Source organism: Nonomuraea spiralis (assembly GCF_014648435.1).
GTDB lineage: Bacteria > Actinomycetota > Actinomycetes > Streptosporangiales > Streptosporangiaceae > Nonomuraea > Nonomuraea spiralis.
This window is the reverse complement of record NZ_BMRC01000009.1, coordinates 227,174-281,736: the sequence shown is the minus strand read 5'-3', so window position 1 is coordinate 281,736 and position 54,563 is coordinate 227,174. Positions and strand designations below refer to the sequence as shown.

Annotated in this window: 54 protein-coding genes (2 of these 54 running past the window's edge); 25 read left to right on the top strand and 29 right to left on the bottom strand. The window is 73.0% G+C overall.

Features of this window, described 5'->3' with window-relative positions:
• Nucleotides 1-648 carry the end of an MFS transporter gene (locus IEZ27_RS24120; RefSeq protein ID WP_229824275.1) on the top strand. 702 nt of this gene lie to the left of the window's left edge, so 648 of the gene's 1,350 nt are visible here — the last part of the coding sequence; its start codon lies off the left edge, out of view; the stop codon is at nt 646-648.
• On the opposite strand, the gene IEZ27_RS24115 is transcribed toward IEZ27_RS24120, so the two are convergent.
• Nucleotides 645-1,520: a diacylglycerol/lipid kinase family protein gene (locus IEZ27_RS24115; RefSeq protein ID WP_189649317.1), complete on the bottom strand. Its 876-nt coding sequence runs from the start codon at nt 1,518-1,520 to the stop codon at nt 645-647. The two genes, IEZ27_RS24120 and IEZ27_RS24115, sit on opposite strands and share 4 nt — an antisense overlap.
• A gap of 64 nt (nt 1,521-1,584) precedes the next feature.
• Here IEZ27_RS24115 and IEZ27_RS24110 point away from each other — a divergent pair, with 64 nt between their 5' ends.
• Genes IEZ27_RS24110 through IEZ27_RS24100 form a run of 3 tightly spaced genes read left to right on the top strand, consistent with a single transcriptional unit; the run spans nt 1,585 to nt 4,506 of the window.
• Nucleotides 1,585-3,144, top strand: coding sequence for a phospholipase D family protein (locus IEZ27_RS24110; RefSeq protein WP_189649316.1), 1,560 nt, complete (start codon nt 1,585-1,587; stop codon nt 3,142-3,144).
• The gene (locus IEZ27_RS24105) at nt 3,144-3,869 is read left to right on the top strand and encodes a phosphatase PAP2 family protein (RefSeq protein WP_189649315.1); all 726 of its coding nucleotides are present in this window, start codon (nt 3,144-3,146) and stop codon (nt 3,867-3,869) included. Before IEZ27_RS24110 ends, IEZ27_RS24105 begins: the two co-directional genes overlap by 1 nt.
• On the top strand, nt 3,856-4,506 hold the full coding sequence (locus tag IEZ27_RS24100; RefSeq protein ID WP_189649314.1) for a phosphatase PAP2 family protein: 651 nt from the start codon (nt 3,856-3,858) through the stop codon (nt 4,504-4,506). The genes IEZ27_RS24105 and IEZ27_RS24100 overlap by 14 nt, the downstream gene beginning before the upstream one ends.
• Here IEZ27_RS24100 and IEZ27_RS24095 read toward each other — a convergent pair.
• The 3 genes from IEZ27_RS24095 to IEZ27_RS24085 all read right to left on the bottom strand — a co-directional run bounded on the left by IEZ27_RS24095 (nt 4,497) and on the right by IEZ27_RS24085 (nt 6,724).
• Nucleotides 4,497-5,222, bottom strand: coding sequence for a YqjF family protein (locus IEZ27_RS24095; RefSeq protein WP_189649313.1), 726 nt, complete (start codon nt 5,220-5,222; stop codon nt 4,497-4,499). The two genes, IEZ27_RS24100 and IEZ27_RS24095, sit on opposite strands and share 10 nt — an antisense overlap.
• Nucleotides 5,223-5,257: 35 nt before the next feature.
• A complete protein-coding gene (locus IEZ27_RS24090) occupies nt 5,258-6,433 on the bottom strand; it encodes an acyl-CoA dehydrogenase family protein (protein WP_189649312.1) in 1,176 nt (391 codons plus the stop codon).
• 66 nt (nt 6,434-6,499) lie between these two features.
• Nucleotides 6,500-6,724: an antitoxin gene (locus tag IEZ27_RS24085; RefSeq protein WP_189649311.1), complete on the bottom strand. Its 225-nt coding sequence runs from the start codon at nt 6,722-6,724 to the stop codon at nt 6,500-6,502.
• A gap of 108 nt (nt 6,725-6,832) precedes the next feature.
• Between IEZ27_RS24085 and IEZ27_RS24080 the strand changes: the two genes are divergently transcribed.
• Together IEZ27_RS24080 and IEZ27_RS24075 are read left to right on the top strand one after the other, a co-directional pair.
• The gene (locus IEZ27_RS24080; RefSeq protein ID WP_189649310.1) at nt 6,833-7,726 is read left to right on the top strand and encodes a DNA-3-methyladenine glycosylase family protein; all 894 of its coding nucleotides are present in this window, start codon (nt 6,833-6,835) and stop codon (nt 7,724-7,726) included.
• Nucleotides 7,727-7,776: 50 nt separating this feature from the next.
• Nucleotides 7,777-8,349 (top strand): DUF1707 SHOCT-like domain-containing protein, encoded by a 573-nt coding sequence (locus IEZ27_RS24075; RefSeq protein WP_189649309.1) that lies wholly within the window; start codon nt 7,777-7,779, stop codon nt 8,347-8,349.
• On the opposite strand, the gene IEZ27_RS24070 is transcribed toward IEZ27_RS24075, so the two are convergent.
• Nucleotides 8,346-9,266, bottom strand: coding sequence for a TIGR03620 family F420-dependent LLM class oxidoreductase (locus IEZ27_RS24070; RefSeq protein ID WP_189649308.1), 921 nt, complete (start codon nt 9,264-9,266; stop codon nt 8,346-8,348). The genes IEZ27_RS24075 and IEZ27_RS24070 overlap by 4 nt on opposite strands.
• Nucleotides 9,267-9,359: 93 nt before the next feature.
• Between IEZ27_RS24070 and IEZ27_RS24065 the strand changes: the two genes are divergently transcribed.
• Nucleotides 9,360-9,908 (top strand): TetR/AcrR family transcriptional regulator, encoded by a 549-nt coding sequence (locus IEZ27_RS24065; RefSeq protein WP_229824274.1) that lies wholly within the window; start codon nt 9,360-9,362, stop codon nt 9,906-9,908.
• Nucleotides 9,909-9,965: 57 nt separating this feature from the next.
• Here IEZ27_RS24065 and IEZ27_RS24060 read toward each other — a convergent pair whose 3' ends face one another.
• Together IEZ27_RS24060 and IEZ27_RS24055 are read right to left on the bottom strand one after the other, a co-directional pair.
• Nucleotides 9,966-10,601 carry a TetR/AcrR family transcriptional regulator gene (locus IEZ27_RS24060; protein WP_229824273.1) on the bottom strand — a complete coding sequence of 212 codons (636 nt, stop codon included), beginning with the start codon at nt 10,599-10,601 and terminating at the stop codon, nt 9,966-9,968.
• Nucleotides 10,594-10,932 (bottom strand): hypothetical protein, encoded by a 339-nt coding sequence (locus IEZ27_RS24055; protein WP_229824272.1) that lies wholly within the window; start codon nt 10,930-10,932, stop codon nt 10,594-10,596. Before IEZ27_RS24055 ends, IEZ27_RS24060 begins: the two co-directional genes overlap by 8 nt.
• A gap of 97 nt (nt 10,933-11,029) precedes the next feature.
• Between IEZ27_RS24055 and IEZ27_RS24050 the strand changes: the two genes are divergently transcribed.
• Nucleotides 11,030-11,494 (top strand): ATP-binding protein, encoded by a 465-nt coding sequence (locus IEZ27_RS24050; protein WP_125636308.1) that lies wholly within the window; start codon nt 11,030-11,032, stop codon nt 11,492-11,494.
• A 65-nt stretch (nt 11,495-11,559) separates the two neighbouring features.
• Here IEZ27_RS24050 and IEZ27_RS24045 read toward each other — a convergent pair whose 3' ends face one another.
• Nucleotides 11,560-12,318, bottom strand: coding sequence for an SDR family NAD(P)-dependent oxidoreductase (locus IEZ27_RS24045; protein WP_189649305.1), 759 nt, complete (start codon nt 12,316-12,318; stop codon nt 11,560-11,562).
• Entirely contained in the window at nt 12,315-12,767 is a 453-nt protein-coding gene (locus tag IEZ27_RS24040) for a MarR family winged helix-turn-helix transcriptional regulator (RefSeq protein WP_189649304.1), read from the bottom strand. Before IEZ27_RS24040 ends, IEZ27_RS24045 begins: the two co-directional genes overlap by 4 nt.
• 75 nt (nt 12,768-12,842) lie before the next feature.
• On the opposite strand from IEZ27_RS24040, the gene IEZ27_RS24035 reads away from it, so the two are divergent.
• Nucleotides 12,843-13,832 (top strand): hypothetical protein, encoded by a 990-nt coding sequence (locus tag IEZ27_RS24035; RefSeq protein ID WP_229824271.1) that lies wholly within the window; start codon nt 12,843-12,845, stop codon nt 13,830-13,832.
• Here IEZ27_RS24035 and IEZ27_RS24030 read toward each other — a convergent pair.
• The 5 genes from IEZ27_RS24030 to IEZ27_RS24010 all read right to left on the bottom strand — a co-directional run bounded on the left by IEZ27_RS24030 (nt 13,789) and on the right by IEZ27_RS24010 (nt 21,361).
• The gene (locus IEZ27_RS24030) at nt 13,789-14,913 is read right to left on the bottom strand and encodes a HupE/UreJ family protein (RefSeq protein WP_189649303.1); all 1,125 of its coding nucleotides are present in this window, start codon (nt 14,911-14,913) and stop codon (nt 13,789-13,791) included. The two genes, IEZ27_RS24035 and IEZ27_RS24030, sit on opposite strands and share 44 nt — an antisense overlap.
• Before the next feature lie 71 nt (nt 14,914-14,984).
• On the bottom strand, nt 14,985-18,941 hold the full coding sequence (locus IEZ27_RS24025) for a metallophosphoesterase (protein ID WP_189649302.1): 3,957 nt from the start codon (nt 18,939-18,941) through the stop codon (nt 14,985-14,987).
• Between the two features lie 233 nt (nt 18,942-19,174).
• Nucleotides 19,175-19,327: a hypothetical protein gene (locus IEZ27_RS24020; RefSeq protein WP_189649301.1), complete on the bottom strand. Its 153-nt coding sequence runs from the start codon at nt 19,325-19,327 to the stop codon at nt 19,175-19,177.
• Between the two features lie 139 nt (nt 19,328-19,466).
• Nucleotides 19,467-20,372, bottom strand: coding sequence for an NADP-dependent oxidoreductase (locus tag IEZ27_RS24015; RefSeq protein WP_189649300.1), 906 nt, complete (start codon nt 20,370-20,372; stop codon nt 19,467-19,469).
• Nucleotides 20,373-20,452: 80 nt separating this feature from the next.
• Nucleotides 20,453-21,361 (bottom strand): hypothetical protein, encoded by a 909-nt coding sequence (locus tag IEZ27_RS24010; RefSeq protein WP_229824270.1) that lies wholly within the window; start codon nt 21,359-21,361, stop codon nt 20,453-20,455.
• 161 nt (nt 21,362-21,522) lie between these two features.
• Here IEZ27_RS24010 and IEZ27_RS24005 point away from each other — a divergent pair, with 161 nt between their 5' ends.
• The 4 genes from IEZ27_RS24005 to IEZ27_RS23990 all read left to right on the top strand — a co-directional run bounded on the left by IEZ27_RS24005 (nt 21,523) and on the right by IEZ27_RS23990 (nt 26,496).
• Nucleotides 21,523-22,077, top strand: a complete 555-nt coding sequence (locus IEZ27_RS24005; RefSeq protein WP_125636301.1) for a papain-like cysteine protease family protein — start codon at nt 21,523-21,525, stop codon at nt 22,075-22,077.
• Nucleotides 22,078-22,091: 14 nt separating this feature from the next.
• Nucleotides 22,092-22,808 (top strand): hypothetical protein, encoded by a 717-nt coding sequence (locus IEZ27_RS24000; RefSeq protein WP_189649298.1) that lies wholly within the window; start codon nt 22,092-22,094, stop codon nt 22,806-22,808.
• A gap of 147 nt (nt 22,809-22,955) precedes the next feature.
• Complete coding sequence (locus tag IEZ27_RS23995) at nt 22,956-25,607, top strand: hypothetical protein (protein WP_189649297.1); 2,652 nt, start codon at nt 22,956-22,958, stop codon at nt 25,605-25,607.
• 13 nt (nt 25,608-25,620) lie between these two features.
• Entirely contained in the window at nt 25,621-26,496 is an 876-nt protein-coding gene (locus tag IEZ27_RS23990; protein ID WP_189649296.1) for a hypothetical protein, read from the top strand.
• 34 nt (nt 26,497-26,530) lie between these two features.
• Here IEZ27_RS23990 and IEZ27_RS23985 read toward each other — a convergent pair whose 3' ends face one another.
• The 3 genes from IEZ27_RS23985 to IEZ27_RS23975 form a co-directional block, all read right to left on the bottom strand.
• Nucleotides 26,531-28,207, bottom strand: coding sequence for a serine/threonine-protein kinase (locus IEZ27_RS23985; RefSeq protein WP_189649295.1), 1,677 nt, complete (start codon nt 28,205-28,207; stop codon nt 26,531-26,533).
• Nucleotides 28,208-28,273: 66 nt separating this feature from the next.
• Nucleotides 28,274-28,765: a carboxymuconolactone decarboxylase family protein gene (locus tag IEZ27_RS23980; RefSeq protein ID WP_189649294.1), complete on the bottom strand. Its 492-nt coding sequence runs from the start codon at nt 28,763-28,765 to the stop codon at nt 28,274-28,276.
• 206 nt (nt 28,766-28,971) lie between these two features.
• Nucleotides 28,972-29,502, bottom strand: coding sequence for a GNAT family N-acetyltransferase (locus IEZ27_RS23975; protein ID WP_189649293.1), 531 nt, complete (start codon nt 29,500-29,502; stop codon nt 28,972-28,974).
• A 359-nt stretch (nt 29,503-29,861) separates the two neighbouring features.
• Here IEZ27_RS23975 and IEZ27_RS23970 point away from each other — a divergent pair, with 359 nt between their 5' ends.
• From IEZ27_RS23970 to IEZ27_RS23940, 7 genes are all read left to right on the top strand, one after another.
• Nucleotides 29,862-30,305, top strand: a complete 444-nt coding sequence (locus IEZ27_RS23970) for a hypothetical protein (RefSeq protein ID WP_189649292.1) — start codon at nt 29,862-29,864, stop codon at nt 30,303-30,305.
• 354 nt (nt 30,306-30,659) lie between these two features.
• A complete protein-coding gene (locus IEZ27_RS23965) occupies nt 30,660-31,028 on the top strand; it encodes a hypothetical protein (protein WP_189649291.1) in 369 nt (122 codons plus the stop codon).
• 240 nt (nt 31,029-31,268) lie between these two features.
• On the top strand, nt 31,269-32,075 hold the full coding sequence (locus tag IEZ27_RS23960) for a rod shape-determining protein (RefSeq protein ID WP_189649290.1): 807 nt from the start codon (nt 31,269-31,271) through the stop codon (nt 32,073-32,075).
• 32 nt (nt 32,076-32,107) lie between these two features.
• Nucleotides 32,108-32,434: a TraR/DksA family transcriptional regulator gene (locus IEZ27_RS23955; protein WP_125636292.1), complete on the top strand. Its 327-nt coding sequence runs from the start codon at nt 32,108-32,110 to the stop codon at nt 32,432-32,434.
• 93 nt (nt 32,435-32,527) lie between these two features.
• The gene (locus tag IEZ27_RS23950) at nt 32,528-33,091 is read left to right on the top strand and encodes a TetR/AcrR family transcriptional regulator (RefSeq protein ID WP_189649289.1); all 564 of its coding nucleotides are present in this window, start codon (nt 32,528-32,530) and stop codon (nt 33,089-33,091) included.
• Nucleotides 33,092-33,146: 55 nt separating this feature from the next.
• On the top strand, nt 33,147-35,084 hold the full coding sequence (locus tag IEZ27_RS23945) for an alpha/beta fold hydrolase (RefSeq protein WP_229824269.1): 1,938 nt from the start codon (nt 33,147-33,149) through the stop codon (nt 35,082-35,084).
• Between the two features lie 5 nt (nt 35,085-35,089).
• Nucleotides 35,090-35,929 (top strand): phosphotransferase, encoded by an 840-nt coding sequence (locus tag IEZ27_RS23940; protein WP_229824268.1) that lies wholly within the window; start codon nt 35,090-35,092, stop codon nt 35,927-35,929.
• Nucleotides 35,930-35,939: 10 nt separating this feature from the next.
• Here the strand turns inward: IEZ27_RS23940 and IEZ27_RS23935 are convergent, their stop codons facing one another.
• The 4 genes from IEZ27_RS23935 to IEZ27_RS23920 form a co-directional block, all read right to left on the bottom strand.
• On the bottom strand, nt 35,940-37,682 hold the full coding sequence (locus IEZ27_RS23935; RefSeq protein ID WP_189649287.1) for a SpoIIE family protein phosphatase: 1,743 nt from the start codon (nt 37,680-37,682) through the stop codon (nt 35,940-35,942).
• Between the two features lie 61 nt (nt 37,683-37,743).
• On the bottom strand, nt 37,744-38,196 hold the full coding sequence (locus IEZ27_RS23930; RefSeq protein WP_189649286.1) for an ATP-binding protein: 453 nt from the start codon (nt 38,194-38,196) through the stop codon (nt 37,744-37,746).
• An 86-nt stretch (nt 38,197-38,282) separates the two neighbouring features.
• A complete protein-coding gene (gene crcB, locus IEZ27_RS23925) occupies nt 38,283-38,648 on the bottom strand; it encodes a fluoride efflux transporter CrcB (RefSeq protein ID WP_189649285.1) in 366 nt (121 codons plus the stop codon).
• Nucleotides 38,645-39,220: a fluoride efflux transporter FluC gene (locus IEZ27_RS23920; RefSeq protein WP_189649284.1), complete on the bottom strand. Its 576-nt coding sequence runs from the start codon at nt 39,218-39,220 to the stop codon at nt 38,645-38,647. Before IEZ27_RS23920 ends, crcB begins: the two co-directional genes overlap by 4 nt.
• Nucleotides 39,221-39,446: 226 nt before the next feature.
• Between IEZ27_RS23920 and IEZ27_RS23915 the strand changes: the two genes are divergently transcribed.
• Both IEZ27_RS23915 and IEZ27_RS23910 read left to right on the top strand, forming a co-directional pair.
• Complete coding sequence (locus IEZ27_RS23915; protein WP_189649283.1) at nt 39,447-39,770, top strand: hypothetical protein; 324 nt, start codon at nt 39,447-39,449, stop codon at nt 39,768-39,770.
• Nucleotides 39,771-39,773: 3 nt separating this feature from the next.
• Nucleotides 39,774-40,616: a hypothetical protein gene (locus IEZ27_RS23910; protein WP_189649282.1), complete on the top strand. Its 843-nt coding sequence runs from the start codon at nt 39,774-39,776 to the stop codon at nt 40,614-40,616.
• A gap of 5 nt (nt 40,617-40,621) precedes the next feature.
• Here the strand turns inward: IEZ27_RS23910 and IEZ27_RS23905 are convergent, their stop codons facing one another.
• The 5 genes from IEZ27_RS23905 to IEZ27_RS23885 form a co-directional block, all read right to left on the bottom strand.
• The gene (locus IEZ27_RS23905) at nt 40,622-44,080 is read right to left on the bottom strand and encodes a protein kinase domain-containing protein (RefSeq protein WP_189649281.1); all 3,459 of its coding nucleotides are present in this window, start codon (nt 44,078-44,080) and stop codon (nt 40,622-40,624) included.
• The gene (locus tag IEZ27_RS23900; protein WP_189649280.1) at nt 44,070-44,900 is read right to left on the bottom strand and encodes a serine/threonine-protein kinase; all 831 of its coding nucleotides are present in this window, start codon (nt 44,898-44,900) and stop codon (nt 44,070-44,072) included. Before IEZ27_RS23900 ends, IEZ27_RS23905 begins: the two co-directional genes overlap by 11 nt.
• Before the next feature lie 77 nt (nt 44,901-44,977).
• Nucleotides 44,978-47,671, bottom strand: coding sequence for a hypothetical protein (locus IEZ27_RS23895; RefSeq protein WP_189649279.1), 2,694 nt, complete (start codon nt 47,669-47,671; stop codon nt 44,978-44,980).
• Between the two features lie 60 nt (nt 47,672-47,731).
• A complete protein-coding gene (locus tag IEZ27_RS23890) occupies nt 47,732-48,280 on the bottom strand; it encodes a TetR/AcrR family transcriptional regulator (RefSeq protein WP_229824267.1) in 549 nt (182 codons plus the stop codon).
• Nucleotides 48,281-48,306: 26 nt separating this feature from the next.
• A complete protein-coding gene (locus tag IEZ27_RS23885) occupies nt 48,307-49,095 on the bottom strand; it encodes an SDR family NAD(P)-dependent oxidoreductase (protein WP_189649277.1) in 789 nt (262 codons plus the stop codon).
• A 130-nt stretch (nt 49,096-49,225) separates the two neighbouring features.
• Between IEZ27_RS23885 and IEZ27_RS23880 the strand changes: the two genes are divergently transcribed.
• From IEZ27_RS23880 to IEZ27_RS23870, 3 genes are all read left to right on the top strand, one after another.
• Entirely contained in the window at nt 49,226-50,212 is a 987-nt protein-coding gene (locus tag IEZ27_RS23880; protein WP_189649276.1) for an aldo/keto reductase, read from the top strand.
• Between the two features lie 65 nt (nt 50,213-50,277).
• Entirely contained in the window at nt 50,278-51,015 is a 738-nt protein-coding gene (locus tag IEZ27_RS23875) for a 3-keto-5-aminohexanoate cleavage protein (RefSeq protein WP_189649275.1), read from the top strand.
• A gap of 131 nt (nt 51,016-51,146) precedes the next feature.
• Nucleotides 51,147-52,241 (top strand): serine hydrolase domain-containing protein, encoded by a 1,095-nt coding sequence (locus IEZ27_RS23870; protein ID WP_189649274.1) that lies wholly within the window; start codon nt 51,147-51,149, stop codon nt 52,239-52,241.
• A gap of 27 nt (nt 52,242-52,268) precedes the next feature.
• Here IEZ27_RS23870 and IEZ27_RS23865 read toward each other — a convergent pair whose 3' ends face one another.
• The 3 genes from IEZ27_RS23865 to IEZ27_RS23855 form a co-directional block, all read right to left on the bottom strand.
• Nucleotides 52,269-52,931 (bottom strand): transglutaminase-like domain-containing protein, encoded by a 663-nt coding sequence (locus IEZ27_RS23865; protein ID WP_189649273.1) that lies wholly within the window; start codon nt 52,929-52,931, stop codon nt 52,269-52,271.
• A 72-nt stretch (nt 52,932-53,003) separates the two neighbouring features.
• Nucleotides 53,004-54,242, bottom strand: a complete 1,239-nt coding sequence (locus tag IEZ27_RS23860; protein WP_189649272.1) for a CU044_5270 family protein — start codon at nt 54,240-54,242, stop codon at nt 53,004-53,006.
• Nucleotides 54,235-54,563 carry the 3' portion of an RNA polymerase sigma factor gene (locus tag IEZ27_RS23855; protein ID WP_229824266.1) on the bottom strand. 268 nt of this gene lie beyond the right edge of the window, so 329 of the gene's 597 nt are visible here — the last part of the coding sequence; its start codon lies off the right edge, out of view; the stop codon is at nt 54,235-54,237. Before IEZ27_RS23855 ends, IEZ27_RS23860 begins: the two co-directional genes overlap by 8 nt.

Sequence of the window (54,563 nt, the reverse complement as noted above, 5' to 3'; positions counted from 1 at the left end):
GCGCCCTTCTGGCAGCAGTTCGGGCAGGTCGTCCGCATCCCGACGCTGTTGTTCGTCTGCGTCGGGCTGGGCCTGCTGACCCTCGGGCTGGCCGGGATCTTCTACTGGCTGCCGACCCTCATGGTCCGCGGCTACGGCGTCGGCGTCGGCGCCGCCGGCTCACTGAGCGGCCTGGTCACCATCGCCGGCACGCTGGCCGGCACCCTCGCCGGCTCCTGGCTGGGCCGCAAGTGGCACGGCACCCGCAAGGGCGGCAGGCTGCTGGCCGGCGGCGGCGGCATCACGGCGGGCGCGGCGGTGCTGGCCGGCGCGCTCGCCATGGACTCGATCGGCGCCATGACCGCGCTGGTCCTGCTGGCCTGCTCGCTGATGTCGATCGCGATCCCGAACATGACGGCCTGCCTGGCCGACGTCGTCCCGGCCGCCGCCCGCGGGCTCGGCTTCGCCGTCCTGCAACTGCTCATCACGGCGGCCGGCGCGTTCGGCTCGCTCGTCGTCGGCATCGCCTCCGACCAGTTCGGCTCGCTGATCGGCGGCATGTACCTGCTGGTCGTACCCATGATCGTGGGCGGCCTTCTGACGCTCGGGGCCCGCGCCTCCTTCGAGCGCGACGCCAAGCGGGTGATGGACGCCGCCCGCGCCGCCTAGGGCAGGCAGACGGTCAGCGCGCCCGGGGCCACCTCGGCTTTGATCCTGGTGGTGGCCTCGCGGTCACCCCCGTCCAGCTCGTACGTCAACGGTGACCCGAACCGGGCCGACACCTTGCGGGCCCGGGTGATGCGGACGAACGGCGAGTCCTCCGACCGTCCGGCGGCCATCTTGCCCATCACCCTGGCCCACTGGACCGGCCCCTTGGCCGTGGACAGGCCCACCTCCAGCCAGCCGTCGTCCGGCCGCGCGTCGTCGAACGCCTCGATCCCGCCGGCGATCGTGCCCACGTTGCCGAGCAGCAGGCAGCTCGCCTCCCCCTCGAACCAGGTGGCGCCGTCCACCTTCACCGTCATCGGCACCAACGGCCCGCCGACGTGCCGGACGGCGGCCTTGACGTAGCTGAGCTTGCCGAGCTTCCGTTTGGCCTTGCCGTCGGCCTCGGCGATCATCTCGGCCTCGAACCCGGCGCCGGCCATGACCGCGAAGTGCTCGCCGTTGAGCAGGCCGAGATCCAGCTCGGCCCGCCGGCCCCGGAAGCCGATCCGTACGGACTCCTCCAGGTCGATGGGGATGCCCAGGTTCGTGGCGAACAGGTTGGCGGTCCCGGCGGGCAGGATCGCCATCGGGACGCCGGACCCGGCCATGGCGTCGGCGCACCGTTGCACCATGCCGTCGCCGCCCCAGACGAACACCAGCTCCGCGCCCGCGTCGAGGGCCTTGCGCACCTTCTTGGGCGCCTTCCTGCTCTTGGGCACCTCGTGCCAGACCAGCTCGCCGACGTCCTGCTCGCTGAGCAGCACGCGCAGCCGGTCGAGGCCCGCGCCGAGGATCTTCTTACGATGAGCGACAACCGCGATGGTGGGGGACACGCCTCCCGCACTACCCGAGGATTGCGGGGTTATGAGTAGGTTTCGAGCGGGTAGCGGTGGCCGAATGCGTATCCAGGACTGGTTCCTCACCGAGGAGGAACGCGACAACCGGGCCACCGAGCTCGACGCCTGGTCCAGCGGCAACGACGTACGCCCGCTCGTCCACGGCTCCACGTACTTCGCCGAGCTGAGCACCCGCCTGGAGGCGTTGCGCGAGGACGACCTGCTGCTGTTCGCCGACTGGCGGGGCGACCCCGACGAACGCCTGACCGACGACGGCCCCACGGTCGGCGCGGCACTCGGCGCCGCCGCGAAGCGCGGCGTCGTGGTCAGGGGCCTCATCTGGCGCTCGCACCTGGACCGGCTGCGTTTCAGCTCGGCCGAGAACCGGCACCTGGGCGAGGAGATCGAGGACGCGCACGGGCAGGCGATGCTCGACACGCGGACCAAGCCGGGCGGCTCGCACCACCAGAAGTTCGTCATCATACGCCATGACCGCGACCCCTCGGCGGACGTCGCCTTCGTCGGCGGCATCGACCTGTGCCACAGCCGCCGCGACGACGCCCGCCACCTGGGCGACCCGCAGCCCTGCCCGATGCCCGGCGTGTACGGCCCCCGCCCGCCCTGGCACGACCTCCAGCTCGCCATCCGCGGACCGGCGGTCGCCGAGGTGGAGAAGACCTTCTGCGAGCGCTGGGAGGACCCGGCCCCCGAGACCAGGGACCCGCTGCGCCGCCTGCGCGACCACGTCAGCAAGCTGGACGACGCTCCCCCGCTGCCCGAGCCCGGCCCGCCGCCCCCGCGCGCGGGCACCCACCACGTGCAGATCCTGCGCACCTACCCCGCCCGGCGCAGCGCCTACCCGTTCGCGCCCGACGGCGAGCGCAGCATCGCGCACGCCTACCACAAGGTGCTCGGCCGGGCCCGGTCGCTGGTGTACCTGGAGGACCAGTACCTGTGGTCCACGGACGTGATCGAGCCGTTCGCGCGGGCGCTGGAGCGCGAGCCGGGGCTGCGGATGATCATCGTGGTGCCGCGCCACCCCGACCAGGACGGCTGGCTGGCCGGCCCCGCGAGCCTGATCGGCCGGGTCGAGGCGCTGAACCTCCTGACGCGGGCCGGCGGCGACCGGGTGGCGGTCTACGACCTGGAGAACCACCAGGGCACGCCCGTCTACGTGCACGCCAAGGTGTGCGTGGTGGACGACGTGTGGGCCTCGGTCGGGTCGGACAACGTCAACCTGCGCTCGTGGACGTACGACTCCGAGCTGAGCTGCGCGGTCCTGGACGAACGGGAGGACCCGCGCCTGCCGTACGGCGCCCTGAAGTTCGCCCGCGACCTGCGGCTGACGCTCATGTCCGAGCACCTGGACGAGGAGTCGCAGGCGGGCCTGGACGAGCTGTGCGACCCGGTCGCGGCGTTCGACGCGTTCGCGGAGTCGGCGGACCGGCTGGAGGCGTGGCACTCGGCCGGCCGCCGGGGCCCGCGCCCGCCCGGCCGGTTACGTCCGCACCCCGCGCCCGGTCTGTCCCGGGTCCGCAGGGCCATGGCCATGCCGCTCTACCGGTTCGCCGTCGACCCCGACGGCCGGCCGCCGCGGCTCCGGAGATCGCGGAGGTTCTGATGACCACGTTCCCGTTCCGCAGGCTGGGACCGAGGTTGACGGTCGCGGCGTTCGCCGCCGCGCTCATCATGATCCCGTTCTCCCTGCTGCTCGTCATCGCCAAGATGCCGCTCAACCGGCTGGACTCCGGGGTGGCCCGCGAGCTGCACGCGTACGCGCTGGCCCATCCGGGCGTGACCAGGGTGCTCATCGTCTGGACCGATCTGTTCGGCCCGTGGCCGTGGCGGATCGCGGTCGGCGCGTTCACCGTGTGGCTGCTGGTGCGGGGCAGGCGCCGGCTGGCCCTGTGGGCGATCACGACCGTGACCGCGGGCGGTCTGATCGGGCTCGGCCTGAAGATCCTCGTCGCGCGGGTGCGTCCGCACCTGCCCGATCCCGTCGCGCTGGCCCCCGGCGACTCCTTCCCCTCCGGCCACGCGGTCAACGTGACCCTCGGCGCGGGGGTGGTCACCCTGCTCCTGCTGCCGCAGCTGCCCCGGCGGGGACGGCGGCTCGCCTGGGCGCTGGCCTGGTTCGTGGTGGTGTCGGTGGGCTTCACCAGGATCGCCCTCGGCGTGCACTGGGTGAGCGACGTCGTGGCGGGGATCGTGCTGGGCGTGGCGGTGATCGCCGCGACGTCGGCGGCGTTCGAGACGTGGCGCCGCGACACGGGCCGCAGGCCCACCGCGCCGCTGTCCGAAGGTTTGGAACCCGAGCCGCTGAAGGTGCCCGATGAGCAGAGCTGAGCAGGTCCGGTACTACGCGCTGTCGCTGGTGTTACCCCTGGTGCTGATGGGCGCCGTCACGTACGGCATGGGGCTGCTCGTCGTCGGCGTGCCCCAGCCCGGCGACGTGGCCCTGAGCAAGGGCCTGGCCTCGATCCGCACGCCGCCGTGGAACACGCTCACCGACTACGGCACCAGCCTGTCGGACACGCCGTACGTCGTGGTGTTCACGGCGGTGGCGGCGATCGTCTTCCGGCTGGTCCTCAAACGCTGGCTGGAGTCGGTGTTCCTGATCGCGGCGGTGTGGGGCCAGTCGCTGGTCTTCCTGGCCACCACCGAGCCCGTCGGCCGGAGCCGGCCGCCGGTGCCCCACCTCGACCCCGCGCCGCCCACCTCCAGCTTCCCCTCCGGGCACGTCAGCGCCGCCGTCGCGTTCTACTGCGGGATGGCCCTCGTACTGAGCACGCACGTACGCGGCCGGGCGCCGCGGGTGGCGATCTGGGCGGTCGGGGTCGCGGCCCCGCTGATCGTGGCCTTCTCCCGGCTCTACCGCGGCATGCACTTCTTCACGGACGTGACGTGGGGGCTGCTGCTCGGGGTGTTCTGCGTGGTGGTGGCCGCCCGCTCGATCCTGCGCCGCTCCCCGGATCACCCCTGACGGCCCGCGCCGCGGGGCCCCCGCCGCCACATGCCGACGCGCACCGGAACGCCGGGAGAGCCGTACAGGAGGGGCGGCCCGTCCGGCGCGGGCAGCCCGGCGGCGTCGGTCAGGTCCTGCTCCAGCGCGTCCAGCCGGGCGTGGTGCAGCGGCCACGGTGGATGCTCGACCTCGGCGTCGGCCAGGCGCCCGGCGACGACGCTGAACAGGCGGAACCTGGCGGTGAGGAAATGGGCCGGCTCGTCGCGCGCGGCGGCGGTCAACGGCGGGCCCGCGGTCACGTCGGCGTCGCAGCGGGCCCCGCCGAAGCGGCGGCGGCTCCGGTAACGCAGGAGGGGGCCTTCGGACCGTACGGACATGCGCGCCCAGTGGTACGGCAGCCAGAACCCGGCACGGCCCCCGAGCACGGCGGGCAGCGTCCCGGCGTCCAGGGACAGGAACCAGATGCCGCTGCGGCCCCGTTCGTCGCGGACGTAGGTCCGCAGGTTCGTCTCGGGAAAGGCGGGCATCCGCGGCAGCCCCGGGACCCCGACGTCCTCCATGACGAACGGCACCAGCCCGACCCAGGCCGTCGAGTCGAACGTCTCGGCCGTGAGCCCGTCGGGCAGCAACCGCTGGACGGTTCCGGGCGGATAGCGCCAGTGCATGAAGGTCATCCGCGACCAGCGCTGGTACATCACCGGCCGGGCGACGCGCGGGGACACCGGGGCTCTCATGCCGCGGCGTCTACCCGCCACGGCCGCCGATCATGTCAGACGAAGGCCCCCAACCCGGTCACGGCCCGGCCGACGATCAGGGTGTTGATCTCCCTGGTGCCCTCGTAGGAGTAGATCGCCTCGGCGTCGGCGACGAACCTGGCGATGTCGTAGTCCAGCAGGATGCCGTTGCCCGCCAGCAGCTCCCGGGCCCAGCCCACGACCTGGCGCATCTGCGTCGTGCAGTACGCCTTGGCCAGGGCGGAGTTCTCGTCCCGGTAGACGCCGGCGTCCTGGAGCTGGGCCAGCCGGACGACCATGCCGCAGCAGGCGGTGGCGTTGCCCAGCATCCTGACCAGCAGATCCTGCACGAGCTGGAACGAGCCGATCGGCCGGCCGAACTGCTCGCGTTCCTTCGCGTAGTCCAGGGCGATCTCGTAGGCGGCGATCATGATGCCCACCGCCTGCCAGGCGACCCCGCTGCGGGTACGGCGCAGGATCCGCGCGGTGTCGCGGAAGGAGCCGGCCTTCTGCAGCCGGTCGGCCTCCGGGACCCGGCAGCCGGTCAGCGTGATGTCGGCGTTCTGGACGGTACGCAGCGCCATCTTGTTCTCGATCTTCGTGGCGGTGCAGCCGGGGGTGCCCTTCTCCACCACGAAGCCCTTGACCTGCCCGTCGGCGGCGTCCCGCGCCCAGACGACGATGAGGTCGGCGAACGTGCCGTTGCCGATCCAGCGCTTGGCGCCGTCGAGCACCCAGATGTCGCCCTCGCGCCTGGCCGTGGTGCGCAGGCCGGCGGCCACGTCGGAGCCGCCGGTCGGCTCGGTCAGCGCGAACGCGCCGATCTTCTCCATCCTGCTCATCGCGGGCAGCCAGCGCCGCCGCTGCTCGGCCGAGCCGCACTCGGCGATGCTGCCCATGGCCAGCCCGGTGTGCACGCCGAAGAAGGTGGCCATCGAGGCGTCGGCGTGCGCCATCTCCAGGGCGAGGAAGCCGCTGAGCAGGCCGCTCGGCCTCGGCCCCGGGCACTCGGGGTGCGCCAGGCCCGCGATGCCCAGGTCGGCGTAGCCCTTCACCAGCTCCAGGGGGAACTCCGCCCGCACCCAGCAGTCGTTGGCGACCGGCACGACCTTCTCCCGCAGGAACGTGCGCACCCGCAGCAGGATCTCCCGCTCGTCGGCGGAGAGCAGGTGCTCGAACTCGTAGAAGTCCCCGGTCAGCAGCTCGGACATGGTGTCGCCTCCCTCCCCGGCGCGGCGGGCGCCCGTCCCCTGTGGCGGGGACGGGCGCCCGGGGGTTCACTTCTGCTGGTCGCCCTTCGGCCGGGCCTGCTTGCGCTCCCGCCCGTCGCTGCCGCCGTAGCTGCGCCGCACCGCGTCCGTGCCCTGCTCGACCTGCTCGTCGAACTTGTGGCCGGTACGCTCCTCGATCTCGTCCTCGACCCGGTCGAGCAACTGGTCGGCCTGCTGCGGGTGCTGTTTCGCCAGCTCTTCGGCCTTCTTGACCCAGTCCTGTGCACTCATGCCTGTCTCCCCCGTACGTGTGCGATTGGCCAGCGCTAGCCCTACCCTTCGCGGTCCGGACCACACGGAGCGTCCCGGCCGCCACGGGGGCCGCCTACCATACGGCCCATGACCACGCCCACCACCACACACGGATTCAGGCTCGACGCGGAGGGCCCGTACGACTTCGGCGCGACGCTGCGTTTCGTCGAGGACTGGCCGGCCACCAGCGCGCTGCCCTCCGACGGGCGGACGCTGCGCTTCGCCTACTGCGCCGAGTCCGACTGGCTGCCGATCGGGGTGAGCGTGACCGCCGCTCCCGGCGGGGTCGCGGTCACCACCACCCGCGCCACCGGTCCGGCGATCCGCGGCGAGGTGGCCCGCATCCTCTCCCTCGACGTGGACGCCGGCGGCTTCGCCGAGCTCGGCGCGGCCGACCCGGTGCTGGGCGACGTGCAGCGGCTCAGCCCGGGGCTGCGTCCGGTGTGCTTCTGGAGCCCGTGGGAGGCGGCCTGCTGGGCGGTGATCGTGCAACGCTCGTCGATGCTCGTCGCCTCGCGGATCAAGCAGCGCATCGCCGACCGGTACGGCGCGGCCGTCACCGTGGACGGGCAGGCGTACCAGGCGTTCCCGCCGCCCATGAGCCTGGTGGAGGCGGGCGGGCTCGGGCTGCCCGCGCAGAAGGAGGAGTGGTTGCGCGGGCTGGCCAGGGCGGCGCTCGACGGCGTGCTCACCACTGAGCACCTGCGTGCGCTCGCCCCCGAGGAGGCCCTGGCCGAGCTGCGCGCGCTGCCCGGCGTCGGGCCGTTCTCGGCCGGTCTGATCCTGATCCGCGGCGCGGGCGCGCCCGACGCGTTCCCCGGCGACGAGCCGCGGCTGTTCGCGATCCTGCGCGAGGCGTACGGGCTGCCCGAGGACGCGCCGGCGGGCGCCTACCGCAGGATCGCCGAGTCGTGGCGGCCCTACCGGTCGTGGGCCTCGTTCCTGTTCCGCGCCGCCGGCTACCGGGCCGCCGGCGACTGAGCGCCGCGCGCGCGTGGCCCGGCCGCCCGATGATCCTTAGAGTGGTCGCCATGACGGACGACGCCGGCATCCGGGCCGGCGACCACGATCGCGACCAGGTGGCCGCCAGGCTGCGGCAGGCGGTCGCCGAAGGACGCATCAGCCTCGAAGAGCTGCACGACCGCATCGACCGCACGTACGCGGCCAGGACGGTCGGTGAGCTCGGCGCGCTGGTCGCCGACCTGCCGCCCGTCTCCTCCGGGCTCGTCCCGGTCTCCGACGTGCTGACGATGCACACCGAGCACTGGCGGGTCCGCCGGGACGGGCGGTGGGTGGTGCCGCCGCGCATCGACGTCAGGCTCGGCGTCTGGGGCACCGCGAAGCTGGACTTCCGCGCCGCGGAGTGCCTCCACCGGGAGGTGCTGGTGCACGTCCGGATCACCTCGTGGTTCGGCGACCTGCATCTGAAGGTGCCGCACGGGTGGCACGTACGGGCCGACGAACTGGTCTCCCCGGGGCTCGGCCAGCTGCACGACAAGCCGGTCGAGCCGCCGTCCGACGACGGCGTCGTGCTGCGGCTGACCGGTCACAGCCGCGGCGACATCTGGGTCCGCTACCGCCACCCGCTCCCGTCTGACCTCTAGAGAGATGTCAGGGCGGCCAGCTCGCGCCATTCGGTGAGGGGGAGCTCGCCGGGACGGTCGGTGAGCACCTGGAGGCAGACGTGGTCCGCGCCCGCGTCGAAGTGGGCCCGGACCCGCCGCTCGATCGCCTCGACCCCGCCGTGGGCGACGATCGCGTCCACCAGCCTGTCGCTGCCGTGCTCGATCTCGTCCTCGTCGAAGCCGAGGCGGCGCAGGCTGGCGATCTGGTGGGCGGCGCCGGTGCGGTAGAAGGAGACGTGCTCACCGGCCAGCTCGCGGGCCCTGGCGGCGTCGGGGTGCAGCACGACGGCCTGCTCCACGGCCAGCAGCGCACCGGGGCCCATGGCCTTCCTGGCCCGCGCGGTGTGCTCGACGGTCACGAAGTACGTGTGCGCGCCGAGCGTGCGCCCGGCCGCCAGGTCGAGCATCTTGGGGCCGAGCGCGGCCAGCATGCGGCGCGGCGGACGTTCCGGGGCCGGCGAGGCCAGCGGCACGGCGTCCATGGCGTCGAGGTAGGCGCCCATCGTGGTCACCGCGCGGCCCCGGCTGGGGATCGCGTAGCCGTCCATCTGGATCGGCTGGTCGCTGACGCGGTGGCCGCCGAGGCCCAGTACGTACCGGCCGGGGTGGGCCTCGTTGAGCGCACGTTCGGCGGCGGCCATGGTGATCGGGTCGCGCAGGGCGATGTTGGCGATGCCGGCCGCGACCGTGATCCGCCTGGTCGCCGAGAGCAGCAGCCACGACTGGCTCACCGAGTCGCGGCCGAACCCCTCCCCGAACCACAACGCGCCGTAACCCAGCTCCTCGATCTCGGCCGCGGCGTCGCGCGCCTCACCCGCCGGACGGGCGTCGAAGGCGAACGTCCACACGCCCACCCTGCCCAGATCAGGCCTGTCGTCGTGAGGGTTGTCGGTCATGAGGTCACCGTCCCGTCTATACGGAGAACTTCTCCGGTTACGTCGGGGACTATAATCGGAGAAGTTCTCCGATTCAACCCGCGGGAGTGTCCAGTGCCGGCACGGGCGATGCGCGCCGACGCGCGCCGCAACTACGAGCAACTGGTGGCGGCGGCCATGGCCGTGGTCGCCGAGGAGGGGCCCGACGCCTCGCTCAACGAGGTCGCCAAACGGGCCGGCGTCGGGGCGGGCACGCTCTACCGGCACTTCCCCACCCGCGAGTCACTGCTCGCGGCCGTGTACGAGGGTCGGCTGGCCCGGCTGTGCGCGCGGGCGGAGGAGGCGGGCGGGGCGCTGCCGCCCGCCGAGGCGCTGGTGGACTGGCTGCGGGCGCTGGTCACACACGCCATGACCGACCGGGGGCTCGGCGCGCGGATGATGCTCTCGCCGGAGGCGGCCGGGGTGGACTGCTGGGCGACCCTGCACGCCGCCGCCGAGCGACTGCTGCGGCCGGCCCAGGAGGCGGGGGCCGTACGGGCGGACGTGGAGGCGGCCGACCTCATCGCACTGGCCGGCGGCATAGCCCAGGCCACCCCCGACCCGGCCCACGCCACCCACCTCCTCACCCTCACCCTCAACGGCCTCCTGACCCCCACCCCCTGACCTCAACACCCCAGGCCGGACCACGACAGGCGGGGCCCTCGACCGGGCGCGGGTCAGTCAGAGGGTGGCCGGGGGTGGGGTGAAGGCGGACAGGCCGGCGGTCCAGGCGGCGTCGATGTCGGCGCCGGGCGGGAAGCGGCCGTCGAGTTCGAGCATGACCAGGCCGTGGGCCAGCCCCCAGACGGCCCGGGCGGCCGCCTCGCCGCGTACGAGCCGGACCAGCGGCAGCGCGGCCCGCTCCTCCACCCCGGCGGGCAACAGCCCACGCGGCAGCGGCCCCGCACTCATCAGGCGGTACAGGTGCGGATGAGCCAGCGCGTACGCCCGATAAGCCCGCCCAAGCCCCTGCAGCCCACCCTCAACCCGCTCCCCCACCCCTCCCGACCCACCGTCGCCCTCGGCCCGCTTCCCCGTCTCCGTCAACCCAGCATCGCCTTCGGCCCGCTCCGACGTCTCCCCCGCCCCGCCTCCGCCCTCGGCCCGTTCCAAGGTTTCGGCCAGTTCGGTGAGGGCGAGGGTGATGAGTTGGGCTTCCACGGCGGACTTGTCGGGGAAGTGCTTGTAGAGGGACGGCGCGCGGATGCCGAGGCGTGCGGCGAGGGCGCGCATGGTCAGCGCCTCCACCCCGCCCGCCTCGACCAGCTCGCGCGCCGCCGCGACGATCTGCCCCGCGCGTGGCGTCAGGTCAGCCACGCGCACTCCTCGGACCGTGACCGAGAACGCGGGCGACCGCCACGTACGTCATCCAGGCCAGCCCCGCCGTGAAGACCGGCACCCAGTTGAGCGACGAGACCGAGTAGCCGACCAGTACGGCCAGCGGGATCCACGGACGATGCGCGAGGTCGTGCACCACGGCCGGCCCGCCGAACCTGGTCGCGTACGGCAGCAACACGAACAACACCGAGCTGACCGGCGAGGCGCCCCCGTACTTGACCACCTCGAACACGAGGAAGGCGAGGCAGAAGGCGGCGAGCAGGGCCCAGGCGGTTCGGCCGGTCACACGCCTGACGGTCACGACGGTCATGATGTCCTCCATGGCTAACGCTGTTAGCCATACTCTAGGCTAACGACGTTAGCCTGTCCAGGCCCGGGTCCGGTCCGGACCCCAATAAGCTGGAACCATGATCGATCGGGAGGTGGCCGTGCTCATCGGCCTCCAAGCCTCCGGCAAGTCCACCTTCTACCGGCGCTGCCTGGCCGCCACGCACGCGCACGTGAGCAAGGACGACTTCCCCAACGCCCGCCGCCGCCAGCACCGCCAGCTCCAGCTGATCCGCGAGGCGCTGGAGGAGGACCGGAACGTGGCCGTGGACAACACCAACGCCTCGCCCGAGGAGTGGCAGCCGCTCATCGTGGCCGGCCGGGAGCACGGCGCGCGCGTGGTGGCCTACTGGTTCCCGCCCAACGTCAAGAGCTCGCTCCAGCGCAACGCCGAGCGCATGGGCCGGGCGCGGGTCCCGGAGGTGGGCGTCTTCGCGACGCTCAGACGGCTGCGCCGGCCGCGCGCGTCCGACGGGTTCGACGCGGTGTACGCGGTGGAGTTCGACGGCCGGGGCGGATTCCTGATCCGCAAACAGGAAGGCTGAGCAAACGGGAAGCCTGAGCGAACAGGAAGGCTGAGCGAACAGGCGAGCGGGCCGAACGAACGGGGTCAGGGGCGCCGTACGAAGGGGGCCTTCGCGAACCGGTAGGCGATCTTGGCAGCCGTCAGCCGGCGCACGTGGGCGCCGTTCCGCGCCCGGGAGACCAGCCGCTCGGCCAGCCACGGCGCCACGACCTCCACCGGATCGGCGAGGATCGCGAAGATCCGGCCCGCCCGCTCCCGTTCGGCCTCCGAGTAGCCGTACGTCAGCAGGTCGGTGACCACCATGCCGGGGCTGAGCAGGCCAGCCGTGACACCGTCCGGGGCCTCCTTGGCCAGCGCCCCGGTCAGGTACGTCACGGCCCGCTTCGTCGCCCCGTAGACGCCGAGACCGGGCACGGTACGGCCGTCGCTGCCCAGCCCCTCCATGTTCCAGATGTGGCCGCCGCCCTGCCCCGCCATGCCCGCCGCCGCGACCGCGCAGCCGTTGACCGTCCCCAGCAGGTTGACCTCGACCACCGCGCGGGCCTCGCCGGCGGGCAGCCGCCACAGCGGGAGCCGGTGGTGGGAGATCCCGGCGTTGTTGACCCAGATGTCCACCCGCCCGTGCCGCCGTACGGCCTCGTCCCAGAGGTCCTGGACGCGGGCGCGGTCGGTGACGTCGGCCACGAGGGCGGGCACGCCCAGCTCGGCCTCCGCGGCGGCAACGCGGTCCGGGTCGGTGCCGCACACGGTGACCCGGTGCCCCAGCGCGACCAGCGAGCGGGCCAGGCCGAGCCCGAGGCCGCGGGTGCCGCCCGTGATCACGATCGAACGGGCCCCGCTCATGCCTCGTGCTCCTTCCTGGCCGCCACGGTCGCCTCGATCGCCCCGGCGAGGAACCTGCCGACGATCTCCCGTTCCTCCGGGGTGAACGCGTCGATCGCCGCGGTGAGGTGGCGGACCAGCGGGGCGAAGAACGTGCCCGCCAGTTCGACGGCCTGCTCGTTGATGACGACCTCGACCTTGCGGCGGTCGCCGGCGTCGCGCCGCCGTCCGACGTGGCCGGCCTGTTCCAGACGGTCGAGGAGGGCCGTCGTGGCGGGGGCGCTGAGGTTGAGCGCGGTCCCCAGTTCGCCGGGCGAGAGCGGGTGACCGGCGAGGTGGGCGTCGAGGATGACCACCAGGGCGTTCATGTCGGTCCGGTGGGACCGGTGCGCCACGGCGAAGCCCTCGACGAACCGGTCGCTCTCCACGTTGAGCCGGCGGATGAGCACCATCAGGTCGTACGCCGTCATGTCACCCCTTATATTTCTATGGTGGAAGTATTCCATCATAGAAAGAAAACGTTAGACGCGGTCCGGCCCGAGGTCGTGCTGGTCGCCGGGGTGGTCGCGAGCGCCGTCCTGACCGGCCTGATCTGGCTGCTGGGCGAGCGGCTGCACGACGTCGTGCTGCTGCCCGACCAGGGCGCGTCCTGGTACTACTGGAAACTGCCCGAGCCCACCGTGTGGACCAGGCTGTCGGCCTGGGCCGGTTACGCCGCCCACCAGATCGTGTTCTGGTGGCTGATCCACTACGCCCAGACCCGGGTCCGCCGCTACTCCACGGGCCTCCACCCGATCAACGTCGTCGCCCTCGCGGTCAACGCCGGGTTCATCGCCCTGCACACGCTGCAGACCCACCTGTTCTACGACGGCCTGGCCCAGGACGTGTCGATCTACAGCTCCCAGGGCTCGGTCATCCTCCTGCTGGTCGTCGTCCTCATCATGGAGAACCGGCGGCGCGGCCTGTTCCTCGGCAGGCCCGCGCCCATCAAGCGGGAGATCGTCGACTTCGCCCGCCGCTACCACGGTTACCTGTTCAGCTGGGCCGCGGTCTACACGTTCTGGTACCACCCTGCCGAGTCCACGCCCGGCCACCTGATCGGCTTCTTCTACATGTTCCTGCTGCTGCTCCAGGGCAGCCTGTTCCTCACCAGGGCGCACACCAACCGCTACTGGACGGTGGCGCTGGAGCTGGCCGTCGTGGTCCACGGCACGCTGGTGGCCGTCATGACCTCCGGCCCGGACGGGTTGTGGCCGATGTTCCTGTTCGGCTTCCTCGGTGTCTTCGTGATCACGCAGATGCACGGCCTGGGCCTGTCGCGGGCCGCCCGCTGGGTGCTGACCGGCTGCTACGCGACGGCCCTGCTCGCCGTGTACGCCCTGCGCGGCGACCTCGCCGGCACGAACGAGGCCGTCAGGATCCCGGCCATCGAGTACCTGCTGGTCGGCGTGCTGGCCCTGCTCGCCTGGGGAGCCGGCCGCCTGTGGTCGCTCAGAGCGGGAGCGGCAGCCGGTCGAGGAACCAGTACGCGCTGACCACCACGATCGACAGGGACACCGCGGCCACCGCCCAGCGGGCCGCGGCCGTCCGCCGCAGGAGCACCAGCAGCGGGAAGAGCACCGCGATGATCGCGAGCTGGGTCACCTCGATCCCGACGTTGAAGCTCAGCAGCGACAGCAGCAGCTCCCACGACCCGCTCTCGTGGATGTCGAGCGCGCCCGCGAAGCCCAGCCCGTGCATCAGGCCGAAGGCGAAGACGACCGGCAGCCGCCAGGCGCCCGGCCGGTCGCGGCCGAGGAGGTTCGCGAGCGCGACGACGACGATGGAACCGGCGATGACCGGCTCGACGATCTGGCTGGGCACGTTCACGACACCCATCGCGGCCAGCAGGAACGTGATGCTGTGGGCCACCGTGAAAGCGGAGGCGGTGAGCACGACGTCACGCGGGCGGCGGGCGCCGATGATCAGGGTGAGCAGGAAGAAGACGTGGTCCAGGCCGAGGGCGAGGTGCTCGACGCCGAGCAGGAAGAACTCCCCGATCTGGCCGGTGGCCGCGCGTTCCCCGACGCGCAGGGTCGGGCTCTGCGCGGTCAGGACGGCCGAGCCCTTGCTGCCGTCCAGGTCGTAGCGCAGGAGCGTCTGGGTGCTGTGGACGAACGACTCGGCGTCGGGGAACAGGGCGCTGGAGATCGCCGCCTCGCCCCCGTCCGCCGGGCAGGTGTAGGCGAGGGTCAGCGTCGCGAAGGCGGCCTTGCCGCGCGGGTGCACGTCCGCCGCGCCCACCTGGCTGGGGACGCACGGCCGGTCGTCGCGGGCGACGGCGAAGCGGCGGGTGACGTAGCCGAACACCGCGTCGCGGTTGGCCGCGAGCTGCCGGAGCTGCTCGGCGCGCTCCTTGGCCTCGTACGCCTCGGCGTAGAGCCAGGCCGACTTCATGAGCAGGTCGTACTCCAGGTCGAGCACGACCCTGACATCGGCGGCCGTGCCGGTCACCTCGGCGTGGGCCTTCGTGGTGGCGTCGTGCGCGGCCGCGGGGGCCGGGTGCAGCAGGTCGGCCAGCGCTCCACAGAGGATGACGGCGAGGACGACGGCGTACGGCCAGCGCCAGCGAGGCATGTCTGGTCTCTCCAGGTCAGGGGGAAGGGCGCCGCCCCGGGCGCGGGCCCGGGGCGGCGGAGGGAGCCGGATCAGCGGGTGAACCAGCGGTACATGGGCGAGTCCGGTCCCCACTTGCCGGGGCGGCCGTGCTCGTCCTTGGTGACGAAGACGCTCGGCTCGGAGGCGGTGACGCCGCCGCCCGCGGAGCGTGCCGTGACGAACCAGGCGTAGGCCGTGTCGTCCTTGAGGTGCTTCCAGGTCACCGAGGCGACCTGGCCCGAGGCGGCGGTGCTCCTGCCGATGATCTTCGTGGGCTTGTAGAGCGCCAGGGAGTCGGTCTGGAAACTCGTCGTCCGGGTGGTGAGATCGACGGGCAGGACCATGTTGTCCTCGCGCCCGTCGTAGCGGCGCAGCGGGTCGAACTCGCCGGCGCCGAAGTCGCCGAGCAGCGGGGAGTAGGTGTCCACGCTCAGCTCGGCCCGCTTGACGTTGAACTGCAGCAGCCGGAAGTAGCTCGCCCCGAACTGGAGCTGGTCGTCCGGCTTGTAGCCGCCGATCTCGGTGAGCCCGAGCCGGTCGGCCGAGACGGTGTAGAACTGGTAGTCGGCCAGCAGCTCGACCACGCCGTTGCCGACCTGGCCCACCTTCGGCTTCACGTTGGTGCCCACGCCGTGCTCGTGACCGGCGAGGATGAGGAAGACGTTCGGGTTCTTCTCGACCACCGTCTTGTAGAGCATCGAGCCGTCGGGGGCGGAGAACCCGGCCCCGCGGCCGTCGGGGTTGGTGCTCGGCACGAGGTAGTCGTGGGAGAGCAGGATGCCGTTGCGGTCCGGGAACTTCTTGAAGATCGAGTCGGCCCACTCGGCCTCGTCCCTGGTCACGCCGTACGACAGGCCGACGACCACGAAGTCCAGGCCGCCCGCGGAGAACAGGTCGTAGTGGTTCTGGTTGTCGCCCTCCTTCCACGGGCCGCCGTACTTGGCGTGTTGCCAGCCGCGCGACGCGTCCTGGTAGCGGGACGGGCCGTAGTACTTGTTGTAGATCGCCCCGGGGCCGTCCTCGGTGCCCGACTGGTTGTCGTGGTTGCCGGCGATGACGCCGTTCGGGATGCCGGCCTCGTCGAGCACGCGCTGCTGCTTCGACGACACCTCGAACTCGCCGACGACCTCGCGCTGCGTGGCCTCGTCGGCGGGCTTCCTGATGTTGTTCTCGATGATGTCGCCGGTGTGGGCGACGTAGGAGATCTTGCGCTGGTCCTTGTTGGCGGTGATCCAGTTGACGATGCCGGAGTAGGCCGACTCCCACACCGCGCGCTCCTCGGCGGTCTCCTGCTCCACCGCGCCCTCGGAGATGTACTGGGTGTCGGTGAGGTGCACGAGCGAGAAGTCGTACGTGGCGGGGTCGGCGAAGCCGTTCGGGTCACCGGCGTCGATGTCGTCGGCGAACGGGTCCTCGGCGGTCACCATGACGTGCACCTGCTGCCGGTCCACGTGGTCCTGGCCGACGACGGCCGTGAGGACCGTCTTGCCGTCGGCCGCGCCGCGGGCGCTGGTCAGCAGGTCCCACGCCTTGGCCTTGGTGTTCCATGCCCGCAGCGAGACCAGGCGTTCGGGGTCGGCGACGCCCTCCCAGCGCAGGACGGGCTGGTCCACGTGGCCCTGCACCTTGACGTCGTACCGCTGGTAGACGAGGTCGCGGCCGGTGGGGGCGTCGAGCGTACGGCCGTCGCCGGGTTCGAGCCCGTCGGCCTTGACCCGCTGCTCGCCCGGCACCCGCAACGTCGTCGGCAGCGCCGTGGCCGTGCCCTGGTACGCCTCGTCCGGGCTGAGGATCTTGGCCTCGGAGAACGTGGCCGTCACCTGGCCCCCGCCCGGCTCGCCGACCTTGGCGGAGAGCGTGACGGGGTCCGACACGTCGGCGCTCCCGGAGGCCGGGGTCAGCTCGGCGGGGACGTCGGGGATGCCGGCCGACTCGAAGACGATCTCCTGGGCGGCGGTGTTGCCGAGCCCGTCGACGCCGGTGACGGCCAGGGTGTGGCGGCCCGCCTTCAGGCCGGGGCCGATCTGGACGCCGAGTTCCACGGGCTGTCCGTCGAGCTTGACGTCGGGGCCGGACACGACTCCGGAGGCGTCGTCGAGCGTGACGTCCAGGATGACCGACGCGGTGATCCGCTCGTCCGCGGCGGGGACGCTGCGCGCGACCTTCGGCGCGGAGTTGTCGGTGATCAGCACACGACTGGCCGTCTCGCCGCTGGACGACTTGGCCGCCAGGGTGTGCCGGCCGTCCTTGATCGCGGTGGTGTCCAGGTCGGCGCGCAGGCCGCGGGCCGGGGCGTCCACCAGGAACTCCAGGTCGATCTCGGTCAGCGGGTTGACCGTGTCGCCGCAGTTGCCGTCGCCCATGCCGTACGAGGTCTTGAGCATCTGGCCGGCGGCGGTGCCCTGCGCCGGGGTGAGGCTGATGTTGGAGATCGTGAAGTCGTCCCGGTTGGCGCCGCAGGACGTGGGGTACGTGCCGGCCACGAAGTCGATCGTGTTCCAGCCGGGCACCAGGTACTCGTTGGGGATCGGCAGGTCCACCCGGCGGCTCACGAAGTCGCCGTCGAGCACCACCTTCTGGCCGTTGACCAGCACGAAGTTCTGGTAGCGCGCCTCGATCGAGTTGCTGCCCACGGTGAAGCCGAGCGTCGCCTGGCCCGAGCCGAGCGTCTGGACGACGTGCACGGCGGGGGCGTCGAGGGTGTAGCGCAGCTCGGCCTCGCGCGGGCGGGCCTGGTCGCTGCCGCAGTCGCCGTCGCCCAGGTCGTACGACGGCTTGATGTCCTTGCCCGTCACGGTGGCGCCGTCGAGGGTGAGGGCGAGGTTCGCGATCGTGAAGTCGTCGCGGTTGACGCCGCAGGACTCCTTGTAGTCGCCGGTGACGACCTTGATCGTGTTCTCGCCCGGGATCAGGAACCTGGCCGGGACCGCGATGGTCACGCGCCGGCTCGTCCAGGTGCCGCCCAGGTCGATGCGCTTGCCGTTGACCAGCAGGAAGTTGTCGTACTTGTCCTCGATCGGGTCCGCGGCCACGTCGAAGGCGAGCATGGCGGCGCCGTTGCCGAGGGTGGGCCTGGTGACCGGCTTGGCGCCGTCGACGGTCAGCGACTCGACGCCGCCCGTCCCGGCCGCCGGTACGGTCGCGTACACCGTCTTGGCGCCGGCCACGAGCGTGCCGTCGGTGGGCATCAGCCGCGGCGCGCCCGCCGGGGCGTTGTTCACCGTCACGGTGTTCCTGACGGTCGCGCCCGCGGCGGTGGCGGCGGCGATCACGTGCTCGCCGTTGGACAGCTTGGTGGTGTCCACGTCGGCGGCCAGGCCGGTGGTGCCCTGCGGGTCGGACTGCGTGAAGAACTTGAGCGTGGCGCGCTTGAGCAGCGTGGAGTTGCTGCCGCAGGAGCCGTCGCCGAAGTTGAAGGTGTAGGGGTTGTCCTCGCCGTCGGCCACCTCGCCGAGCAGTTCGAGGCCCACGTCGGACAGGACGAAGTCGTCGTAGTTGAGCCCGCAGGAGGACTGGATCGTGCCGACCACGATCTCGACGGTGTTCTCGCCCTTGACCAGGTTCGCGTTCGGGATCTCGATGGTGGCCCGCTGGTTGACGAAGTCGCCGATCTCGGCCTTGTACGACCCGTTGACCAGGACGTAGCTGTGGTACTGCGCCTCGGTGGAGTTCGAGCCGACCTCGAAGGCCAGCTTGGAGACGCCGACCGTCTTCGTGGCCTCGACGGGGGCGCCGTCGATGTCGAGCTTCGTGACGCTGTCTCCGGCGGTGACCGGGACCGCGGCGACCTTCGCCGTTCCCTCCAGGTACGAGCCGGTGGCGGGGGTGAGCGCGGGCGGGGCGGCGGGGGTGCTCGTGGGGGTGGGGGTCGGGCGGCCTCGGCCCTGCTCCCCCGGGTCGGCGTACGCCGCCGTCACGATGCTGCTCACCAGCACCGCGGCGACCGCGGTGGCGGCGGCGAGCCGTCCCTTACGCCGTAGTCCGCCCAGTAATTGTCGTGCTGCCATCGGCTGCATCGGGTCCTTCCATGACGTTCACGGGGCAGCCGATGATTCCGGCGTGCCCTTCGAGCGGACACGTTGGAGCGCACGGGTGAACGTTGTGCATGGAGAGACTGAAGGGACGGGGAACTGTCTCCTCATTCTGGTCATCTGTCATCAGACAGGAACAACCCCGACAGAAGGAGACGGCGTGACCCGCGGCCCGCGGGCCGGGTGTCACGCCGTCGTGCCGGTCAGAATCAGCTCTGGTGCCCCGGAGCGTTCTTCCAGTCCTGGGGCTTGCTGGCGGAGGGCTTCTTCTCCGTGGTGCTGCGGCTCTGCGTCGAGGAGTTCCGGCTCTTGTCCTTGTCCTTGTCGCCACTCTTCGTCTTACGGGCCTTGTTCTGCGCCATGACGGCTCCTTCCTTCGATACGGGGAGTCAGCGGGTCGCTCGGCTCCGTAACTGCGCGTGCCCAGGGCCCGGACGGTCATACGGCAGGCCGGTCAAGGTTTCCTCAATGACCCGAAATATCCGCACATTTGCGACGGCTTCAGATCTCGATCACGACCTTCCCCGGCACACCGCGCTTGGCCCGGAACGCCTGCCCCGCCTCGGCCAGCGGGTACACCGCGCCCACGTGGGCGCGCAGCAGGCCCGCTCCCGCCTGCCGGGCCAGCTCGGCGAGCTGGACGCGGTCGGGCTCGACGATGAAGAACGCCGCCCGCCCCTCCTCCGGCACGACCGGCGGCGGCGCGGTGATCGAGACGAGCGCGCCGCCCGGCCTGACCTTCGCCGCCGACCCGGCGAGCAGGTCGCCGCCGATCGTGTCGAAGATCAGGTCGACCGGCTCGACCGCCTCCGCGAACGACTGCCGCTCCAGGTCCACGAACTCGTGCGCGCCCAGCTCCGCCGCCAGGCCCGCGACGTTCCCCCGGCCGGTGGCGATCACGTGCGCCCCGGCCCCGCGGGCGAGCTGGACGGCGAGCGTGCCCGTACCGCCGCCCGCGCCGTGGACGACGACCGTCCGGCCCGCCTCCAGGCCGCCGTGCGTGAACAGGCCCTGCCAGGCGGTCAGCCCGGCCAGCGGCAGCGCGGCCGCCTGGATGAAGGTCAGGTTCTCGGGGATCAGGGCCAGGTTGCGGGCCTCGACCGCCACGTACTCCGCCGCGCCGCCGTCGCGGTGCCAGTCGGTCAGGCCGAAGACGCGGTCGCCGACGGACAGGCCGGTGGTGCCGTACCTGACCTCGGACACCACGCCGGCAACCTCGTGGGCGGGTACGGACGGCGCGCGGTCGCGGCCCGCCCGGTCGGTCCACGTGCCCGGCCAGTCCAGCTCGTCCGGGACGAAACCGGCCGCGTGCACCCGCACGACCACGTCGCCGGTGGCCCCGTACGGCATGGGCGCGTCCTCCAGGACGAGCTCGCCACCGGGCCGGTGAACGCGTGCTGCTCTCATCGTCATCGCCTTCCGTCGTTCATCGTCATCATCGGTGACAGGACGGGACAGCGGGCCGAGGTGTGACAGGGACGCGCCGGTCAGGGCCAGGCCCAGCGGATGCCGACCAGGCCGGGCTGGAGGGCCGCGGCCATCAGGTGGACGGCGTGCTGGGAGTTCAGCGTCAGCTCCGACGCCGTCAGCTCGTCGCCGCCCGGACCGCGCCGGGCGAAGCGGTGGATGCGTACCGGCAGCTCGGCCGGGTCGAAGGCCACGCGCAGCACGTACTGGCCGGCCGGGAAGCGGAAGCCGCGCTCGTAGAAGCAGGACTCGGCGCCACTCAGGTCGGCGATCTCGTACCGCAGCACGTGGGTGTCCCCGACCCGCAGCGCGCGGTCGAACAGCAGCTCGGCCACCACCGTCGCCGTCGCGCCGTCCCTGGTGACACGGCCGACCCGGCAGTCCTCCAGGGCGGCGACGGTGACCCGGTCCACGTCGCAGCCGGCGTCGCCCCGGTAGATCATGATGTAGCGGTCGGCGCCCTCCTCGTGGGCCTGCACCACCTGCGTGGTCTCCCGGGCGGTGAGGCTGCGGTCGGGGCCGATCCGCAGCGACTCGTACATGACGGCGATGTGCAGGCGGCGGTCGTCGGCCACCGCGTCCAGCTCGTCCAGCATGGCGGCCACGACCTGCGCGGGCCGGAACAGGGTCGAGTACGCCACCCCCGGCGCCCGGCCACGCGGCTTCGGCGGCCCGAGCAGCCCGATCAGCGAGCGCGGCGGCAGGTCGAGGATGTCCTCAAGGGCGCGTACGGCCCGCAGCGACTCCTCGCGCTCGGGCCGGCGCAGGCCCTGCTGCCAGTAGCTCAGCGTGCTCACCCCGACGTGGAGGCCGCGCTGGCCCAGCCGGTGGCGCAACCGTTCGAGGGTCAGCCCGCGCGCTCCGACCGCGGCCCGCAGGGCTACGTGAAAGGGGCCCGCGCGCAGCGCGGCCTGGAGCTCATCCGCCACGCTGTGAATGTTCACAGATTTCCACAGATTCGTCATCACTTCATGAACGTCATGAAATGTCACCTTCCACAGTGATCTGTCAGGGAAATCCGCTCCCCCTTGTACGGCCATCACCGCAGGTCGAACATCCTTCGCAGCACCCCCCAGCAGAAGGAGCGCCTATGTTCCGCCTGGCCGTGGCCCTCGCCCTAGCGGCGGCCACCTGGATCGCGAGCAGTGCCCCCGCCGACGCCGCGACCTCGTACAAGCTGAACTTCACCCAGCAGTCGCAGCAGTACTCCAACTGGTGCTGGGCCGCGACGGGCAACTCCGTCGCCGCCTACTACGGGTACTCCTACAGCCAGAACCAGTTCTGCAACCTGGCCTTCAACCGCGGCGTCAACACGAGCTGCCCGAACAACCAGGCCACCCTCGGCAACGACCAGACCGCCTTCCGCCAGATCGGCATCAACCCCGGCGTGTACGTCTACGACTACCTCACCTACGCCGCCATCGTCAGGGAGATCGACGCCGAACGCCCGATCATGGCCCGCATCCAGTGGACCAGCGGCGGCGGCCACATGGAGGTCATCTACGGCTACGACAAGACCTCGTCGTACGTGTACTGGGGCAACCCGTGGCCGTCCAGCACCCGCTACAACTGGTCGACCTACAGCTACTACGTCTCGAACTCCTCGTTCTTCTGGACCCACTCGCTCGACTACATCGGCGCGTGAAGGAGGCCACCGGCATGAAGCTCTTCGCAGCGGTCGCCGCCCTGACCGCCCTGTTCCTGTGGGTCCCGAGCCCCGCGCTGGCCGACCCCGGCGCCCCCACCCAGGCCGACATCGACGCCGCCAGGGCCGCCGCCGCGGGCGCCGGCGACACGGTCGGCCGCTTCTTCGCCGGCCAGGGCCGGCAGACCAGCCTCGCCCCCGTGGCGGCGCGCTTCGACGGGCCCACGGTCGCCGTCAACGACCTCAATCCCGACTTCGTCTCCGGGCGGTCGACGCAGATCGCCCGGTTCGCCTTCCTCGCCACCCAGGCCACCGCGCCGGACGGCCAGACGGCCTCCGTCTGGACGACCCGCGACCGTCGGGGCGCGTGGGTGGTCAGCAACATCGCCGGCGGCAGCGACGAGCAGACGTACGGGGGCCAGACCGGCACCGTGTTCCGCGAGCCGCAGCTCAACGCCTGGTACGCCCTGCGCGACGGCAGGGTCGTACCGCTCAACGCCGAGGCCACGCAGTCGCTCGGCCCGGCGGGCGTCCCCGTGGCCGACTACCGGCGGCTGGCACAACAGCGCTACGCCGCCAAACTCCCCGGCAGCGCCTACGCCAGGGACGGCTACGCGGGCGGCTACGGCGTCCCCGGCCCGGGGGGCACCCCCCTGCCCTGGGTCGTGGGCGCCGTGGTCCTGCTCGGCGCGGGGATCACGATCCGCGTCCTGCGCGGGCGCAGCACCTGACAAGATCATCTGTACGGCTCGCGCCTCCGTCGGCCATCTCGGGCGGCGGCGCGGGCCACCCCTTTTGAGTAGCGATTACTCATGCCGTCCATCGGCACGCGGCCCGACCATGGCGGGACAGCTGCTCATCCACGAGGGGGGACGACCATGGCAGACATCCACAGCGGGGCGGCGGCGGGTCCGCCGTCCCCGCCGAGCGCGCCGGTGCTGGACAACTCCGCGCGAGAGGTGCTGAAGGGCACGCTCGTACCACTGCGGGTGCCCACGGCGCACGACGACGCGGGCGGCGGCATCGTCAAGCTGGGGGCGGTCCGGCAGCTCGCACTGTCCCCCGGCGACACCGACGAGGTACGCGACCGCCTCCAGGGCGCCGGGCGCACACCTCCGGGCGTCTCGGCGGAGGCGTTCGACCTGCTCAAGGGCTTCGAGGGGCAGCCGGTCGCGGCGCCGCGCCCCGACCCGGCCGCGCTGTCGCGGGTGCCGGCCGCCGAGCTGGCCCTGTTCGCCGGGACGCTCATCGAGCTGCGCGCCGAACGCCTGCGCGAGGCGGAGAGCGCGGGCGAGCGGGACGCGGCCGTCCGGGCCGCGCAGGCGCTCAACACCGCCGCGGTGGCCCTGCGCGGCCTGACGGTCAACACCGCCGCGCCGCCCATCGGCCTGCTCAACCTCGAACGCATCGAGATGGTCCCGATCGGGATCCAGCGCGGCGAGCTCGTCTCGACCATCCCGCTCGCCCCCGGCGAGCAGACGGCGGTCACGCACAAGGAGTGGTCGGTCACCTCGAAGGAGTTCACCACCATCGTGACGGACTCGCTGGAGGAGGTCAGCGAGACGGGCGTGACCGACAACACCGACCTGTCGCAGTCGACGTCGTCGCAGAGCCAGCACTCCAACCAGTTCAACATCACCGGCACGGTACAGGGCGGCATCCCGATCATCTCCGGCTCCAGCACCACCGGGTTCACCGCGCAGAGCTCGGAGTCGGCCTCGGCCGCCGAGAGCATCAAGCACGCCCGCGCCACGACGCAGAAGGCGTCCTCGCGCTCCCGCCGCGAGCACAAGGTGACCATCTCCACGACCACCGTGACGGGCTCGGAGGAGACCTCGACCCGCGTGCTGAAGAACACGGGCAACGATCCCGTCCGGATCGACTACTTCAGCCTGATGCGCAAGTGGCGGGTCAGGCTCTACCGGTACGGGCTGCGCCTGACGTACGACATCGCGGTGCCGGAGCCGGGGGCGTCGATGCGGCGGGCGTACGCGGAGCTCGAACTGCTGCGCGCGCAGCAGGGCCCGTTCGTGTTCCCGGTCAGGCACTCCGACATCACCACCGACCTGGTGGACCAGAACGGCGACCCGTCCCCGACCGGCGTCCCGAAGTACCAGTGGCTGGCCGACCGGCACGGCGTCACCGTACGGCCGCACCCCGAGGAGCCGACGCCCCTGACGGTCAGCTCGCACGTCAACACCGACGGCAACTGGTGGTTCCTGGACCTGGAGTTCGACGTGCCCGGCGGCACGCACATCCGGGAGATCATGCTGGACGCCCAGGTCGGCAAGGACGACTCCGACGACAAGATGAACTTCGACGTCATCGGCGCCCGCTCCGAGCCGACCTGGCGCAACCTGTCGGACGCGCTGATCATCCGCGACCACCGGATCATGTCGTTCGACGGCACGACGCCCTACATGCGCGGCTTCACCGGCCGCCACAAGATCACCTTCTTCTTCCACCACTCCGAGCGGGTGTTCGTCGGGCTCGGCGTACGGCTCGACCTCACCTCCGAGGCCGTCGAGCAGTGGCGCACCGACGTCTGGAACACGCTCTACAACGCGGCCCAGACCAGGTACTTCGCCGAGCAGGAGGACATCGCCGCGCGCATCGCGGCCATCGAGGAGAAGCTGGCCAACGTCGACACCCTGACGCTGCGGCGCGAGGAGAGCGACGAGATCATGAAGTGCGTCCTGCGGTTCATCCTCGGGAGCGACTTCGACTTCATGCCGGCCGACGTCCTGGCCGCCTTCCTCGCCGCGCGCGTGGACCTCCAGCACGGCATCGGCTTCGACGGCCCGAGCCTCGGCCTCAGCCCGGAGCAGTGGTCGCTGCTGCGGCGGCACGAGGACCTGGTGCGCTTCATCAACCAGGCGATCGAGTGGGAGAACGTGGTGACGTTCCTGTACTCCTACTTCTGGGACGTACCGCCGAGCTGGCCGTTCATCCGGCAGTTGCGGCATCCCGACCCGACCAGGCAGGCGTTCCTGCGGGCCGGCAGCGCGCGGATCGTGCTCACCGTACGCAAGGGCTGGGAGGAGGAGTGGATGCGCTTCGCCGAAGGGGGCGCGGTCGGCGCGCCGGTCCCGGGGCCGTACCTGACGATCGCGCAGGAGATCGCGGCCTACGACGACCGCAACTATCCCGGCGTCCCGCCCGCCAACCCCGAACGGGCGGCCACCCGGCTCCAGGACGCGGCCTTCACCACGTCGTCGTCGGACCTCGCGCCGAGCCCGAACCCGGTGAACATCAGGGTCGGCAACAGCTCGGCGTTCGTCGTCGGGCTGCCGGTCGTGCTGGACGTGGAGGACGACCGCCGCATCCAGGAGGCGCAGGTCGTCGTCGCGATCCCGGACGCCACGCACATCGTGGTCGAACGCCTGAGCTTCGCCCACCGGGGCACGCAGTCCCCCGTGCCGATCCTCCAGCCGGGCGAGAAGGGCGCGCTCATCGCCGAATGGCACGAGTACACGCCGTCGTCCGGCACCGACATCGCGCTCACGTCCAACCTCGCGACGATCTCGTAGGGCGGCCGGCCCGATGACGTACTTCTGCTTCCAGAGGAGCCAGAACGACCGGGTCTCCCGCGTCTCGCTCAACGTGGGCGAGGAGACCCAGCCGATGATGTGGAAGGGGGAGAAACCCGACGACAACGTGCACGCCGTGCTCTTCCACCACGACCCTGGACGGGTGTTCCTGGAGGAGACCCGGGCCTCCTACAGCCCGCAGAGCTCGTACCGGGTGTTCGCGCTGACCGGCAGGACGCCGGGATCGGGCCGCTTCGAGGCCGTCGAGGTGCCGCGTACGGGCGCCCTGAGGACGCTCGGCCAGTTCGACCTCGACGTCCGGGACGCCGACGACGAGGCCGACCTCGTCTACACCGGCAAGTTCCTCTACTGGCGCAGATCCATGCCCGCCGCCCTCCGGGGAGCCGGCCCCCTGCTGTACGCCGCCACCTCGGGCCTGGTGGGACACCAGATCGGCACCATGCAGAACAGCAAGGACCACGGCCCGCTGCCCGAGGGCCTGTACTCGTTCCTCACCCACATCGACCCCCGCCAGGGCTCGATCGAGGCGGCGAACCAGCGGGGCGACAAGGCCGTCGCCAACCCGGAGGAGGGCCTGCAGTTCCTCCCCGTGGGCGGCAACGGCCCGGTCTTCCCCGACTGGGGCACCTTCCGCGTCCGGCTCACCCCGATCAAGGGCAACATGTTCGGGCGCGGCGGCTTCTACCTGCACAACTCACACAAGGGCTACAGCCACGGCTGCATCGAGGTCGGCGTGAACGCCGACGGCCTCGACTTCTTCTCGGGCCTGCTGGCCTACGCCGGCAGCCAGCCGCGCAAGCCGAAGCTCGTGCTGCGGGTCAGGTACTCCTACCCGGAGACGTTCACCCTGGGCAAGACACTGCGCTGACCCCGGGGGGCGGGCTGCGCCGACCGTCCTGTTGTCACCACCGGCAGCGGGCGCGGGCGGCGGAGACCGTCACCTCGTGGGTGTCGTCGGCCTTGACGGGCTGGTTGCCGACCAGGACGGTGAGCCGGCCGGGGGCCGGGACCGTCCAGGTGCCCAGCGGGGCCCAGCGGCCCCGGTAGGCGCGCTGGTCCACCGTGACCGGCGGGCCGAGGTGCGGCGCGTTGGTGTTGTTGTCGTCCAGGTAGTAGAAGGCGAGGCCGGTCGAGCGGGGGTCGTCGGGGATGTGCACGTCGATGGTGCAGCGGGCGCCGCCGCGCGTGTCGAAGTACCAGTTGACGCCCTGGTTGAAGTGGGCCGGCTCGTTCCCGACCCGCAGCGCCAGGGCCGCGCCCTCGCAGCCGTCGCGCTTCCAGCCGCCGCTGACGGGACGCCAGGCGGGATCGGCGTAGAACCACTCCGCCACGCATCGGGGCCCGTGCACGGCGCTCCAGCGTACGGGGCCGGTGGGTGCGGGCCCCGGCGGAGGCTGCGTCACCACGCCGCCCCCGGGATCCCCGGAGGCGGTCGCCGGGGTCGCGGGGGACGTGGCAACGGAGGTCGGCGTGGCACCGGCGGGCGCGATGGTGGCGGTCGTGGTGCTGGTGGCGGTGCTGGGATTGGGAGTGGAGGGCTTGGTGAGGCGGGGGAGCATGATCGCGGCGGTAGCGCCGACGGCCGCGAGGACGGCGCCCGCCGCCAGCGCCCGCCCCGCCCAGGACGCCCCCGCACGGCGCGTCACCGCCCCCGTCGGTACGTCCTCCTCAAGGCCGACGGCCCCCACGAGCGCCTGATACTCCTCGTCATCACCCCAGGACCACGGCCCAGCGGCGTTCGCGGCATTCCCTACGGCGTCCCCGGCGGTGTTAGCGGCGGTGTTCGCGGCGAGGGACGCCACCTGGTCGGCGGTGATTCGGTCCGCCGGGTTCCGGGCGGCGCAGCGGCCGATCAGCTCCGCCAGCCGCGGATCCACGCCGCCCACGTCGATGTCGGCGTTCAGGCTGCTGTAGAGCACCGCCATCGGCTCGCCCCGGCCGAAGGGCGGACGGCCCGTGGCCGCGTACGCGATCGTGCCGGCCAGTGCGAAGACGTCCGCCGCCGCCGTGATCGGCTCACGCCGTACGGCCTCGGGGGCGATGTAGCCCGGCGTGCCGACGATCTCCCCCGACGTCGTGATCGTGCTCTGGCCGGGGGACCGCGCGATGCCGAAGTCGATCAGCCGCGGCCCCTCGGGCGACAGGATGACGTTGTGCGGCTTGAGATCGCGGTGCTGCACGCCGTGCCCATGTACGTCGGCCAGCGCGGCGGCCAGCCCCGCGAGCAGGCGCAGGCACAGCCCGTACGACAGCGGCCCCCGCTCCGACACCGCCCGCAACAACGTCGGCCCCCGCACGTACGCGGTCGCCAGCCAGTACGGCGGCGTCGTCACCCGGGCGTCCACCAGCGGCGCCACGTACGGGCTGCGCAGGCCGCGCAGCGTGGCGGCCTCCCGGCGGAAGCGTTCCATGGCCTCGGCGTCGGCCGGGTCGTGCCGGATCACCTTGATCGCCAGCAGGCCCCGGCGGCGGCTCCTGGCCAGGTAGACGACGCCCATGCCGCCCGCGCCGATCCGCCCGAGCAGCCGATGACCGCCGATCTCGGACGGATCCGTCGCCTGTAACGCCTGCACGCTCATCGCAATCGATCATGACAGACCAGCCGGCCGGAAGGGAGCCCCCGAGCCCCCGTCACCCTGCGCCCGTCACCCCCTGCCGCCGCCCTCCATGCCCCCGTCCCCGACGCCGTCCTCCACGCCATCCTCCACTCCGTCCTCCACTCCGCCTCCGACGGGGAGCAGGCCGCGGTCGGCGAAGACCTTCCTCGCCACGAACGTGGCGTTGATCGCGCGCGGCATGCCGCAGTAGACGGCGGAGTGCAGCAGGGCCTCGGTGATCTCAACAGGGGTCAGGCCGACGTTGAGCGCGGCGTTGACGTGCACGTCAAGCTGAGGTTCGCAGCCGCCGAGCGCGGTGAGCATGCCGAGGGTCACCAACTGGCGGTCGCGGGGGGCGAGGCCGGGACGGTCGTAGATCTCACCGAAGGCCCAGCCGACCACCTGGCGGGCCAGTTCGGGCGAGACATCGGCGAGGGAGTCCACGACTCGCTGCCCGGCCTCGCCGTCGATCTCCCGCAGCACCTTCAGGCCGTGCTCGTACTGCTGTTCCCGGTGGGTTCCGGTGTCAAGGTTCGTCATGCGGTGAACCATAGGAGTTCGAGCGCGCTCAAAGGCAAATCTGACATCTACCCAGATAGTCAGATCTGATCGCCCAAATCACTCGACCGCCATTCTTTGGGCTCTACGGAAAATTCATCCGCCTTTCACCGTGATTCACCGACACCGCAATGTCCGACTTATTCGACACCCACCCTGTTCGCTCCAGATATCGTGATACTTCGTGTTTACTCGGGGTTGGTGAACACCACGATCCCGTCATTCTCACCGGCCCGCCGCCACCCCAGCCGCTCATAAAGGCGAATGGCGTCAGGAGCGCCCGTCGAGGTCAGCAACCAGCTACGGTCGCCGCCGCACAGCAGGTCCAGGATGCGCCCCGCCAGCCCCCGTCCGCGGGCGTGCGGGGCCACCGCCAGCTCGTCCACCTGCAGCGCCCCCGCGAGAAGCCGGTCCACCCCCTCCGGGCCGAGCGCCGCCAGCACCTTGCCGTAGCTGCGCGCGACCGGCAGCGGCGACGCCGTCGTCCAGGCCGTCCCGAACCCGCAGAGCCCCGTGTCCCCGAAGGCCAGTACGGCACGGAAACCCGGCCGCGCGGCGTCGACGGCGAACCGGTCGCCGAAGTCGGCGACCTCGCCCTCCCCCTCGTTCCACGGCGGCCCGGTGAACACCTCGCGGTAGAGGTCCATCAGCTCCGTGCGCCGCCCGAGCGCCTCGTCGCCGGTCATCAGTTCCAGCCGTACGTCCGTACGATTCACCATCCGAACCTCACTGTCTAGTTCGCGTATGACAGTGACGATAGCGGACGTACGGCTAAACCGGCACCCCCACGCCCGCCCCGCCGGCCGCTCGCGGCACAGGCTCCGGCGGGGCCGCGTCTTCTGGACGGCAGTGCTAGGGATTTATCGAGTCACAGTAAAGCGACACCACCGCTTCTTATGTCGATAAAACTGGACAAGTCGGCTGTAGGGCCCTCGTAAATCTGGTCAAGCTTTAGCAGCTCATGCCTGTCTTGTCAGAACTCGGAACTCAATGCGCGGGTAAGACTGCTCATGCCGGAGACCGACGGCAGTCGACATGTCCCGCGGCGGTTCTCAAAAACCTCTGAACGGAAAGTGCGATGAAATCAACTATGAAGAAGCCGGCGGCGGTGCTCGCCACGAGCGCGCTGCTGCTGCTCGGTGGCGGCCAGATGCCGGCGCAGGCCGGCACTGCCACCACCGCGTCGTATCAGAGCCCGGCCGGGGAGAAGCCGGTCCTGAGGGGCCACTGCGGCTGGCGCCACTGCGGTCCTCGCTGGTGGTGGGGTCCGCGCTGGGGCGGCTGGTGGGGCGGCCACGACCACGACCACGACGACGACCACCGCCACCACCACGGCGTTCGTGGTCCGCAGGGCCCGCGCGGTCCGCAGGGCCCTCCCGGCCGCAGCCACAGGCCGGTGAAGGACCACGACGACCACGACAACGACCATGTCGACGACAACGACAAGGACGACCGTGGGCACCACGGGGACGACGACGACTGGGGCGAGTGGGGCGAGAACTTCGACGGGGGCTTCAACTAGTCCTCGGCGACGTTCCCGCTGAGACATCCGCACGCTGAACGGCGGGGTTCCCCGGCGACATGACGCATACCGGCCACCGGACGAAGACCGGCTCCCGGTCCGGTGACCGGCCACGCGCCACGTCTCCCGGCGAACCCCGCCGCCAGCCCCGACCCCGCCTCACCCGACAGCAGTCCGCCCTCTGACACCTCCGCCGAAACACCCCGTCCGCCACCCCACCCGCCGGACCTCAAGCGTCTCCCCAGCCCCCTCGCGCCCCACCCGAAGCGCCTTCCCGCCCCCCGCGGACCGTCCTTGCGAATCGGGAAACGGACGGTAATGCCTTTTCTCACCGCCTGGGCTATGGTCGGCCTTATGACGGGACCGTGGAGAACCACACGAGGCCCCATCGCGCTGTGCTGCGTGGTGGGCCTGGTTCTGCTGTCCCTGCTGGTCGCCGGCCCCTCCTACGCCGACGACCAGACATCCGCGCAACCCTTCTCCACCGGCCACGAGTGGAACCCGGACAAGGGCGGCGACCGGATGCCGAGCCTGCCGCCCCAGGCGTCCAGCGGCCGTGAGCACCACGTGCTCTCGCTCTGGCCGCCGCTGCGCGGCATGCGCCACGCCGAGGCCGCCCATCTCACGCTGCTCCCGGCGCCCGGCACGGACGCGGCCGCGATCCGCGATCCGCAGCAGATCGGGCACCGCACGGCGGGCTCGCGCAGCCCGCCGCTGATCTAGCTCTCCTCCTTCACGAGTCGCCGCCTCCCGGCCGTGCCAAGCGCGCCGCGGGGCCGGTCGTCGCGTGTGCCCGGCCTTCGCGTGCCGGGTGCTCGTGCTGCCCGGCGCCCGCGGGTTCCCGTACGGCCCGAGGGCGCCGCCGTGGCGTTTCCCGGATACGGGACACGCCCTTTCTCTCGTCCTTCGCGTACGAGTCCCGCGTACGAGTCTTCCGCGTACGAGCAAGGAGCGATCATCGTCATGTCCGACGTCGGATCAGTCCACGAACACTCACCGCGACCACCCGCGGTCCACCGCGCCCATGTGGTGCTCGACCTGGGAACCTCGCGCACCCGTTCGCTGTCCCTGGACGGGTTCGCCATCGCCGACCGGCCCTCGGCGGTCGTCGTCCCGTCGCCGGAGAGCGCGGCCGGGATGCCGGTCCGCCCGATCCGGCGCGGCATGGTCGTCGACCCGGGGGCCTGCCTGCGGCTCGTGCATCTCGTGCTGCAGGACGCCTGGCTCTCCGGAGGCAGGCCGCTGGAGCACGTGATGGCCGGGGTGCCGAGGGCGGCGACGGGCAGCGACCGCCAGGCGGTGCGCACGGCTGTCGCGGAGGCGGCCGGCTGCGAGGTGACGCTGGTCGAGGCGCCGCTGGCGGCCGCCGCCGGCGCGGGCGTGGACATCGCGGGTCCCGGGCCGTACCTGGTGCTGGACGTGGGGGCGGGCATCGTCGAGGCCGTCGTCGTCAGCGGCGGCTTCGTCACCGACGCCGCGGCGCTCCAGCTCAGCGCCACGACCAGCGCCGGCCTGCTGCCGGACGCGCTGGAGGGCGTCGTGGAGATGACGGCCGGCCTGCTGCGCCGCCAGCCCGCCCACCTCCGTCCGGCGGCCCGCGCCAACGGCCTGACCGTCACGGGCGGGGGCGCGCTGCAGACGCGGCTGCTCGACCGCCTGCACACGGTCCTTCGTACGCAGGTCACCGCCACGCCGGAGCCTCAGCACGCCACCATCCGCGGCCTGCTGCGCCTGTGCCTGCGCCCGGCGGCGCCCGTAATCGCCCTCTGAATCCCCGCACCACCCGCGGAAAGGAACATTCGATGACCGACCACCTCAGCACCGTGCAGCTCCAGTCCCTGCGTCAGGACATCGACGAGCAGCTAGAGCGGCGTTCCCGCCACCTGCTGGGCCTCCAGGCCGCGGCCGAGGACGGCAGCGGCGCCGACGGCACCTGGCAGGAGCTGCTGGTCTCGCTCGCCACCGCCGACCGGGCCATCGCCGAGCTCACCCAGGCTCTCGACCGGCTGTCCACCGGCGCGTACGGCCGCTGCTCGCACTGCGAGGCGGGCATCCCGTTCGAACGGCTCAAGATCCGCCCGCTGGCGCGCTTCTGCATCAACTGCCAGCGCCGGCAGGAAGCCGCCTGACCACCGGGGCCGGCCGCCCGCGTCCCCCGGCGCGGGCGGCCGGCCCCGGGCCCGCTTGGACAGAAATATGCAGACCGGTCTAGTGTGAGCCGCATGGCGGTCAAAGGCGACGAGACGCGGGCAAGGATCATCGCGGCGGCCCGGACGCTGGTGGAGGCCCAGGGCTCCCACGGCACCGGCCTCAACGAGGTGCTCGCGGTGGCCGGCGCCCCCCGAGGCTCGCTCTACCACCACTTCCCCGGCGGCAAGGACCAGCTCGTCGGCGAGGCGCTCACCGCCGCCGGACGGGAGGTCGACGCCATGATCGCCGGCCTGGCCGACACGGTCCCCGACGTCCGCGAGCTGGTCCCGGCCCTCCTGGACGCGCTGGCCGACAGGATGGTCGCGGCCGATTACGCCAAGGGCTGCCCGGTGGCGACCGTGGCCCTGGAGGTCGCCTCGTCCAACGAGCACTTGCAGCGGATCTGCGGCGGCATCTACGAGGGCTGGCAACGACGGCTGGCCGACGCCCTGCGCGCCGGCGGGCACGAGGCGGCCGACGACCTCGCGGCGACCGTGCTCGCGCTGGTCGAAGGCTCGCTGGTGCTGGCCCGCGCCGGCCGTAGCCGCCTTCCCGTCGAACGGGCCCGCCGTCAGCTCGTCAGGCTGCTGGCGTGAGCGGGCGGTTTTCCGTGCCCGCAGAATATGCAGATCGGTCTAGAGAGGATTGCTGATGGAAGACGCCGTGGTGTTCGGCGCGACCGGCTTCGTCGGGAGATGGACGGTCCTGCACCTGCTGGACCAGGACCGTACGGTGGCGGCCGTCGTCCGCCGCCGGGACGACGCGTTGCGCGACTGGCTGCGCGGGCACGGCGTGGACGCCACGCGGCTCGTACTGGTCGAGGGCGACGTCACCGCCGGGCCCGGCCTGGGCCTGAGCGCGGCCGACGACCGGCGGCTGACCGGCACGCGTGACGTGTTCAACGCCGCCGGCCTCTACCGCTTCGGCATGGAACGCGAGCAGGCCAGGGCGGTCAACGTCGAGGGCGCGCTCAACGTGCTGGAGTGGGCCGCCACCCGGCCCCGCCTGCGCCGGCTGGTCCACGTGTCGGGGTACCGCGTCGGGCTGGACCCCCACCCGCGCCACCCGCTCCCGGAGGCCGAACTGGCGGCCCTGTACCGGACAAAGGGGGCGTACGAGGGCTCGAAGGCCGAGGGGGACGCGGCCGTACGGGTGAGCGCGGCGCGGCTCGGCGTACCGCTGACCGTGGTGAACCCGAGCAGCGTCATCGGCCATTCGCGCACCGGCGAGGCCGGCCAGTACCTCGGGCTGGCCGCGCTGGTCCGGGACCTGTGGACCGGACGGCTGCCGGCGCTGCCCGGCGGGGCCCGCACGTTCGTGCCCGTGGTGACGGTGGACCACTTCGCCCGGTTCATGGCCGCCGTGCCCGAGCACGATCCCGAGCCCGGCGGCCTGCACTGGGTGCTCGATCCCGCCACGCCCGACCTGCCGGACCTGATCCGGCTGCTCGCCGGTCACCTCGGCGTGCCCGCGCCGCGCTTCCGTGTGCCGGTGGCCCTGGTCCGCCGCCTGCCGCCCGCGCTGACCGGCGCCGATCCCGAGACGCTGGGCTTCCTGACCGAGGACCGTTACGACACGGGCTCGGCCGACCGGGTCGCCCGCTCGGCGGGGCTACGGCAGCCGCCCGCCGGGGACGCGCTGCGCCGCTGGGCCGACCGCCTGGTCGCGGACCGCTTCGGGGCGGCGCCGGCCGCGCGTCCCGGGGGGTTCCACGACGTGGCCGGGTCGCGTACGTACGTCGCCGGGGACCGCACCTCGCCGGACCTGGTGCTCCTGCACGGCCTCCCGCTCGACGGCGACTCCTGGCACGCCCTGCTCGACGAACTGGACAGCACTCCCTCCCACCTCCCCGACGAACTGGACAGCACCCCATCCGCCCAACCCGACGAACAGGACGGCACCCCATCCGCCCTTGTCGCCGATCTGCCGGGGTTGGGGCGTTCGTCACCCACTGCGGCGAGCCCGCTGGAGTGGCTGACCGGGCTGCTGGCGCCGGTGCGCACCCGTCCGGTGATCGTCGCCCATTCGGCCGCCGCCGCGCCCGCGCTCCGCTACGCCGCCGCCCACCCCGGCCGGGTCGCGGCCCTGGTCCTGCTCTCCCCCTACTTCCTCCAGCGGAGGCCGTCCCGGCTCACCCTGCTGCTCGCCGGCCCCCTCCTCAGAAGAGGCGGCGCCGACCGTCTCACGACCTCCCTTCTCGGCCCGGCCGTCCCGGACGAGGGCGTCCGGGAGGCGGTGGCCGGCGCCGCCGCCGGGCTGCGGCGTCCCGGGGTCGCCCGGCGCACCGCGCGCGTGTTGCGGGCCGCGCACCGCCCCGCCGAACGCGCCGCCCTCCGTACGCTGCTCGGCGGCCCGGTCCCCGTGCACCTCGTGGCCGGCGAACTGGACCCGCTGACCGGCGACCCGGGCCCCATAGCCTCTGTCACCACCATCGAGGGCGCCGGGCACCATCCGCACCTCACCCACCCGGCCGCCGTCGCGGAGATCGTCCGGCAGATCGCCCGCGGGTACGTCCCGGACGGTTGTCCGCCCCCGCCCGCGCCTGAGATCATGACCGACCCACTCCCCCAGAACGTCAGGAAACGATGAACTCCTTGACCTACACCGAACCCGCCGACCCCCAACCCGAGATCCAGCTCGCCGGCGGCGACGTCACCGCGGGCGTCGTCCGCGTCGGCGACACCGTACGCCGCCCCGTGGGCACCAACTCCCCGCTCGTCCACGCGCTGCTGCGGCACCTGGAGGAGGCCGGGTTCGCGGGCGCGCCGCGTTTCCTCGGCATCGACGCCGCGGGACGCGAGGTGCTGACCTTCGTCCCCGGGGAGGTCGCCGGGCGTCCCAGGCCGGCGTGGCTGGCCGACGAGGAGCGGCTGACCTCCGTGGGCCGGCTGGTACGCGCCTACCACGAGGCGGTGGCGGGGTTCGTCCTGCCCGAGGGCGTACGGGCCGACTTCGGGTTCAGCGAGCCGCCGGGCATGCCGCCCGCGCCGCCGTACCCGCCGGAGCTGGTCGGGCACCTGGACTACACGCCGGACAACATCGTGTTCCGCGACGGCGAGGCCGTGGGACTGATCGACTTCGACATGGCCAGGCCGACGAGCCGGGTCGACGAGCTGATGAACGCGATGATGTACTGGGCGCCGCTGGCCGACCCCGCCGACGCCGATCCGCCCCTGCACGAGGTGGACGTGCCGCGCCGCTGCCGCCTGCTCGCCGACGCCTACGGGATGTCGGAGACCGACCGGGCACGCCTGGTCGAGGTGGCCCTGCTGCGTACCCGGCGGTCGTGGTTCTCGATGCGGCAGATCGCCGAGGAACAGGGCGGCGGCTGGGCCCGGATGTGGGAGGAGGGCGTCGGCGACCGGATCAAGCGGCGCGAGACGTGGCTGGAGCGGCACGCCGTGGCGATCGACGCCGCCCTCACCGCACCCTGATCGCCGGGTCCTACCTTCCGGGAGGCGGCAGACGCAGGGCGAGCAGCGCGATGTCGTCCGTACGCGGCGACGGCGCGAGCGCCAGCACCTCCTCGCAGAAGTCGTGGAGCGAGCTCCGGGCCAGCGTGCCGGCGTGGCGGCGCAGCCGGGCCAGGCTGGTGTCCAGGTTCGTGCCGGGCACCTCGACCAGCCCGTCGGTGTAGAGCAGCAGCGTGCTGCCCGGCGGCAGCGGGACCAGGGCGTCGCGCCGGGCCACGTCGTCGAGGTGCACGCCCAGCAGCAGGGACTGCCCCTCCTCCAGGTAGCGGGCCTGCCCGTGCGCGGTGACGAGCAGCGGCGGCAGGTGACCGGCGCTGGTCCAGCGCAACATCCGCGTGTCCGGCTCGCCGCCGGGCCGCGGCGGCTCGATGCGGGCCAGGATCACCGAGGCCGTGGGGACGTCGCTGGCCACGGCCATGACCTTGTTGAGCCGGTCGAGGATGAGGCTGGGCGACTCCTTGTGGTCGCAGGCCAGGGCGCGCAGCATGTTGCGGAGCTGGGCCATCTGCCCGGCGGCCTCCAGGTCGTGGCCGGCGACGTCGCCGATGGCGATCGCGGTGACGCCGTCGGGCAGCACGAACGCGTCGTACCAGTCGCCGCCCACCTGTGAGCCGGCCGGGGCGGCCAGGTAGCGGGCGGCGAGCTGGAGGTGGTCCACCTGGGGCAACGGGGTCAGCAGGTGGCGCTGCATGGTGTCGACGATGTCGCGCTGCTGGCCGAACAGGCAGGCGTTGTCGGCCGCCAGGGCCGCGGTGCGGGCGATGTCGGCCACCAGGTCCACGTCCGCCTCCGTGTACGGCCGCGTCGCGCTGGTACGCGCCACCGTCAGCGCCCCCAGCACGCGGCGCGGCGTACGCAGCGGCGCCACGATCGCCGACGAGCCGCCCAGCACGTTGAACAGGGCGTCGTGCGCCGCGGCCAGCGGCCCGTCGGGCGGGGCGGCGATCTGCTCGGGGCCGAGCAGCAGCGCCTGCTCCCCGCGCAACACCCGGACCAGCGCCGACCGGGAGGCCCCCTTCGGCAGCGACGGCAACTCGGCGAACCAGGACGGGTCCACCGGCTCGACCCCGGACGCGGCGACGGCCAGCCGGCGCAGGTCGCGCGGACCCAGGAACATGTCCACGGCCGCCCAGTCGGCCAGGCGCGGCACCAGCAGCCGGCCGAGCCGCGTCATCGCCTCGTTCACGTCCAGCGTCTGGGTGAGGACGGCGCTGAGCTCGGTCAGCAGGCGGAACTGCTCGGTCAGCTTCTGGGCGCGGACGAGCTGCTCGGCCTGCCGGCCGGCCGCGTCGAGGCGTTCGACGATGTCGATGAAGACGACGACCACGCCGGCCGGCTCGCCGTCCGGGTCGAGGGGCGAGGCCAGCCAGGACACCGGGAGCAGCGAGCCGCCGGCGGTGGCGAAGGTGGCGAACTCGCTGCGTACGGACCGGCCCTCCCGGCACACCGTCACCAGCTCGCAGCCGGAGCGGGGCGGGAGGGTGCCGTCGAGGCGGCGGTGCAGCATGTCGTGCGCGTCGGCGCCGCGCAGCTCGTCGGTGGGGAAGCCCAGCAGGGTCGCCGCCGCGGGGTTGGCCCACGTGATGTGGCCGGCCGGATCGGTGAGGTAGATGCCCATGCCCGTGCCGTCGAACGCCGCGCGCAGCAGCCACTCCTGGGGCTGTCCGCCGGAGCCGTCCGGACGGTGTGCGATGTCACCCCGATCAGCCATCATCACACTACGTTATCGGATGATTACTGACATGCGGGCTTCGAGTAGAAGGAATGTGCCAGGGCTAGGACCACGGGAATGCGCCGGCCATGGCGTCGCTCCGACGCCTCCCGCGATCGCGGGAGGCGTCCGAGGGCGTCAGCATGCGCAGCCGCAGCCGGGAGCCGAGGCCGGTCTGCTCCAGCGCGACGGAGTCGCACAACTGCTGGATCACCCACAGGCCGAAGCCGTGGGAGGCGGTCGGGTCGACGCCGGCGGCGTCGAGGTGGTCGGGGGACAGGCGGCCCGCGGTGTCCAGGATCTCCACGCACACGCCGATCGCGTCCCGGGTCGCGGTGACCAGGCCGGCCGAGCCGCCGTGGTCGAGGACGTTGGTGACGGCCTCGTTCACCGCGAGCACCAGGTCCTCCAGCCGCTCGCCGGCCAGGCCGCCGTGGCGGCCGTGGATGCGCACCAGGTCGCGGATGAACGCAAGATCGGCGCTGATGGGACAGCGCAGCTCGAACTCCACACGCATGATCGTCTCGTCTGTCGGGCGTCGGGATGGGGTACGCCGGCCCTCTTCAGCTTTCCCGTCGATCGATCGTCAAACGCGCCGGCCGCTCACCCGGTGACGGCCTGGGCCAGGGCGATGCCGCACCAGGCCGCTCCGAGGCCGGCCGCGACGCCGGCCACGGCGTTGAGCGCGGCGTAGGTGCGGGCGCCGTTCTGCAGCAGCCGCAGGGTCTCGTAACCGAAGGTGGAGTACGTGGTCAGCGCCCCGCACAGGCCCGTGCCGAGGAGGGCGCGCACCCCGTCGGAAGTGGGCAGCGCGAGCAGGAAGCCGAGCAGCGCCGACCCGGCCACGTTCACGGTGAAGGTGCCCCAGGGGAACTGGCTGTCGTGCCGGGCCTGGACGGCGCGGTCGACCAGGTAGCGGGCGGGCGCGCCCACGGCGGCCCCGAGCGCCACCAGCAGCAGCGTCGTCACGGCCGCCCTCCTCCCTGGGAGGTACGGGCGCCGAAGCGGCCGAACAGCCCGCGTCCGAGCGTCTGCCCCAGGAACACCGCGGCCAGCGCCGTGACCAAGGTGACCGCCAGGTACGCCAGCGCCGTGCGCGGCTCCCCCGCGGCCAGGGCCCCCTGGGCGTCGGCGATGGAGGTGGAGAACGTGGTGTAGCCGCCGAGCACGCCCACACCGAGGAACGGCCGGGTCAGCGGATGGGCCTGCCAGACCTCGGTGATGGCCACCATCAGCAGCCCGATCAGCAGGCACCCGGAGACGTTGACGGCCAGCGTCGGCCAGGCGAAGCCGCCGGGCGGCACCGGGAAGGCGGTCAGGACGGCGTACCGGGCCAGCGCGCCGAGCACGCCGCCGGCCGCGATGACGGCGAGGGTGGCGACCGGCGCCCGGGCCAGCTCCCTGCGCTGGGCGGGCACATGGAGGTCGATGTCGGGATCGACCGCGGCGCCCGGATCGACCTCCGCCCGGACGGCGTGCGCACCACCGAGCTGCTCCTCCTCGGAGGCGGGATCGGGCCTGCCGGGACGGGCGTGAGTCATGAGGCATCTCCTACCAGCACGTGAGCGTGGCACATCTCTGGCAGGGACCGTTGGCGGCCGACGCCGCGGTTATCCCCGAACGGACGGGGGGCGGCGGGCCCCACCGCCGCGGCTCCCGGCACAGGGGAGCCGCCCCCATCATACCGGCGGCCCCGACCGAGCCCCGTCGTTGACAGGGTTCGCGACCTGCACCAAGGTGAACCCAGGCCGACAGGAGGGGGCGCCCATGTCGAACGAGCGCGAGCTTCCGGGAGTGAACAGCATGCCGCCGCCGCCACGCCGGGGCGACGGCGCCGACTACTCGGTGGCCACGGGCGAGGACAAGGCGGCCACCGCCTTCCGCCGCGCCCTGAGCTCCCCCCGCAGCCGCGAGGCCGTGCGCGCGCTGGTCGACGCCGACGGCCAGCTGCCGATCGCCGACCTGCAGAGCCGGGCCGGGATGCCGTTCCTGCAGTTCACGGCGATGCTGGCCGAGCTGGCGGAGGACGGCCTGGTGACCGTGACGGGCCCGCCCGGCGACGAGATCGTCCACCTCTACCGCGAGGCCTGAGCCATGTGGATCTCGTACGCCGCGGTGGCGCTCATCGGGGCGATGGTGGCGCTGGCCGAGCTGGTGTCCCGCTACCGCGACGACCCCTCGGGCGCGCTGCTGTCGGTCCCGGCCGCGCTCTACCTGGCGGTCAACGCGGGGGGCGCCGTGGCGGCCCTGTGGATGGTCACCCAGTTCCGGTGGACGTTCGGCGCGGCCGGGGAGAGTGTCGCGTTCACGCAGGTGCTGGTGGCCGGGTTCGGGTCGGGCGCGCTGTTCCGCAGCTCGCTGTTCAACGTCACCGCGGGCAACCAGGTCATCGGGGTCGGGCCGAGCGCGGTGCTCACCGTGATCCTGTCGGCCACCGACCGGGCGGTCGATCGAGGGCGAGCGCGGATCCGGACGAAGGTGGTCGGCGAGATCATGGCCGGGTTCCCGTTCGAGCGTGGCGCGGACGCCCTGTTCCAGTACAGCATGGCGGCCCTGCAGAACTTCACTCCCGCCGAGACCAAGGTGGTGGAGGACCGGATCACCTCCCTGCGTTCGGGCCGCGAGGCCACGCTGCCCGAGCAGGTCAAGTCGTACGTGCTGGGGTTGTCGTTGCAGGCGCTGGTCGGCGAGAAGGTGCTGATGGAGCTGGTGGCCTCGTTGCGGCCGATACTCGACCAGACGCCGCCCGCCGAGCAGGTGCTGCTCGACGCCCTCCGGGCCAACGGCGGGTCCGAGCCGCGCAAGTTGCAGGCGCTGTCGGGCCTGCAGCTCTTCGAGTTCTCCCGCGTGCTCGACGCGCTGATCGCCGCCGGGCGCGTCTCGGTCGACACCGCCTCCGGCCGCGAGATCGTCACCGTGGCCAAGGCCGCCGGCTAGCCCGATCAGCGCTCCCGCCGGCCGTGCAGGCCGTCGAGGGAGGTGCGCAGGCGGCGGCGCCAGTGGCCGACGCGGTGGGGCGTCCACCGGCGGACCTGGCGTTCAAGCTCGCGGGCGACCTCCTCGGTCCCGGCGGCGTCGCCGACCACCGTCAGGCACGTCGCCAGCCCGATGTGGGCGTCGAACCAGCGTTCGCGGTGGCGCTCCCCGCCGCTCCGCCCGGCCAGCTCGCCGTAACTCGCGACCGCCGTACGGAAGCCGCGCAGCGCCGGGGCGTCCCGCTGGGCGTGCAGCGCAGTGACGCCGAGGCTGAGGCCGAGCTCACCGGCCAGTACGGCGGCCGCCTCGCCACGATGCCTGCGACTCAGCCAGAGCGCGCTCCCGAGCAGCGGTTCGAGCAGCCGCGACGCCTCGTGGGTGTGGCCGGACCGGCCGAGCTCCCCCGCCTGGGCCATCGACGCCTCGATCCCGGCCAGCCGCTCGCCGAGGCGCTCGGGCGGAAGGGCCAGCAGGGCGTCGAGCTCGGCGATCTGGCCGTCCAGCACCCTGAACAGGGTGGCCGTGTCGGGAGGCTCGGCGCCCGTGGACTCGTACAGGCGGCGGGCGATGCCGGGGTGGCTCCTGAGCCTGCTCATCGACACGTCGTCGTCGCCCAGGCCGCCGCCGGACGCGCGGGCCTGCCGGTAGGCGTCCGCGGCCTCCTCGACGCGGCCCAGCATGTGCAGCGCGGATCCGGTCAGGTAGGCGCAGCGGAAGGCGTCGAAGCGCAGGTCGGGGCGGTTGGGCAGGACCTCGGCGTACAGGGCCGCGGCCGTGGCGCCCTCCTGCGCGGCCTGCTCGGGGCGTCCCGTCTCCATCAGGAGCGAGGCCAGGCGCCGGTGGGAGTCTGCCAGCGCGGCGGCGTCCCGGCCGCCGGTCGCGGCCAGCGTCTCGGCGATGCCGGTGGCGGCGGCCAGCGCGTTCAGGGCCTCGTCGGCGTAACCGGCCTCGGCCAGGACGGCGCTGAGCGTCTCCAGGGTCAGCATCCGCGTGGTCGTCGCCTCGTCGCCGCCCTCGTCCAGAACGGCGAGGGCGGCCTCGCACTCGTCGAAGGCGGCCTGGAGGTCGCCGGACCTGCGGTGCACGACGGCCCGCTCGCGGTGGATCGTCGCGATCTGGGTGGCGAACCGCAATATACGGGCAGGGCCGAGCGCGGCGGCGTCGCGGGCGGCCTCGTCCAGCACCTCCAGCGCGCCGGGACGGGCGGCGTCCTCCAGGGTGATGGCCAGCCGGACGCGGGCCCTGATGAGCTGCCTGCCCCACCGGTCCATGCCCTCCAGCTCGGCCAGGCGACGCCATCGTTCGACCGCCGCGCGCACCGGTTCCAGCGCCTGCTCGGCGCCGAACAGGTTGAAGGTGAGCGTGGACTCGAACTCCAGGCACTCGCTCAGCTCGTCGGCCAGGTCGGTACGGCCGTCGCGGACGACCGCGCGCTCGTACAGCTCGCGGCCGCGCCGGTAGGCGGCCAGCGACTCCTGCGGCCTGCCCAGGTGCTCGTACGCGTACGCGGCGCTCACGCAGGCCGCGGCCAGCTCGGTGGACAGGTCGTGGCGGCCCTGGCGTTCGACCAGCGGGGTCAGGAGGTCCACGGCGCGGGTGGCGTGGACGAGCCGTTCGGGCATGCCGGAGGCCAGCGTGGCCCGGTTCATGGCCATGAGCGCGCGTACGACCGGGACGCTCTCGGCGGTGGGCGCGTCGTCCTCGTCCTCACCGGCGGCGGTGAGCAGGGCGTCGGCCTCGTCCCACAGCGCGGCGGCCGCCGCGCCGTCGCCCCGCCTCTCGCGCAGGGCCGCCGTCGCGGCCAGCACCCGGGCCTGGCCGCCGACGTTCCGCGCCGCGCGCAGCTCGTCGAGCGCCGCCCCCAGCGCTTCGAACGGGTCTCCCGAGCGGTCGGCGATCATGGTGTTGGCCAGGGCGAGCAGCGCCGAGCCACGCAACCGGGCGGCGTCCTCGGGGTCGCCGACGTCGTCCGCGCCCGCGATCGCCTCCTTGCCGACGGTACGCGCCTCGGCGAGGTCGCCGTGCTCGCGCAGCGCGATGGCCAGCCAGTGGAGCGTCCACGCGCGCATGGCGCGGTGGGCCGGGGTGGCGGTGTCCAGCAGCGCGGCGGCCGAACGCAGGTCGCCGATCGCGCCGCCGTCGTCGGCGAGGGCCTGCCTGACCCGCGCCTGGCTCACCAGAACCCGAGCCAGCACCTCGACGTTCCGCCCCTCGCCCTGCCTTCCCTCGCCCTGCCTTCCCTCGCCCTGCCGCCCCTCGGCGTTCCGGTCCTCGGTGAGGGTTTCGCGTAGGACGGTGGCCACGTCCTGGAAGGCGTGCAGGTCGGCGAGGGCGTGGGCGGCGAATCCGCCTCCCCTGCGCGGCCAGCGGGCGATCGCCTCGTCGGGGTCGCGGCCGACCGCCTCGTAGGCGAAGCGGAGGTAGCCACGCGGGTCCTCCCACCCCGCGCCCTCGCCGAACCTCCTGCTGCGCGGCTCGGACGACGCCGTGACCGAAGGCCGCCCCGGCGCCGTCAGGCCGGGTACGCCCACGACCCGCGACGCCTCCTCCAATGACCGCGGCCGGTCGGCGGGATCGAGGGCGAAACACGCCCTGAGCAGGTCCGCGACGTCAGGAGGCAGCGGCACCCGGCATGCCTGGCGCCCGCCCGCGACGGCGTCGAGCACGAACGGGACGACCGTACCCGACGGCCACGTCCGCTCGCCGACGAACATCTCCAGCACCGTGACCGCCCAGCTCCACAGGTCGGCCCCGCGACCGGCCGCGCGCCCCTCGGCCTGCTCGGGCGAGGCGTACGCGGAGGTGGCGCCGGCCGGCACCGCGGCGATGGTGTCCTGCTCCCCGGCGAGCTGGGTCCACAACACGTGTTTGGCCGCCTCGCCGAGGTCGCCCGCGATGTAGTCGATCACCGCCTCCAGCTGGGCGGTCTGGGCCGGCGGCACCTCGTGCCTGGAGGCCAGGCCGAAGTCGGCGATCTTGGCGGTGCCGTCCGCGTCGAACAGGATGTTGGCCGGTTTCACGTCCAGGTGCAGCATGCCCATGGCGTGGACGGCGTCCAGGCCCCAGGCGGCCTGCGCGGCGGCCGTCCGGATGGCGGTCTCGGTCAGGTCGCGGCGGGCGATGCGGTCGGCCAGGGAACCGCCGGGCGCGTACTCGCTGAAGACGGCCACCTCGTCGCCGATCGTACGGACGAAGCGGCAGGCGGTGATGTGCGGGTGGGCCGGGAGTACGACCCAGCGCTGCGCCTCGGCCAGCAGGCGTCCCTGCTCGACCAGGTCCTCGCTGACCAGGCGCTTGGCGGCGTAGCGCTCGCCGGAGCGGCGGCTGCGTACCAGGGTCACGCGGCCGTGGCCGCCCCGGCCGAGGTCTCGTTCGACGACGAAGTCACCGGCCACGACCTCGCCGGGCCGCCAGTCAGTCGTCATGCGTGGCCTCCTGAAGCTCGGCGCGCAGCTCGTCCGCGCTGGAATGGGGCAGCCCGTCGGCGTCGTCGAGGGCCCGGTCGAGCACACGGGCGACGGCCGCCGGCACGCCCGCGTCGCGTTCGGCGACGGGCACGGGCCTGGTGGTGCAGACCGTCAGCCACGGGTCACGCCCGGGGGTGAAGTCGCGCGGCGTGCTGCCGGTGAGCGCGTGGTACAGGGTCGCGGCCATGGCCCAGACGTCCACGCCGGGGCGGGCGTACTTGTAGTTGAGCACCTGCTCGCGCGGCATGAACGACGGCGTGCCGAGCAGCGCGCCGGTACGGGTCAGCCCGCTCCACCCGGCCGCCTCGAACGCCTTGGCCAACCCGAAGTCGGCGATCTTCGCCGTGCCGTCGGCGGTGAGCAGGATGTTGCGCGGCTTGATGTCGCGGTGGACGAACCCGGCGGCGTGCGCGTACGCCAGCCCGTCGAGCAGCCCGGCGAACATCGGCAGTGCCCGCTCGCAGGTGAGCGGCCCCCGCTCGGCCACCAGGTCGGCGAGACTCCCGCCCGCGCACAACTCCATGACGATGAACGGGATGCCGTCCGCCTCGCCCACGGCGGTGGCGTGCACGAGGTGGGGGTGGCGTAACGCGGTGCCGGCCCGCATCTCGCGGTCGAAGTACGCCGCCGCCTGTGGCTCCTTCTCGGCCAGGTCCGGCCGCATGAACTTGACCACTCCCGGCGTGCCGTCGTCACGGCGGGTGGCGGCGTGCACGACGCCCATGCCGCCGCGTCCGAGCTCCTCGCCGATGGACCACTCACCGAGTACGACGTCCATAGCCGGATCGTAGGCGTCCCCGTCCGGCCGCGCCGCCGCATCACCATTTCCCCGGCGCACATCGCCCGCGGGGGCAATCAGCCGAGCAGGTCGCGCAGACGGCCGCACTCGCGGACGAAGCGGGTGTCGCGGCCGCTCGCCGCGTGCGCCGACACCACCGGGATCGCGCCGCGCGCCCCCACCCGCCCGGCCACGTCGGCGGCCAGGGCCACCGCGTCGGAGTGGGTCACCGTCGGCCGTTCCCCCGGCCCCGGCAGCAGGCCGGGCAGCAGCCCGGTGAGCATCCGCCACACCGGTTCGTCCGCCCCCTGCCCGGCCAGGTCCCCGAGCGCGCGCAGGATCGGTCGTACCTGGAACGAGGCCCGCCGGACCAGCAGCGCGAGCTGCCTGCCGACCGCCTCGCCCGGCAGCTCGCCCCTGGCCGCCATCCGCAGCACCACCGGCAGCGCCCGTACGTCGCCACCGGCCACGAAACAGGCAACGACCAGCGCGAACGCCTCCCCCGGCGGGCCGTCCGCGTCGGCCAGCGCCGCGAAGTGGGAGACCTGGACGCCGGGGTGGTTCCACAGGTGCACCAGGTGGGGCAGGTGGTTGACGGCGACGACCTCCCGGTGGGAGGGCAGGGTGGCGGCCCACCAGTCCATCGCCCGCCCGTGGTCGTTCCAGCGCCACCGCGACGGCTCGGCCAGCAGCTCGTCGATCAGGACGTGCCCGGTCGGCCGCGCGCGCAGCACCGGCACCAGGCGGACCTGGCTGGTCAGGCGCACCGGCTCCCGCTCGTCGAAGAGGTGCTCGGTGTCGTCCTCGATGTACGACCACCGCACCCCCGTCTCGGGATCGGCCAGTTTGTCCCCGTCCAGCCACGCCGCGACCACGGCGGCGGGCCGGCCGAGCCGGGCGGCGCGGGCGGCGGCGCCGGGATGGCCGCCCCTGGGCAGGCGCAGCAGCGCCTGGCACAGGTCGGCGGGCAGCGGCTCGGCGCCCATCGCGACGGTCGTCTCCAGCCGGTCCACCAGCACCTCGGGGTCGAGGTGCCCGGTCAGCGCCGTGGGGGTGGCCAGCAGTACGGGAGGCAGCGTCCCCGCCCGGAGTGCCTGGTAGACCTCGCTCAAACGGCGGAGCAGGAACAGGTGCGGGGGCGAGACGTGCCGGGGCTCCGGCAGGCGCGGCTCCGCGACGGGGTCGCCGCCGGGCCGCAGCACCTCCTTGGCCAGGGCGGCGACCCAGAAGCCGGCGCCGACCCAGCGGTCGTGGTCGTAGAGCTGCGGGTACGTGCCGTCGAACTCGGCCGCCACCTCGGCGCGCACGGCCTCCCGGTCACCCGCCACCCCGGCGACGAGCGCCGCCAGCCATCGCTCACCACCCACCCAGCCGTCCCGCCCGTTCCCGAACCCGGGCTCCGGAAACGGCTGGGGCACCTCCGCACCCGGCACCTCGACGCCCGGCACCTCCGTGCTCGCCACCTCCGCACCCGGCACCTCGACGCCCGGCACCTCCGTGCCCGACACCTCCGCGCCCGGCATCTCGGTGGACAGCACGTCGGCGGCCGGTGTGAACGCCGTCGCGTGGCGGGCCGCGATCCTGGCGGCTCGTCGCCGGACCTCGTACGAGTCGTGCCCGGAGGCCGTGGCGAGCGCGGGGGCCAGGTCCGCCGCCCGCGCGGGGGCACGGCGTACCTCCTCCTCCAGCCATCGCAGGCCCGCGCGGGCCAGCCCGGCCTCGGGCCGGAACGTCAGCGCCGCGATCGCCTCGCTCACGTCGCCGTCGTCGTGCGGGCCCGTACGGCGCACCTGGGTCAGCGCCAGCTCGGCGACCGGCCCCGGGGCGGCGGGCAGCAGGCGCAGGTAGTCGCGGGACCAGACGGCGACCTCCTCCCGCGTCGGACCGGCCAGCTCGTGCAGCCGTACGAAGAAACGCAGGTCGGCGGGGTCGCCCCCGCGCAGGAAACGACGTACGCAGCCGTCGGCCAGCTCCTCGCGGGAGACCCGCCCGGCGTTGAGCAGCCGCTTGATCAGGGCGAGCCAGGGCGTGGGCACGGGGTCGAGCCGTTCGCCGCGCAGGACGCGACCGACCCCCTCCGCCTCGAAGACGCGCGGCAGCAGCGGGACGAGCAACGGGTCGGGACGGACCGGCCAGGCCGCCAGCCAGGCGGTGACGAGCGGATCGTGGTCGAGCGGGGTGCCGCCGAAGGCCCGCAGCAGCGCGAGCGCGAGCGGGGCCAGCCGGTCGTCGGCCGTACGGATCTTCCTGGCCACCCTGGCGGCCACGTCGGCCTGGAACACGGCCGGACGCGCGGCCAGTACGCGGATCACCTCGGCGGGGTGCGGCGGCGTGCCCCAGCGCGGGACGAACTCGCGGCGCCCCAGCCAGGCGGCCACGGCGGCCGGCCCCGGCAGCGCGCCGGCGCCCACGACACGCAACACCTCCCCGAACCCACCGACCCGATCGCTGTCCGACACCCCCATCCGCACCCCGAGCCCACGCATCCAGTCGGCATCCACCCCCGCCTGCCCCAAACCGGAGACCCCGGGCTCGGACGCGGAGGGCTCGGCGGCAGGGCGCCCGGGGGCCGGGGGCTCGGCGCGCGAGGTGGTGGTCCGCCTGGCCTCGTCGAGCAGCCCCGGGAGTCGGTCGGCCGCGTCGGCCCGCTCGTCGTCCGTCAGGGCGAGCACCCGGTCGGCCAGGTCTTTCAGGGCGCGCATCCCGACGAGCCGCCGGATGTCCTGCCAGGCCGCCTCCGTGGAGGTCGATGAGCTTGCCGCACTCGTCATGCGCGGCAGCCTAGAGATCGACTCCGACAGATCCCGTCGTGCTCATCCCGAGGCCCCCGGTCAGCCGGCGAGCGACAACCAGATGCGGTCGGGCAGGATCCGGGCCGCCTCGGCCAGGTCGATCTCCGGCGCGCCCGCCAGCCACCGCCTGCTCACCTCGGCCACCGGCCCGATCAGCAACATCTCCACCTGCGCCGCCGGCAGCCGTGCGACCGAGCCGTCCTCCATGCGGGCGCCGATCCAGGCGTTCAGCCTCGCCAGCCGGGACGCCTTGGCCGCGGCGATGCGCTCGGCGTACGGACCGAGGTCGAGCGCGTACGGCGCCGCGTGGATGAAGCGGGCCTCGGCCGCGTGCGCGGCGGTGAAGCCGAGGTAGGCCGCCACCGCGCGGCGCACGCCGTCGCGGGCGTCCGCGGCCGGCCCGACGGCGGCGATCAGGGTGTCCAGCAGCTCGTCCATGCACCTGCTGTACAGCGCGGCGGCCAGTCCCTCCAGGCTGCCGAAGTGGTGGTAGACGCTGCCCATGCTGACGCCGCTGCGCGTGGTCACGGCCCGGAGGGTGAAGTCGGCGGGGTACACCTCCAGGGCCGTGTCCAGAAGCCTGCGCACGGTCTCCTCGCTGCGCCGGTGCCGGGTCATCGGGCGGCCGTCAGCGTCTCGGCCTCGTCCCAGACGCGGCGGGCCAGCTCGGCGTCCAGCGCGGGGCCCTGCAACGGGACCTGCCGGTCCTGGTCGAAGTAGCGGCCGGTGCCGGGAGCGCCGGTCAGGGAGACGACGTGCCGCGCGCCTTCCTCCGGCGCGGCCCAGGTGCGCTTGGCGACCTTGAGCAGCAGGCCGAGCGGGCCGCCGCGGTCGCCCAGCCCGGTACGGATGACGCCGGGGTGCACGGCGTCGATCGTGGTCCCGGCCGCGCGCCAGCGTTCGGCGAACAGCGGCACGGTCAGCAGGTTGCACAGCTTGGTGTCGGCGTACGTGCGCATCGGCGAGAAGGACGCGCCCACGGACGTGCGCCCGGGTTCGGCCCTGCCCTTGGCGTACAGGCCGGCGGTGACCTGCACCACCCGTCCGAGCAGGTCCTCCAGCAGATGGTTGAGCAGGAACGGCGCCAGATGGTTGACCGCGAACGACTCCTCCAGCCCGTCCTCGGTCAGGGTGCGGCGGGCGGGCCAGATCCCGGCGTTGTGCACCAGTACGTCGATGCGCGCGCACCGGTCCCGCAGCCCGGCGGCCAGGCGCCGGACCGACGCCGCCGTGTCGAGCCGTCCGGCCACGGCCTGGACGTCGCCGCCGATCCGCGAGGCGGCCTCGCGGCCCTGCTCCGCGTCCCGTGCGACCAGCAGCACCTTGTGGCCCTCGCCGGCCAGCCGTTCGCACACCGCGTATCCGATGCCCCGGTTGCCACCGGTCACCACCATGATCGACATATCGGAGCATTTTTCTAGAGAAATGATCTAATTTCAAGGAGGTCTCCGGTCCGGCTTGACCTGGAGTCCGCTCCAGCACCCAGACTCCGTTCCGTGGCCCGTACGGGACGGGTCGAACTGGGGAGTGAGCATGAAGTACCGGACGATCGGCACCAGCCCGGAAACCCGCCGCGACGTGAGCGTGCTCGCCCTCGGCGCGATGCTGTTCGGCTCGGTGACCGACGAGAAGACGTCGTTCGCCATCCTCGACCGCTATGTCGAGGCCGGGGGGACGTTCATCGACACGTCCGACAACTACGCCTTCTGGGTGGACGGCGGCCAGGGCGGCCAGAGCGAGGAGCTGCTCGGCCGCTGGCGGCGCGCCAACGGCGTCGGCGACGAGATCGTGATCGCCACCAAGCTGGGCGCACGCCCCCTCGCCCCCGGCACGAGCTACGTCGACAACGCCGAGGGACTGTCCGCCAAGACGATCAGGGAATCGGCCGAGCGCAGCCGCGAACGCCTCGGCGTGGACCGCATCGACCTGCTGTACGCCCACATCGAGGACCGTACGGTGGCGCTGTCCGAGACCGTCGAGGGCTTCGGCGCGCTGGTGGCCGAGGGCACGGTCGGCCTACTCGGGGTGAGCAACCACCCGATCTGGCGGGTGGAACGGGCCCGCGCCCTGGCCGCCGCGGCCGGGGTCGCCGGGTACGAGGTGCTGCAGTACCAGCACAGCCTGCTGCGCCCACGCTTCGACGTACCGGAGACGATCTTCGAGGACGGCAGCCTCGGGCACGCCGGCGCCGAACTGCTGAGCTACCTGCGCGCCGAGCCCGACCTGACCCTGGTCGCCTACTCGCCGCTGCTCGGCGGCGCGTACACCCGGCAGGACAAGCAGGTGCCGCCGGACTACGACCACCCCGGCACCCCGGCCCGGCTGGCCGTGCTGCGCGAGGTGGCCAAGGAGTGCGGGGCGAGCATGAACCAGGTGGTGCTGGCCTGGCAGATCGGCTCGGCGTTCCCGGTGATCCCGCTGGCCGGGGCGTCGTCGGTGGCCCAGCTTGAGGAGAACCTGGCCGCCGTCGACCTCGAACTGACCGCCGACCAGCGCGCCCGCCTCGACGCCGCACACTAGACCACCCGCCGGACCACCGGCTGGGCCGCCCGTCTGAGGGGGGCCCGCTCGGGAAGGATGGGCGCATGTTCATCAAAGCGTGCCTCAACGGGAGCCGGGCGGCGGGCGAGCACCCGCGGCTGCCCCTGACGCCGGACGAGCTGGCCGCCGACGCCGTGGCCGTACGGCGGGCGGGAGCGGGCGCGGTGCACGTCCATCCGCGTGACGCGGCCGGGCGGGAGTCGCTGGAGGCCGCCGACGTCGGGGCGGCGACGTCGGCGATCCGGGCGGCGGCGCCCGGCCTGCCCGTGGGCGTGTCCACCGGTCTGTGGATCACGGGCGGCGACGTGCCGGCCCGCCTGGACGCGGTGACGGCCTGGGCCCGGCTGCCCGCCGCCGCCCGCCCGGACTTCGCCTCGGTGAACCTGTCGGAGCCGGGGTTCGGCGACCTGGCGCGGGCGCTGCTGGAGGCGGGGATCGGGGTCGAGGCGGGCGTGTGGTCGCCGTCCGACGCCGCGACGCTCACCGCCTCGGGGCTGGCCGGGCGGATGACGCGGATCCTGGTCGAGGTGATCGACGCGCCGTACGAGGAGGCGGTCCCCCGGGCGGCGGCCGTCCTCGACCGTCTGGACGGTTCCCCCGTACCCCGGCTCCTGCACGGCGAGGGCCCGGCGACCTGGCCGCTCGTGACAGAGGCCGCGCGGCTGGGCCTCGCCACCCGGATCGGCCTGGAGGACACCCTGCTGGACCCGGACGGCGGCCCGGCCGAGGGCAACGCCGCTCTCGTCCGCCGCGCCCTCGCCGAGGGCCGCTCCGCACGCTAGGGACGGCGCGCCGGCACGGTCCGGTGGTAGGGACAACCCCCGCATGATCATGGGTGGTGTCGTGACTGCGACACAGCCGACATTTCGCCAGAGTTGGGACATACCTTGATCGATCACTCGAAGGAGTCCCGATGCCGTCCTCCACGTCCCGGCGTGCGCTCGCCCTGCTCGTGATCGTCCCGCCGGCGCTGGCGCCGATGGCTCCGGCGTTCGCCGCCACCGCCGAACGTACGCCCACGGTGCAGTCACGACTGGACGCCCTCACCACCTCCCCGGACATACCCGGCGCGATGGCCTACATCCGCTACCCGGACGGCAGGACCGCGACGATCGTCTCCGGCACCGCGCGACGCGGTACGAAGCAGCCCATGCCCGGCGCCGACGGCCGGTTCAGGATCGCCAGCGTCAGCAAGTCGATCATCGCGGCCACCGTGCTGAAGCTGGTCGACCAGGGCAAGATCGACATGGCCGAACCGGTCGAGACGTACCTGCCGGGGGTCATCAGGGGCGAGGGCATCGACGGGCGGGACATCACCGTGAAGATGCTCCTCCAGCAGACCAGCGGCCTGCCGGACTTCACGCCCGCCGCCGACTGGTCGAAGATCGGCAAGCAGGACCTGCTCAAGCTCGCGCTGACCCTCGAACCGACGCCCCGGGGCCGCTTCGCCTACTCCAACACCAATTACATGGTGCTCGGCCTGGTCGCGCAGGCGGTGACCGGGCGCGACTTCCGCGAGGTGAGCCGCGACCTGGTACTGCGGCCACTGGGCATGCGGGACACGTACTGGCCGGCCAAGGGCGAGGACGGGATCCGCGGCCCGCACGCGCACACCTACGGCGTGCACCCGCTCCGGCCCAAGGACGGGGTCGTCGACGTGACCCGGCTGCCCGGCTACGCGTTCGGGGCCAGCGGCGGGCTGGTCTCGACGCCGCGCGACCTCGACACGTTCTGGCGGGCGCAGTCCGTCAAGTCCGGTTCGTACGTCGCGGTCGCCCAGCCCGGCTGGCCCAAGGGCGCCCGCTACGGGTACGGCGTCATGGAGATCCCGCTGACCTGCGGCGGGAAGTTGTGGGGGCACGGCGGCGACGTGCCGGGCGTGTCCACCTTCAGCGGCCGGGACCGCGCGGGCCGCACGGTCACCGTCTACGCCACCGGCTCGGCCAACGGCGGCAAGGCCCGCGAGCTGCTGATCGCCGCCTTCGACACCGCCCTGTGCGCCCGCTAGGCGTCGCGCTCCGTGGCGACCGGACGGTCAGGCGGAACGGCGGCTCAGCACGGGGTCGGCGACCAGCCGGGCGACCTGGCACAACGTCTGACCGTGCAGGCGGAACAACTCGTCGCGGGAGTCGAAGTAGCCCAGGTCGGCGCGTACGCGGGCGGACAGGTCGCATCGGGGTGAGGACCCGCCGTCCCAGTCCACGACGGTCCGGGTGACGGCGTCGAAAAGGGTCTCGGAGCCGCTGTTGCTGAAACCGGAGGTCTCGCACAGGCCGTCGAACAACTCCGAGAACGGCACCCACCCCTCGTCGAGCAGGAACTCCGGCCACGCCAGCACGACGTCGGCGGGAACCAGCGGACGCAGCCGAGGGAAGCGCGCGTGCCAGAACGCGCCGTCCACCACCCGGCCCCTGACCCGGGTGGCGATCCCACGGGAGCGGGCCACGGCCTCCAGCACCGCCATGCGCTGGCTGCACGACCCGCGCCCGCGGGCGATCGTCACGGAGACGGGCTGCTCGTCGCTCATCGCGTAGACCGGGCGGATGGTCTCGGCGATCAGGCGGTGGGCGGCGCGTACCAGGTCGCGGGGGGCGTCCGTACGGGGGAGCCGTCCGGCCAGGGCCGCGACGCCCGGGTGGTGCCAGTCGAGGATGGCGGTGGCGGCGGTGCCCCGCCGGGGCGATTCACCTTCGATCATGCCGTTCACCGTAACCGCCGGGGATCCGGCGCCGCCTTCGCCCCCGTCGCGGAGGGCGGCGCCTTCGCCGGGTCAGCGGTTCATGCTGTGGCGGCGGGCCGGGAGCCGGGGCTCGTCGTCCGTCCAGGTGGTCGACTTGATGGCCTCGTACGAGCGGTACTGGCCGACCTCCGACTCCAGCGCCAGCGGCTGACCGGTGGCCGTGTCCACGACGAACCGGTACCGCTCCCCCGGGCCGCCCGGCCGGCTGACCGCCTGCCCCTTGCGGCCGAGCGGGTCGGTGACCTCGCCCTCCGCCGTCGCCCCGGGCAGCGCGGCCAGCATCCGGTACGCCGCCGCCCGCACCTCCGGTGAGGTGGGGAGGTTCATGACGAGTCGCACGCCGGTCTCGAAGAGCTGGTTGTCCATGTTCACGCGTTCCTTGCCGTACCCCTTGGAGATGATTTGTTCGAGGGTGTCGCGCAGCCCTTCGGGGGTGGTCGGCAGGGCCTTCAGGGTGGTGGGCGTCATGGGCGTGCCCAGCAGGGTGAGGGTCCTGCCGGAGTCGTCGCGCAGGGCGTCGGGCTCTCCGGGGGCGGTCCGCAGCTTCACCGGGGGGTTCGCGCCAGGCAGGGTCCAGCTCCGGGGGGAGCCGGCGGCGCGCCAGGCGGCCTCGTCCTCGGGCGTGGCCGGTACGGTGCCGAGATCCCTGCGGATCACCCAGGTGCGCCGGTCGGCCGCGCTCGGCAACCACGCCTCGACCGATCGGGTGGTCTTGAGGGTGTATCGGCCGCTGGGGTCGCGTTCGAACCGTCCGTTGACGGCGCTGCGCACCCAGTACGCCCCCTCGCCCGACGCGGGCCCGACCGAGTCGGCGGCGGCCAGCAGGATCTCGCGGGCCGAAAGCCGGACGACCGCCGAGGACGAGCCGCGACCGGACGGCCTGACAGCGGACGGCTCCTGGGCGGACGGGGTCTGGCCGGTCGGGGCCAGGAGCGTCGCGGCCACGGTGACGGCGGCCGCCGCCCCGGCCAGGCTCGCCCCCACGACCGGCCAACGCCTCCGGCGGCCCCGGTCGTTCCGGGCCCCCGGACGGTCGTTCCGGGCACCCGGCAGAGCGCGCAGCAACGACCGTCGCCCCCCGCGCAGCTCATCCCTCTCCGGCGGGCCCGGCCGGGCGAAGGCGTCCGGGCCCGGCTGGGCGAGGGGGGCCGGGCCTGTCTGGGAGGTCTGGGTGTAGGCCTCGGCGAGGCGGGCGCGGCCGGCGGCCATCACGTCGGCGGTGGCCGGCGGCATGTCGTACAGGTCGCGGAGCAGGTTCAGGTCATCCATGGGTGTCTCCAAGCAAGGGGTTGGCGCCGCCCAGGGCGGCTCGCAGCTTCTTCCTGATGCGGTTCAGCCGGGAACCGACCGTTCCGGCAGGGATGTCGAGGGCATGGCCGATCTCCTGGTAGCTGAGGTCGGCCAGGGCGAGGAGCAGCAGGACGTCGCGGTCGGCGTCCGGCATCGCGCGCAACGCCGACACCAGCTCGCCCTTGAGGCCCGCCGCCGCCAGCCGGCCGGCCACCAGGTCCTCGTGTCCGTCCTCCGCCCGGTCGCCCGCGAACGTCTCCTCCGACGCCTGCTGCATGACCTGGAGCCGGCGGATCTCGC

Excerpts from the sequence above, each read along its gene's own strand:
- IEZ27_RS24110 (WP_189649316.1), top strand. The coding sequence starts at position 1,585 with ATGCGTATCCAGGACTGGTTCCTCACCGAGGAGGAACGCGACAACCGG.
- IEZ27_RS24105 (WP_189649315.1), top strand. The coding sequence starts at position 3,144 with ATGACCACGTTCCCGTTCCGCAGGCTGGGACCGAGGTTGACGGTCGCG.
- IEZ27_RS24100 (WP_189649314.1), top strand. The coding sequence starts at position 3,856 with ATGAGCAGAGCTGAGCAGGTCCGGTACTACGCGCTGTCGCTGGTGTTA.
- IEZ27_RS24095 (WP_189649313.1), bottom strand. The coding sequence starts at position 5,222 with ATGAGAGCCCCGGTGTCCCCGCGCGTCGCCCGGCCGGTGATGTACCAG.
- IEZ27_RS24090 (WP_189649312.1), bottom strand. The coding sequence starts at position 6,433 with ATGTCCGAGCTGCTGACCGGGGACTTCTACGAGTTCGAGCACCTGCTC.
- IEZ27_RS24085 (WP_189649311.1), bottom strand. The coding sequence starts at position 6,724 with ATGAGTGCACAGGACTGGGTCAAGAAGGCCGAAGAGCTGGCGAAACAG.
- IEZ27_RS24080 (WP_189649310.1), top strand. The coding sequence starts at position 6,833 with ATGACCACGCCCACCACCACACACGGATTCAGGCTCGACGCGGAGGGC.
- IEZ27_RS24075 (WP_189649309.1), top strand. The coding sequence starts at position 7,777 with ATGACGGACGACGCCGGCATCCGGGCCGGCGACCACGATCGCGACCAG.
- IEZ27_RS24070 (WP_189649308.1), bottom strand. The coding sequence starts at position 9,266 with ATGACCGACAACCCTCACGACGACAGGCCTGATCTGGGCAGGGTGGGC.
- IEZ27_RS24055 (WP_229824272.1), bottom strand. The coding sequence starts at position 10,932 with ATGACCGTCGTGACCGTCAGGCGTGTGACCGGCCGAACCGCCTGGGCC.
- IEZ27_RS24050 (WP_125636308.1), top strand. The coding sequence starts at position 11,030 with ATGATCGATCGGGAGGTGGCCGTGCTCATCGGCCTCCAAGCCTCCGGC.
- IEZ27_RS24045 (WP_189649305.1), bottom strand. The coding sequence starts at position 12,318 with ATGAGCGGGGCCCGTTCGATCGTGATCACGGGCGGCACCCGCGGCCTC.
- IEZ27_RS24040 (WP_189649304.1), bottom strand. The coding sequence starts at position 12,767 with ATGACGGCGTACGACCTGATGGTGCTCATCCGCCGGCTCAACGTGGAG.
- IEZ27_RS24030 (WP_189649303.1), bottom strand. The coding sequence starts at position 14,913 with ATGCCTCGCTGGCGCTGGCCGTACGCCGTCGTCCTCGCCGTCATCCTC.
- IEZ27_RS24025 (WP_189649302.1), bottom strand. The coding sequence starts at position 18,941 with ATGGCAGCACGACAATTACTGGGCGGACTACGGCGTAAGGGACGGCTC.
- IEZ27_RS24020 (WP_189649301.1), bottom strand. The coding sequence starts at position 19,327 with ATGGCGCAGAACAAGGCCCGTAAGACGAAGAGTGGCGACAAGGACAAG.
- IEZ27_RS24015 (WP_189649300.1), bottom strand. The coding sequence starts at position 20,372 with ATGAGAGCAGCACGCGTTCACCGGCCCGGTGGCGAGCTCGTCCTGGAG.
- IEZ27_RS24005 (WP_125636301.1), top strand. The coding sequence starts at position 21,523 with ATGTTCCGCCTGGCCGTGGCCCTCGCCCTAGCGGCGGCCACCTGGATC.
- IEZ27_RS24000 (WP_189649298.1), top strand. The coding sequence starts at position 22,092 with ATGAAGCTCTTCGCAGCGGTCGCCGCCCTGACCGCCCTGTTCCTGTGG.
- IEZ27_RS23995 (WP_189649297.1), top strand. The coding sequence starts at position 22,956 with ATGGCAGACATCCACAGCGGGGCGGCGGCGGGTCCGCCGTCCCCGCCG.
- IEZ27_RS23990 (WP_189649296.1), top strand. The coding sequence starts at position 25,621 with ATGACGTACTTCTGCTTCCAGAGGAGCCAGAACGACCGGGTCTCCCGC.
- IEZ27_RS23985 (WP_189649295.1), bottom strand. The coding sequence starts at position 28,207 with ATGAGCGTGCAGGCGTTACAGGCGACGGATCCGTCCGAGATCGGCGGT.
- IEZ27_RS23980 (WP_189649294.1), bottom strand. The coding sequence starts at position 28,765 with ATGACGAACCTTGACACCGGAACCCACCGGGAACAGCAGTACGAGCAC.
- IEZ27_RS23975 (WP_189649293.1), bottom strand. The coding sequence starts at position 29,502 with ATGGTGAATCGTACGGACGTACGGCTGGAACTGATGACCGGCGACGAG.
- IEZ27_RS23970 (WP_189649292.1), top strand. The coding sequence starts at position 29,862 with ATGAAATCAACTATGAAGAAGCCGGCGGCGGTGCTCGCCACGAGCGCG.
- IEZ27_RS23965 (WP_189649291.1), top strand. The coding sequence starts at position 30,660 with ATGACGGGACCGTGGAGAACCACACGAGGCCCCATCGCGCTGTGCTGC.
- IEZ27_RS23960 (WP_189649290.1), top strand. The coding sequence starts at position 31,269 with ATGTCCGACGTCGGATCAGTCCACGAACACTCACCGCGACCACCCGCG.
- IEZ27_RS23955 (WP_125636292.1), top strand. The coding sequence starts at position 32,108 with ATGACCGACCACCTCAGCACCGTGCAGCTCCAGTCCCTGCGTCAGGAC.
- IEZ27_RS23950 (WP_189649289.1), top strand. The coding sequence starts at position 32,528 with ATGGCGGTCAAAGGCGACGAGACGCGGGCAAGGATCATCGCGGCGGCC.
- IEZ27_RS23945 (WP_229824269.1), top strand. The coding sequence starts at position 33,147 with ATGGAAGACGCCGTGGTGTTCGGCGCGACCGGCTTCGTCGGGAGATGG.
- IEZ27_RS23935 (WP_189649287.1), bottom strand. The coding sequence starts at position 37,682 with ATGATGGCTGATCGGGGTGACATCGCACACCGTCCGGACGGCTCCGGC.
- IEZ27_RS23930 (WP_189649286.1), bottom strand. The coding sequence starts at position 38,196 with ATGCGTGTGGAGTTCGAGCTGCGCTGTCCCATCAGCGCCGATCTTGCG.
- IEZ27_RS23920 (WP_189649284.1), bottom strand. The coding sequence starts at position 39,220 with ATGACTCACGCCCGTCCCGGCAGGCCCGATCCCGCCTCCGAGGAGGAG.
- IEZ27_RS23915 (WP_189649283.1), top strand. The coding sequence starts at position 39,447 with ATGTCGAACGAGCGCGAGCTTCCGGGAGTGAACAGCATGCCGCCGCCG.
- IEZ27_RS23910 (WP_189649282.1), top strand. The coding sequence starts at position 39,774 with ATGTGGATCTCGTACGCCGCGGTGGCGCTCATCGGGGCGATGGTGGCG.
- IEZ27_RS23905 (WP_189649281.1), bottom strand. The coding sequence starts at position 44,080 with ATGACGACTGACTGGCGGCCCGGCGAGGTCGTGGCCGGTGACTTCGTC.
- IEZ27_RS23900 (WP_189649280.1), bottom strand. The coding sequence starts at position 44,900 with ATGGACGTCGTACTCGGTGAGTGGTCCATCGGCGAGGAGCTCGGACGC.
- IEZ27_RS23895 (WP_189649279.1), bottom strand. The coding sequence starts at position 47,671 with ATGACGAGTGCGGCAAGCTCATCGACCTCCACGGAGGCGGCCTGGCAG.
- IEZ27_RS23885 (WP_189649277.1), bottom strand. The coding sequence starts at position 49,095 with ATGTCGATCATGGTGGTGACCGGTGGCAACCGGGGCATCGGATACGCG.
- IEZ27_RS23880 (WP_189649276.1), top strand. The coding sequence starts at position 49,226 with ATGAAGTACCGGACGATCGGCACCAGCCCGGAAACCCGCCGCGACGTG.
- IEZ27_RS23875 (WP_189649275.1), top strand. The coding sequence starts at position 50,278 with ATGTTCATCAAAGCGTGCCTCAACGGGAGCCGGGCGGCGGGCGAGCAC.
- IEZ27_RS23870 (WP_189649274.1), top strand. The coding sequence starts at position 51,147 with ATGCCGTCCTCCACGTCCCGGCGTGCGCTCGCCCTGCTCGTGATCGTC.
- IEZ27_RS23865 (WP_189649273.1), bottom strand. The coding sequence starts at position 52,931 with ATGATCGAAGGTGAATCGCCCCGGCGGGGCACCGCCGCCACCGCCATC.
- IEZ27_RS23860 (WP_189649272.1), bottom strand. The coding sequence starts at position 54,242 with ATGGATGACCTGAACCTGCTCCGCGACCTGTACGACATGCCGCCGGCC.